This is a genomic window from Paenibacillus sp. UMB4589-SE434, from assembly GCF_030226685.1.
Taxonomy (GTDB): Bacteria; Bacillota; Bacilli; order Paenibacillales; family Paenibacillaceae; genus Paenibacillus_B.
Window position 1 is genome coordinate 173015 of sequence record NZ_JASOYK010000001.1, and the last position, 57671, is coordinate 230685.

Here is a 57671-nt window from a genome sequence, read left to right on the forward strand (position 1 = left end):
CAGACTTTTACCGTTCAACAAGTTGGTGCGCAATTATTGCCTTACTTTGTTGAAGTATTTGGGTACGATCAAGTAGTCAATGAGATCTGGTCTGAGTCAGTAGAGCATACGAACACGAGCCATGCATAAAGCATGGCTCGTCCGTCATTGTTGCGGTGGATATATGATATCCATTAATGTACTTGTAATTGGCTTGTCTGGCTGATTACAGTCCGTATAAGAATGGTTCAACCAGTACGAACAAGGTAGAAGCTACCATGGCGATAAGCATAAGATAAACAATGATGCGGAACCAGCGCTTTTTATTCATGGATGTAAGGCACTCCTTTCTCGTACGGAACGTTCATATATTCTATTCTAACGAAAATCAAGTCAGGAGGAAAGTCAATATGGTACAGCAGCAGCGTTTAATCCAACATTTTTTACAATTGATACAGGTGGACAGCGAGACAAAATACGAGCGTGATATATGCAATCTATTAAAACAGCAATTCAGTGAGCTGGGTCTTGAAGTGGTGGAAGATGATACAACAGCAGTGACGGGACATGGCGCTGGCAACTTGATTGTCACATGGCCGGCATCGACTGGACAAGAACAAATGACACGCTTATTCTTTACTTCTCATATGGACACCGTTACCCCAGGCAAAGGGATTAAGCCTATTGTAGATGAGGATGGTATGATCCATAGCGATGGCACAACGATTCTGGGTTCAGATGACAAGGCAGGTCTGGCTGCAATGTTTGAAGCGATACGTGTCATTCAAGAAAACGACATCTCTCACGGGCAAATCCAATTTGTGATTACGGTTGGCGAGGAGTCAGGACTGCAAGGCGCACGTGCGATGGACGCCAGTTATTTGCAAGCTGACCTTGGCTATGCGCTTGACTCTAATGGCGAAGTTGGAGCAATTGCGGTTGCGGCACCCGCCCAAGCCAAGATACAGATGGAGATTTACGGCAAGTCCGCTCATGCAGGTGTGAATCCAGAAGACGGGATTAGTGCGATTCAGGTCGCTGGCAAAGCAATAGCTCGTATGTCGCTTGGTCGGATCGATCACGAGACCACAGCCAATATCGGACGGTTTGAGGGTGGCGGCGCGACCAATATTGTGACAGATTATGTAAAGCTTGACGCAGAAGCACGCAGTATTGTCCAAGAGAAGGTGGAGCGTCAAGTTGCTTCGATGAAAGAAGCGCTCGAGTCAGCTGCTGCTGACTTTGGTGCCCAAGCTGTCTTTGAAAGCAAACTTATGTATCCAGGATTCCACTTTGAAGAAGGGGACGAAGTTGTGCAGCTTGCTGCACGTGCAATCGAAGGACTTGGTCTGAAGACACGCGTATTTCATTCTGGTGGCGGTAGTGATGCCAATATTTTTAACGGTTTTGGCGTTCCGACGGTGAATCTGGCAGTTGGTTATCTGGATATTCACACCACCAAGGAGAGAATTCATAGTGATGATCTAGTTAAAACCGCTGAATTGGTCGTCGCCATTATTAAAGAAGCAGGTAAATCGTAATTGTCCGTTATTGTTACACGATAGTTGTGTACAGATAATCGAATAATGTAACTTTAAACAGCAATGAGCAGACATGACATGCTGCATTAGTTGGATTTGCAAATAGAGGAAGCCGTCTGCTCTGTTATTAGAGTGTGACGGCTTCTTCAACTATCTATTTTAAATTATTTCTAACTCGGGAATCGATATACCGAAGCGGAATGCAGGCTGATTGGCGCTGATTGACATCGTTGATGCTCGTTAAAACTAGATCCTAATACGTCTACAAGCTTAATGTCTGTACCCATCCTTAATACCAATCGTTTTAGTGCAGCTTGTATTTCAGTGCTTGTACCACTTATCCATAATTGCTGCTGGTTATGACTCATTTTTACAGACATATGAGGGTCTTCCTTTCTGTATGGCCGTTGGATTTTTTGGTCGAGCCGGACAAGCTGCTTTGATATAATGATTATGTGCGTCTGTCTACAGATATGCATTTAATAAGAACGGATGAATGAAATAGAAATCCAAGTGTACGTATGCTGGATTGTGAAGGAGAGATATGACTATGAGTCAACATGATTCAAATTTTGCTGACAGCCCTTTGTTTGAAGAAGTGACACTGGAGACAAAGTCAATATTTAAAGGAAACATCATTTCATTGGAGATTGACACTGTTACACTTCCTGATGGGTCACAGGCGACCCGTGAAATAGTTCGTCATCCAGGCGCAGTAGCTGTACTTGCGATTCATGAAGAGAAGATGGTTGTAGTGGAACAATACCGGAAGCCACTAGGCAGATCACAAGTTGAAATTCCGGCTGGAAAGCTGGATGCAGGAGAGCTGCCTGAGGATGCGGCTAAACGCGAACTGGAAGAGGAAACAGGCTATAGAACGGAAGCACTGGTTCATCTGGGTTCATTTTATACGTCGCCAGGTTTTGCTGACGAGATCATTCATTTGTATGCTGCTGAGGAGTTGATTGCAGGCAATATGCACACGGATGAAGATGAGTTTCTGGAAGTTAGTGCATTAACGCTGGAAGAAGCTTATGAAGCAATTAGAGCGGGACGTATTAGCGATGCCAAAACGATTAATGCAGTCTATGCTTGGCAGCTCCGTCAATTGACAGGAAAATGGCCTGTTTAGTTGTGAACATGAAGAAAGTCACACTGAGATGACTATAATTAGCTGTAGTTCCGGTTGTATTGTGGGAATAATGAACGCATGATGAAATTAAACAGATACAAACAGGATGAGCAAATGACAATGAACAAGTCTGAATTAACAACGTATTATGGGGATTTTCATATCCATATTGGTGCGACATCTGATGGCGCACCTGTCAAGATGAGTGGCAGCCGCAACCTGACATTTGAGGCCATCGCACGTGAGGCATCTGAACGCAAGGGGTTGCAGTTAATCGGAATTATCGATTGTCATGCGCCAGGTGTGCTGGCTGATATTGAACGATTGCTGGACAGTGGCGAGATGAAGGAACACGCCGATGGCGGTATACGTTATGGTCAGACAACGATTATTCTGGGAACAGAGATCGAGTTCAGGGAAAACGGGCGAGGTGCCGCCCATGTGTTGAGTTACTTGCCGAGTGTCGATGCAATGAAGCACTTTTCAACCTGGATGTCGCGATATGTACGCAATATGAATTTATCCACCCAAAGAAATTACGCGCCCATATCCGTCATTCAGGAGGAAACGGCTGCGCATGGTGGCGTGTTTATCCCTGCCCATGTGTTCACACCACATAAGAGCTTGTATGGAAGTTGTGCGGATCGCATGTCTGATGTGATGGATCTGTCTCTGATCGACGGCATTGAAGTGGGGCTAAGCGCGGACAGCAAGATGGCGTCCAGAATAAAGGAATTGGACTCGTATCCATTCCTGACCAATTCAGACGCCCATTCCCTAAACAAGATTGCACGTGAATACAATGCGCTGAGTCTGGCAAGGCCAACTTTCAAAGAGTGGTTGATGGCACTTAGAGGTATAGAAGGAAGAGAGATCCAAGCCAATTATGGTCTCGATCCACGACTTGGAAAATATCACAAGACAACGTGTATTGAAGGTCATCATCAGGCAAATAATCGACAGAATTGTGAAATATGTGGAACCAGCCGGTTTGTCACAGGCGTGTCTGACCGGATTACGACACTTGCCGACCGGAGCGAGACGGAAGCTGACGTGGTTGCAGCGATGAGGGCGCCTTATTATCATCAGATTCCGCTGGAATACATTCCGGGTGTTGGTCCTAAAACGCTAATGAAACTGCTCACCCACTTCGGGACTGAGATGAACGTACTCCATCAAGCAACAGAAGAAGAATTGTCAGCAGTTGTTGGAGAGGATACAGCGAGGCGTATTCATGCAGCTAGGGGAGGCGATTTAACGATTGCTAATGGCGGTGGAGGAAGGTATGGAAGAGTAACGCTTTAATTTAGAACTGTTCACCTGCTCATATGCTTATAGCGGCCGAGTGAAATGTACGGACAAAGAATGATATAGAGAAGACAAGCAGTCATACCCTTATGCAGCACGGCATACAATGTGAACGAATGATAATTGTTCTGATGATCGTGTGTGAAAGGGGAAGATTGCTATGCCTGCGATGATGCCTAATGTCCGGCAGCATCTCCATCTGTACATTTTCGTATCCGTAATTTTTGCAGTAGGTATCGTGTTCGGAGCCCTCTTGGTAAATACGTTGACGTTCGAACAACAACAGGAATTATCAAGGCAATTAAATCAGGCGTTTGTTAGTGTGGCACAAAATGCAGATGAAACGACTTTTCTTGGAACGTTATGGTCCTATTGGCGCTGGGTTTTTATGATTGCATTATTTGGCCTTTCCATTATCGGTTTTCCACTTGTCCTGATTATGGACTTTGCTAAGGGAGTACTGGTTGGTTTTACAATCGGAACATTAGTCGGGCAGTATTCCTGGAAAGGTGTCATAATAGCGTTGATTACCGTTGCGCCGCAAAATGCAATTGCAATTCCGTTGTTGCTGATCGCCAGTGTTTCATCCATTTCGTTAGCTCTCTATGTCATGAAAAATCGACTTTTTGTGCAGCGAATAAAATCGCTGCGAGAACCGCTTCTCCATTATGCAACTGTCCAGGTAGGGGCTGGTATTGGCATGGCTGCAGTTGCAGCGATCGTAACTTGGATAAGTCCTGCGCTGATGAATTGGGTGTCTACGCTAATTCATCCGGGCATTGCGTTTAACTTATAGCTAAAAGATTTGACACTACTTGCGTTTCCCCCCTATAATAATAGAAGTGAGTCGAATTGCGGCTAGGCGGCAAGGGGGGAGACCATGGAAGCGCGGATTGATAAGATTAAACAACAGCTGCAATCCCAAGGATACAAGCTGACACCGCAGCGTGAAGCTACAGTGCGTGTCCTATTAGAGAACGAGGAAGATCATCTTAGCGCAGAAGATGTCTTTATGCTCGTTAAGGAGAAAGCGCCCGAAATCGGTCTTGCCACCGTGTATCGTACACTAGAGCTGTTAAGTGAACTGCATGTAGTTCAGAAGCTGAACTTTGGTGATGGAGTAGCGCGCTATGATTTGCGCGGGGACAATACGAAGCACCATCATCATCATTTAATATGCGTCCAATGTGGATCGATGCAAGAGATCTTGGACGATTGGCTTGGTCCATTGGAAGAACGGTTAGAGAAGGAATTCCAATTTCAAGTCATCGATCACCGTCTCGATTTCCAAGGCATTTGCAAGAAGTGTCAGGAGAAAGAGAAAGATCAACAAGCGGACCAGTAACTGTAACTTTTGAATTGAATTCCGTCCCTATTGACGGTCAACTTATACGAAGAGCCCCAGACGCAGAGCTGAGGCTCTTTTCGTTGTGCTGTAGAGTGGTTTGCTTATGATCAGATTATTTCCTAGGCTGTCGACTCAAACGTTGTAGATTGTGAGCAGAAGTTCGAACGAGGGCGTCTATACGTTTGCTTTTAAGTTGGTCCCTGTTCCGTTGTCTGATCGCACCAGTACGTCTGCCTGAAGCAGCGGCCAAGCTATTTTCAGGTACAGAAGGGAGGTCAGTACGTCGGCGGAGCACAGGAACGAGCGGACGGCGCTTTATGACGCTGCTCTTAACGGCGGCCTTTACGGCTAGCTTGGCGTCTACTAAGCCGTGTCCTTCTGAACGGCTGTTATACCCCTTCAAATGATGTGCAGTAGACATGATGATATTTCGCACTTGATCTGGACCAAGCGCAGGATTTGATTGCAGCATGAGCGCTACTGTACCTGTTACATGAGGAGCGGCCATTGACGTGCCGGAATCCATGGACAAGCCCTGCTTATTATTCGTGGAGACAATGTCAACTCCAGGAGCTGTAATGTCGATTCCTTTGCCACGACTGCTAAACTCTGCTATTTGCCCTTTCTTGTCAGAAGCTGCTACAGCAATCGTTTCCTGATAAAATGCAGGCGCGTCAATTGTATGGTTATCGGGCCCGCTGTTACCAGCAGAAGCTATAATAATGATTCCTCTGCGATAAGCCCTGCGAATAGAAGCATGCAAGGAATCGCTAGGACCATCAAGGCCAAGACTCATATTTATAATGTTCATATTTTGTGCGATACACCACTCGACACCTTCGACAATATCCGAGACAAAACCGTCGCCTTTTTCATCCAATGCTTTAATGGCATATAACGAAACTTGTGGAGCGACGCCATACGGCAGTTTTCTTTTTCCAAGACCAGCTATAGTACCCGCAACATGAGTGCCGTGCCCATTGTCATCTTTGTACGAAGAATCCCGGCTAATCGTATTTATACCTCCAGCGATTCGCAGGTCTGGATGTGGTGATATCCCTGTATCCAGCACTCCCACCTTAATTCCTCTACCTTTTGAACGTGGCCACACTGAGGGCGCGTGTACAGCCGTAATGCCCCAAGGATAATGATGATTATGAAATTGATTGCTGCTGATTTCTTCGGTGGGTGCTTGCAGTTGGAATGGCGCGGCATGAGTATGAACGAGCACATCAGTCTCGATTCGTTTAATACTTGGATGGTGGAGCAAGTCTTGAATCGAAATGTCCTGATCCAAGTGACAACAGACCATGTTCGCTTTTGCCACTTTTTTTACTGGGGTAATCCCTTGCTTAGTAAGCACTTTTACACAGTCTTCATAGCTCTTGCGGTCTTTAAGGACGATCATTTTCCGTACTGTTTGGCTGCTCGGCTTGCAGTGGATCACCGCTGTGAGCATTCGTGATAATTGGCGCATCCGGCTAATCCTCCACTCTACATGCATACTTGCGCAGAAATTTATTAGTTCTATATCTTATGTGACAAGAGCGGAACGGTGAGTGGACCCACGTTAACTTGGTTCCGCCCCGTGTGTCAACTTGATGCGTAGAGGTGAATGAATGGCTCCTCAGAGGAAATGGATCTGAAAATGCCCTATTTTCCAACAAACGGCGTGAGATGGCAGGAATAGAAAATAGGATTAAACCTAAAGCATAATGAAACACTCCCTTTCATACGCTAATCTTAGCCAAAGCTATCTATCTACGTATATCAAGCTTCAAGTGGGAGGGAGTTCATATGATTGTTTCCGTGCGACGATGGGCGGGAAGGCTAAGGTTTGTTGCTTTATTTTTGGTATGTACTTATGCAATGGTTCAGATACTTGGGATCATGTCCAGTTGGATCGCTCCTGTTGATAAATATAAAGAGCCTCAGGGCAGAGCTATTAAAGTCTTTCACAGCGATCCGGATATTAGGATGGAGCCTGACACGATAACGGAACGATTGCGATTATTCTATTGGATGGGTGAATAGCGTTTAAGTAGAGATATGTTGTATGATAGAGAGGTAGTAGATGATGAGCATTAAGGGGTTACGTGGCAAGTATGAAGACTCAATTGGAACGACAGTTGGAGCAGTATGATACCCATTTAAAGGAGGAACGTCATCTATCAGACCATACTCGCGATGCGTACATGCGGGACATGCATGCCTTTCTTATTTATGCACTCGCAGAAGGCTTACAGTGCGCGTCTGAAGTACAGGCACTCCATATTTCACGATATATCGTTCAGCTGCGGACGAAAGGCAGAGCGGCCTCTACCGTCACAAGGCATAAGGCAACGATAAGATCATTCTTTTTGTTTATGCACCGTGAAGGACTTGTTAGAACGGATCCGACACTGGGTGTGGATACGCCAAAGGCTGAGCGCAAAGCTCCACATTTACTTACTATTGAACAAGTAGAGCAATTGTTGAGTGCACCTGATCCGGACACTGCGCAAGGTATCCGGGATAGAGCGATGTTGGAAACGCTTTATGGCACAGGAGTAAGGATCTCAGAGCTTATTGCACTGAACTGCGATGATGTGCATCTGAACTTGGCATTTCTACGCAGTATTATGAATCAGAAAGAGCGGATTATCCCGCTTGGTCAGGTTGCAATCGAGGCGCTTCATACATATATGAATCAAGCAAGGCCTCAATTTGTAATGAATTTGCAGCATGCTGAGCTATCCATGTTGGATAACACAGATGCACAGTATCAAGCGTTGTTTGTGAATACGAGAGGCCAGAGAATTACACGGCAAGGTTTCTGGAAAATAGTAAAAAAATATACGAATCAATTATCGTGGGACATTCCATTTACCCCACACTCCTTAAGACAGTCTTTTGCGGCGCATCTGCTGAATAACGGTGCGGACGCAAGAGCCGTGCAAGAAATGCTTGGGCATGCGGATGTCTCGACAACACAGCGCTATGCTCATTATGGAGAACGACTCAGCATGAAAGAAGTGTATACGACCTCGCATCCTCGGGCGAGAAAGCCACCTAACGGTTAGCATGAATCAGGCTTGGCATGTGTAGAATGGAGAGCGTTCACATAACACAGACTAATCAGGAATACACAGAGGAGTGATTAGTGATGAGCCAAGCTGACAACCAGCGTTTTCGCAGAATAACTGTAATTGTGCTAGATAGTGTCGGGATTGGAGAACTACCTGATGCAGCTAGCTTTGGAGATGCAGGTGCCCATACGCTTGGGCATATAGTCGAACGTGTACCTACGATCAAGATTCCCCATATGCAGCGTCTCGGTTTAGCGAATATCGCGAATCTGGGAGTGGTGGAGGAAGTAGAGCAGCCAACAGGCATCTTTGGTAAAATGGCAGAAATATCGGCAGGGAAAGACACAATGACAGGCCATTGGGAACTGATGGGATTACATATTACGACACCTTTTAATACGTTCCCAGAAGGTTTTCCGGATGAGCTTATTCAGCAATTTGAGGAAGCGACTGGACGCAAAGTGTTGTGCAACAAGCCTGCTTCAGGCACGGATGTACTTGTTCAATACGGTGAGGAACAGATGAAGACAGGCGCATGGATTGTCTACACGTCAGCAGACAGCGTGTTCCAGTTAGCAGCGCATGAGGAAGTTATCCCGCTTGAAGAACTGTACCGAGCTTGCGAGATTGCACGTAAGCTCACGTTAGTTGAACCTTATACGTTAGGGCGTGTGATAGCTCGTCCATATGTTGGCGAACCGGGCCACTTTACAAGAACGTCCAACCGTCACGATTATGCGGTAAAACCACCCTCTCCAACCGTTATGAATGCGCTTCACAACGGAGGAAAGGATGTAATTGCAGTTGGCAAGATCAACGATATTTTTACAGGTGAAGGGGTCAGTGCCAGTTATCCAACCAAGAGCAACCAGCATGGGATTGAGATCACAATCGACCAGATGGGACAAGCATTTGAAGGCTTGCTGTTTACTAATTTGGTGGATTTTGACTCTCTATATGGCCACAGACGTGATCCGGATGGATATGCGAAAGCATTGGAAGAATTTGATCTCGCAGTTCCAGCTCTGTTGGAGCGAACAGGACCGGACGATTTGCTTGTCATAACGGCTGATCATGGCAACGATCCTATTCATTCGGGGACGGATCATACGAGAGAATATGTTCCGTTGTTGATTTACAGTCCTTCGCTCCAACCTGGTCGTTCGCTCGGTATTCGCGAGACGTATGCGGACTTAGGCGCGACGATAGCTGACAACTTTAATGTAGTGATGCCGCAGATTGGAAAAAGTTTTTTACAGGAGTTATAGAATAACGATATAAATCATGGGAGCGGGAGGTTGTTAAGATGAGTTTAAAGGTATTGGCGTATACGCATATTCAGGAAGCTGCGGAATATATCCGTAAGCAAATTCCATCTGAGCCAGAGGTAGGCTTGATATTAGGCTCTGGACTAGGTGTGCTTGCAGAATTGGTAGAGAATCCAGTTACCATTGCTTATGAGGCGATTCCTCATTTTCCACAATCGACGGTAGAGGGGCATGCGGGCGAACTCTTGATTGGTACTATTAAAGGCCGGACGGTTGTAATGATGAAAGGCCGTTTTCATATGTATGAGGGATACGGTCCTGAGATGACGGCATTCCCGGTACGGGTCATGAAAGCAATCGGAGTGAAGCAGCTGCTGGTTACCAACGCGGCAGGCGGTATTAACATGACTTACCAGGCAGGTGATTTAATGCTTATTAGCGATCACCTGAATATGACGGGACAGAATCCGCTAACGGGTGCCAATGACGACAAGCTTGGAGCTCGTTTCCCCGATATGTCGGAGGCATACAGCCGTCGTCTGCGTACGATAGCAAAAGAAGTCGGGGCGCGCCATAACTTTACGTTCCAGGAAGGTGTGTATGCAGGCTTGTTAGGACCCAACTATGAGACACCTGCCGAGATTCGAATGCTAAGAGCTTTAGGCGGAGATGCTGTAGGCATGTCCACGGTATCCGAGGTGATCGTAGCACGTCATGCCGGGATCGAAGTGCTTGGTATTTCTTGCATCAGCAATATGGCTGCGGGTATTCTGGATCAGCCGTTGTCGCATGCTGAAGTAATGGAGACTGCAGAGAAAGTAAAAGGCCAATTCTTGCAATTGGTGCTTGATATTATTCCTGCGATGGCCTAATGACATCTGACACTATATGCGAACATGTAACTGCCATTGGCATACAATACGATTGAACCAACTAGGGAGGCACACATCCGATGAGAGCTGTTGATATCATTCATAAGAAACGTGAAGGTCATGTTTTAACAAACGAAGAAATTACATTTATGGTTCAAGGTTATAGCAATGGAGAGGTTCCTGACTATCAGGTTGCGGCTTGGGCAATGGCCATATTTTTTAAAGGAATGACTGCGCAAGAGACTGCTCAGCTCACTCTAGAGATGGCCAAGTCGGGTGATCAGATCGACTTAAGTCCTATTCAGGGAATTAAGGTGGACAAGCATTCTACAGGCGGTGTAGGTGATAAGACAACATTGGTGCTTGCACCAATGGTTGCGGCCGCAGGTGTGCCTGTCGCTAAGATGTCAGGTAGAGGACTGGGGCACACAGGCGGAACGATTGATAAGCTTGAAGCAATAGCAGGGTACCAGGTAGAACTGTCCCGTGAAGATTTCTTCCGACAAGTTAATGATATCGGCGTATCTCTCATTGGTCAGAGCGGAAATATTACGCCTGCTGATAAGAAATTGTATGGTTTGCGTGATGTAACGGCGACTGTAGAGTCTATTCCGCTTATTGCTAGTTCGGTTATGAGCAAGAAGATTGCAGCAGGTGCCGATGCGATTGTACTTGACGTGAAGACAGGCAGTGGCGCATTCATGAAAACGTTGGACGATTCCATTGCGTTGGCGCAGGCAATGGTGGATATTGGAACAGAGGTTGGCCGGGATACGGTTGCGATCATTTCGGATATGGATCAGCCACTTGGGCATTTGATTGGTAATGCGCTTGAAGTGGAAGAAGCCATCCAGACGTTACGAGGAGAAGGTCCTGAGGACCTTCATGAATTATCCTTAATTCTTGGTTCACACATGCTTGTACTTGGTGGACAAGCAAACAGCGTAGAGGAAGCGAGAGGCAAGCTTGAGCAGCATATTCAAGATGGATCAGCATTGGATCGGTTAAAGCAGCTAGTCGAAGCCCAGAAGGGCGACGTTGAGATGATTACTGATCCAAATAAGCTTCCGCATGCAGCGAAGCGCATTGAAGTACAAGCGGAACAAGCGGGATATGTTGCTGGTATCGAAGCCGAAAGCATTGGGATTGCAGCTATGCTGTTGGGTGCAGGTCGTGAAACAAAAGATAGTATCATCGATCTTGCAGTTGGTCTTGATTTGCGCAAGAAAGTCGGTAATCAAGTACAAATTGGTGACGTGCTTGCTATTCTTCATGTCAATGACGAGAAGCGGGTAGACGAGGCCAAGGCGCGCATCCTGCAGGCTTATCAATTATCTGCAGAGCCTGTTCCGCCGAAGCCGCTCGTTTATGCAATCGTAACAAAAGATGGCGTGCAACGTTTTGTGTAACCTAATTATTTACTTGCAATAGAGGATTATAAGGCATACCCTAGACCATTTTGGTTTAGGGTATGCCTTTTTTGCGCAGCACATTTCCTATGTTGGAATATTTTACTTCTTTGTGGACAACAATGAATAACAGGCACATCTGTCTTCTGTTCACCTGTTCTACATAGCGGGTGAGCTTCACTCTAGAAACGGATCGAACGGATGATGCATCACCTTTTAGAGGTATAGGAGGGAATCTTTTGAATCCATGGAATCGCACGTGTATAACGATGATCGTATTTGCGGCGCTGCTGCTTCCAGGTCAAGCAGCTGCTTATTCGGCGGACGTGCCACCTGATTATTCAGACTCCGCCCTGCTGCCGAATAATGGTCAGCTCACGATGCCAACAGCAACCACTGAAACGGATGCGCTGCAATTAGCAACGAGCGCACGTTCTGCGGTGTTAATGGATGCGGACACAGGGACAGTAATTTTCGATAAAAACAGTCATGACCGTCTGCCACCAGCTAGTATCACAAAAATAATGACGATGCTGCTTATTATGGAGTCTGTCAAAGATGGAAAACTGAAAATGACGAATAAGGTTAGAACCAGTGAGTACGCCGCATCTATGGGTGGATCGCAGATCTTCTTGGAGCCGGGTGAAGAGATGACGGTTCAAGAGATGTTAAAAGGAATTGCGATGGCATCTGGTAATGATGCTTCTGTTGCAATGGCAGAAAAAATCGCCGGCTCTGAGCAGGCATTTGTTCAAATGATGAATGAAAAAGCGAAGCAACTGGGGATGAAAGATACCCACTTTGTAAATTGCAACGGCTTGCCAGCTAATAATCACTATACTTCTGCTTTTGATATAGCTTTGATGTCGCAGGCGCTGCTGCAATATCCAGAAATTACAAAATTCACTGGCGCGTATGAAGATTATCTTAGACAGCATACAGATAAGAAATTTTGGCTCGTTAATACGAATAAGCTTGTTCGCTTTTATTCTGGCGCTGATGGTTTGAAGACGGGTTATACGTCTGAAGCAAAATATTGTCTGTCAGCTACAGCGAAACGGGATAATATGCGAGTAGTTGCGGTTGTGCTTGGCGAACCGAATACGAAGACACGCAACAGCGAAGTATCTCAATTGTTCGACTACGCATTCGCTCAGTATACCAATGTGCCACTAATAAAGAGTGGTGATCGTATTGGTGAGATTCGTATTGAAAAGGGCATGAATGAAAAGTTGGAGCTAACAGCAAAACGTCCTTATCATGTCCTGCTCAAAAAGGGTGAGGCGTCCAATCAAATTCGTTATGCGCTGATCGCACCTGAATCAATCAAAGCACCTATTGCTGCAGGTCAGTCGATTGGCAAAATAGTGGTGTATCAAGGTGAAAAAGTCGTTAAAGAATTTCCTGTCGAATCGGCTCAAACGATTGAAAAAGCAGGCTGGTGGACGATGTTTAAACGCACGTGTGGAAAGTTGTTTTTTGTCAACTAAACAGATGTAGCTTCTAGTTTTGTCGGCAGGCAGGAATTGGCATGCGCTATCACGAAATCGTTCAGCATCGCGGGAGGAGAGTGAGACGCATGAATTTGCAGGTAGAGCTAGTGCATCAACGTAACGTATTAATTACCCGGCTTCGGGGAGAACTGGACCACCACACATCTGAGCTAGTACGCATCCAGTTGGATGAGGCAATTCAGCGTGGCCAAATAAACCATGTGGTGCTTAGTTTAAAAGATCTTACTTTTATGGACAGTTCGGGCTTAGGTGTTATTTTAGGACGCTACAAGCTGATCAAAGCAAAAGGCGGCAGAATGGTTGTATGTGACATGAACCCGGCGGTAAGCCGTTTGTTCGAGTTGTCAGGCTTATTCAAAATTGTAAGTGTGTATGATAACGAGCGCACCGCGCTTACCGGTCTGGAGGTCGTATCATAATGAAGCACTCGGGAACGAACAGAATGAGCCTTCAATTTTCAAGTCGTTCGGAGAATGAATCCTTCGCACGTGTCACGGTAGCTGCCTTCGTATCTCAGCTTGACCCAACATTAGAAGAACTTACTGATATGAAGACAGTGATCTCGGAAGCAGTTACCAACTGTATCATCCATGGATACGACAATGACCCAGATGGTGAAGTTACGATTTCAGCGGAGATCAAGGGTGAGGAAGTGACGATTACTGTGTCGGATAAAGGCCATGGAATCGAAGATATTGACTTGGCACGACAGCCGTTGTATACGTCAAAGCCAGATATGGAGCGCTCCGGTATGGGATTTACGATTATGGAAAATTTCATGGACGAGTTCGAAGTCAGCACTGAACTCGGCGCCGGTACGAGTATTCGCATGAAAAAGCGGATTGAATCGAAAAAAGCGCTTTATAATTAGGGGTTGAAGCCATGAAAGTGGATATGAAATCGTCAAATGCGTATTTGGACGACGCGGAGGTTAAGCGGCTCATTGCTTTAAGCCAGTCGGGAGACGGATTAGCCCGTGAACGGCTTGTAAACAGCAATATCAGGTTGGTGTGGTCTGTCGTACAACGTTTTATGAATCGGGGCTATGAACCTGAGGATTTGTTTCAGATCGGCTGTATCGGCTTACTGAAATCCGTTGATAAATTCGACTTGTCCTACGACGTGAAATTTTCGACGTATGCGGTGCCGATGATTATCGGAGAGATCCAACGTTTTCTTAGAGATGATGGAACACTAAAGGTAAGCCGTTCGCTTAAGGAAATGGCAAATAAGGTCAGAAAGATGAAGGACGAGCTGTCGAAGACACTGGGACGGCTGCCTACGATTAGCGAGGTGGCGTCTGAACTTGGCGTCACGCCTGAAGACGTGGTCTTTGCCCAAGAGGCGAACAAGCCGCCTACATCGATTCACGAGACGGTGTTCGAGAATGACGGCGATCCAATCACGTTGATGGACCAGATTGCTGACGAGTCACAGGATCGCTGGTTTGACAAGCTTGCGTTAAATGAGGCGATTGAAGGACTGAACGAGCGTGAACGGTTAATTGTATATTTAAGGTATTTCCGGGATCAAACCCAGTCTGAGGTAGCTAGTCGATTAGGAATATCACAGGTTCAAGTGTCACGTTTAGAGAAAAAAATATTACAGTCCATCAAGGCGCAAATTGCACAATAGCAGGACTGTCCAACAAAACCGTTCGTCTCACTGCCAGTCAGGAGTGATAGAACGGTTTTTTATTTATTTATCGCTCATGAAGATGATGTAACTGTTCCATACTAATACCATTCCGGTATGTTCGTTCACTGACCGCAATGAACATGTTTTAGGAGGGTAAAGATGTCAAGCACAACGACAACAGGCGGCAAAGAAAACAATAGTGACGGTGAAGGTCTTCAATCTTCGCTCGCGGGATCGTCCCGGCATCAAGCGTCAAGACTTGGTACGATGGAAAGTTCTCAGCAAGGCCATCAATCCAGAAACAATAGCTCACATGAATTGGCATCAAATCAGCAAGTGCCCATGAATACACATTCTACACGCCGCTATCAACAATCGCTAACCGCTGATTATCATCAACAGCATAAGGAGGAAGGTGCTGAGCAAGGAAAAGGATCACCTGGCAGGCAGCGTGACAATAGTCGTCCCTATACATTTGCAGGATTTAGAAACAGCTATGTATCGGATGCTAGTCAAAGTGGTAACCAGTCTGGTGGAAGTATCCACATGCAAGGAGATAATCATCATCCATCATCCATGCAGTCAGGACACGAGGAACAGACTCCTGATAACTACCGCGATAGGGAGGAGTCTAACCACATATCCGCTCTTGCTTCAGGCAACACATCATCACACGAACAGCTCAAGCAGAATAAGCAGCACGAACAGCACAAGCAGGGAGGGAAGCAGGGGGACTATCATACAGAGGATGACAATAAAGATCAGCAAGCCAATCACCATCAAGACAGCCAATCTGAATCCAAGGCAGCAGCTGAAGCAAAGGCTTACGGATCGCACACTGAAGGCGGCAGCGGTAGCGATAAGCCATCAGAATCAGAAGAGCATCGTTATAAACGAGAACATGAACTTTCAAACGACTTGGTTGCTTCAATCCTATATTGGCAGAAAGATGATGCGATTCCAAGGCGATTAAAGGACACGAAACGTACGTTAACGGATGTCGTCGGATTCGGCAAGTCATTTGATATTATGTTTCGTGAGATGACATTTGGTCAGCGTAATGTAGGATTGTTCTACATAAATGGGTTTGCCAAGGACGAAGTGATGACGATGATTTTGGCCCGGCTCACGATGTTAGACAAGTCCCAAGTAAGTGCGAACGCCTTTAAATCGTTTTTTGACTGTTACATTCCCCATATCCAAGTGGAGAAAGTAACCAAAATGAGCGAGGCAATTAACAAGGTATTGTCGGGGTGCAGCGCCTTTTTTATTGAACATGAGGCGGCAGCAATTATTGTGGATGTGAAGACATTTCCAGGAAGAGGGCCAGAGGAGCCTTCGCTCGAGAGAGTCGTGCGAGGGGCCCGAGATGGGTTTACCGAGACTTTGTTAACGAACGTAACCTTAGTGAGACGTCGTTTGCGGGATCCGGGACTCAAATATGAGATGGTGCAGGTGGGCCGTCGCACTCGAACGGATGTCTGCATAGCCTATATCGATGACATTGCGGATATGCAGATGGTGAAGTCTGTCAGGGATAAGATTAAAAAGGTTAATTTGTCAGGCTTGCCGCTTGCGGATAAACAGTTGGAAGAAGCGATTATTAATAAAGGATGGAATCCATATCCGCTTGTGCGTTATTCAGAGCGTCCAGATTCAGTCGCTTCTCATTTGATGGATGGGAGTATCGTCTTGTTTGTAGATACTTCACCTTCTGTTATGATTTTGCCGACGACCTTTTTTGATCTTTGCCAGCATGCGGAAGAGAATCGACAGACTGCGTTTATGGGGACTTACTTAAGGTGGGTTCGGTTCGCAGGTATTTTCGCATCCTTGTTTCTGCTTCCGTTATGGCTGCTAATGGTTATGGAGCCCGGGCTGAAGCCTGCTGCCCTTCAAATTCTAGGTCCGCAGGAGTCCGCGAAGCTTCCGATCATTTTGCAGTTTTTGCTTGCAGAGCTAGGCGTTGATCTGATGCGGATGGCTGCTGTGCATACACCTACGCCGCTTGCAACCGCGATGGGACTAGTGGCCGCGATTCTTCTTGGTGATATAGCGGTAAAGACCGGCGTATTTGTGAACGAGGTCATTCTATATATGGCCGTGGCGGCAGTGGGGATGTTTGCGACGCCGAGTTATGAACTGGCACTGGCGAATCGGATTATTCGACTGATGCTGTTGGTTGCCGTCGCAGCCTTTAAGGTGCCGGGCTTTATTATCGGCATTACACTATTTATCGTATTTCTGGCATTGCATCGCTCGTACAACTCATCGTACTTGTGGCCCTTTATTCCTTTTAATGCAAAGGCGCTCTACAATATCTTTGTACGTCAGCCTTTCTTGTTGTCTAAGGAGCGGCCTAGCTTTAATAAGACAAAAGACGCATCCAAAATGCGTCCGAATTCCGATTCCTGATTGAGGATTAATGCAAATGTTGTGCACATTAGTCCATTCTGTGAATTGGAACTTTCCTGTTATAATTTTGGTAATGAATAACTATTGGAAATGGTACAGGAAATGGGGAATGGACAGTGTATTTACATGGAACTAGCACGATTAATGAACTAGGACATTTAACGATTGGCGGTTGTGATGTGACTGATCTTAAAGCCCAGTTTGGCACGCCGCTTTATATTGTAGATGAGCAGTTAGTCAGACAGCGTAGTAGCCAATATATGGAGGCATTTCGGGCCTCTGGATTAAAGTTTCAGGTTGCTTATGCAAGCAAGGCATTTTGTGTAATGGCGATGTGCAGACTTGTGGATGAAGAAGGCTTGTCTTTGGACGTTGTGTCTGACGGTGAACTGTATACGGCGCTGCAGGCAGGCTTTCCGGCCCATCGTATCCATTTCCATGGCAATAACAAGACACCAGATGAGATTGAGATGGCGCTTGAGGCGAATATCGGATGCTTTGTGGTAGATAATTTCACTGAACTACAATTGTTGAATGTGATGGCCAAGCAGCGGGCACGGAAGGTTAGTGTATTACTTCGTGTAACACCCGGCGTAGAAGCACATACACATGAATACATTTCCACGGGACAGACGGATTCCAAGTTCGGCTTTGATATCGGCAATGGCACAGCCTATGAAGCGGTTCAGCAGGCAGCTGCAGCTGAAGGTTTGGATCTATTGGGAGTTCACTCTCACATAGGGTCACAGATCTTTGAAGTAGAAGGTTTCCAAATGGCGGTTGAACGGGTTGCTCAATTCACTCGTCAAGTGAAGGAGCAGTCAGGCGTCAGCTTCCGGGTTGTGAATTTGGGGGGCGGGTTTGGCATTCGCTATACTGAAGGAGATACACCACTTGCCGTGGCGGATTACGTTAAGGCGATTACGGATGCGGTGAAAGTTCACTTTGCAAATTTGAATGAGACATTGCCTGAAATTTGGGTTGAGCCAGGACGCAGCATCGTTGGTGATGCAGGGACAACTTTGTATACAGTCGGTTCTGTTAAAGAAATACCGGGCGTACGCAAATACGTTGCGGTTGATGGCGGGATGACGGACAATCCTCGCCCAGCCTTGTATGAATCCCGCTACGAAGCTTTGCTTGCTAATCGGGCTAATGAGAGTGCCGAAGAAGTAGTATCTATTGCAGGTAAATGCTGTGAGAGCGGTGATATGCTCATTTGGGATTTATCGTTACCGCTTGTACAGCAGAACGATCTGTTGGCGGTATCTTGTACAGGCGCATACAATTATGCAATGGCAAGCAACTATAACCGAATTCGTAAGCCTGCAGTTGTATTTGTACAGAATGGTCAAGCGGACCTCGTTGTTGGCCGCGAGACACACCAAGACATCGTTGGTAAGGACGTCATTCCGGCAAGATTGCAGAAAGTGTTAGTCAGTCAATAATAATTGCGATAGTCGAAGCAGGCGCAACTTTTGCTAATTAGTGCGTTGTGACTTTGTTCGCTGTTGCTGGTGTATAACGAATGATCTACACCGAGCTGTAGGAGAATTCTCCTTGGCTCGGTGTTGCTTTTGACTAAGTGAAGTTGCTCAGCTTGGATGAAATCAGGTTGTAATTGATTTCGTTCTGGCTGTAGTCATGACGTGTTTGTTGTGTTGAGTCCGCCTGCAATGATATACTGTACACGGTGTGTTTATTTCGTATATGAGAAAGGATGTTTATTATAATGAAAAAAGCAAACATCACGCTGGAAAACGGCGGCCAAGTTGTCATTGAATTGTTCGAAAATGAAGCTCCAGGCACAGTTGCCAACTTTGAAAAATTGGCGAACGAAGGATTCTACAACGGTCTGTCCTTCCACCGTGTAATTAAAGGTTTTGTAGCTCAAGGTGGTTGCCCTAACGGTACAGGCACGGGTGGTCCAGGTTATACAATCAAATGTGAAACAGCTGGCAACACGCACAAACACGTTAAAGGTGCTTTGTCAATGGCACATGCAGGTAAAGATACAGGCGGCAGCCAGTTCTTCATCTGTTATGATGCATTCCCGCATCTTGATGGCGTACATACTGTATTTGGCCAAGTCATCGAAGGTGTTGAACATGTCGATGCCATTAAACAAGGCGACAAAATGGCTAAAGTTGAAGTAGCATAAGCAGCATAAAAAATCCTCTTAGTGTGCATTTCAATGCTCTAAGAGGATTTTTTATATGCTGAAAAGTAGATCTCATCTTATCATTAAGTCGTTCCTTGTACATAAAATTATTCTAAAATAGTTAATACATTGAAAGTCAAGCAAAAGGATTTAATAAAACCAGCGATACTCATTTAACTAACCTTTAGATTGTGTTCCCGCAGAATGTAGCGCAATTAAAATGTGGAAACCTCTATATTGATTTTCGTTCCACCTTCTCTTCCTGAACCTGTAAGATGATGATGAATCTACTATATGAGGAGAAGAGAGGATGAAATGCAATTGAAGAGAATTGGTTTGATGATTTCCGTTTCCTTGTTGGTACTGACGGCTTCTTTGCCAAGTTTTCAAATTGCCCATGCTGTTGAAGCTAAACAGAAAGGAAGCGATACTGTAAGCGAAGCAAAGTGGTATGCAGAAAATGCAACATTGTCTGAGGGACTGAAAGGTTATACAGATAATTCCCTTTCCATTCAATCACAAGATATCCTTAAACCTAATATAGAACGTTCTGAGGATGTTGTTATTACAGACGAAAATGGTAAAGTGATTGGGAAACTGACGTCACCTAAGTCTATCATTACACCATCTCTATCAACTTTGGCGACTGGTAGGGTCGCTACAGTGGGAATTAAAGTAGACGAAGAGTATCGTAACAAATACTGGGACTGGATTACTAGGGTGAGGGATATTGTAGAGGTTGCAGACGATGCTTTTAACAGAGATTTCAATATTGATTTAAGTGTGAAAAATATCGGATATTGGATGTCATCAGGCAATAACGACGCTGAACTCATTAACGAACTGAAGGGGTATGGAACAAATGAATATGACTTTGTCATCGGCTTTACCTCTGACAGTAAGATGGATACTCAAGGAGTAGCTTTCCAATATAACAGCCCTCCACCCGGCGAAGCATTTAGTTTAATTCTTGATCAAAATGCAGCACGGACGGCAAACGCTGTTCAACACGAATTATCCCATAACTACGGTCTAGGACATGACTCAATCGATCCTAACTCAAGCTATCCAATTTGTATAATGAATTATGGAACCGTGTATTCAACTACACAGTGGCATACAGAGCATAAAAACCTGTTATCTGGACGCACACATTGGTATGGTGTTGGGCCTTAAAGGAAAGGTGACAAATGACTATTAAACGTGTTGGTTTGATAATAATAGTTCTCATATCCATTTTCAGTTCAGGTTGTTCGGACGCCCGAAGCAATGTAAAAGCACCAAGAGACCCAATGTTAAGTGAGGGCTTGACCGCTGGATGGATCATGTTTGAGGGGAAAAAATACCCGCTATTCGAGATATACAAGTCAGACACGTACGATGAGAAAGATTTCGAGTCAACAAATTCAGTTACAGGATCAGATGATAAAGCACATCAAGGTTTAACGATATTTATTAATAAAAAAACAGGAAGCCTTTTTATAAAAGATAACGTTGGTGATTTGAACTGGATGGAATATAAGGTCGAAGAAAACAAGTAATGATTTAACAAAGTAAATCTCAGCATTAGTCTTTAAAATGATCTCTTCTTTGAAAAAATACCCCTATATCCGAATTGATAAAATGGATATAGGGGTTTAAATATTTACTTACTGAAAGACAAGCCTTCTATAACTATGATCTCAATCAATCGTTGTTCTTCTTCTGTTATAGTAATACTCAATTCATTTAAAGCTTTCTCATGTATATAAGACAAAGTGAATATGTTATGGAGTGAAGCTGATTCATAAGAAGCAATAGTCAAATATGAAAATTTTGATTGTATTTGTAATCATAAATCTCAGGATTTTGAAGAAGAAATAAACACATATTTATTTAGGATGTTCAATTGCATATTTGTAGAAGCGACTTTGAAGAATTAACATATTGTTACAAAAAGTTAATAGATTCAGAAGGAACGAATACGGCCAAACATAGAATAATATGCTTGGCCGTATTCATCTTTATGCAATTTATTAATATACTTGATGTAAACTAACAGGTCCTAGACTACCATAAGATCCTTGGAATTGTCCTTTAAGGACATAAGTTCCTGAACTAAGATAACCTACTGAAAACTCAACAGGACTTGGAGTGGTGGGTCCGATATTCACGGTAGTTGAGAATACTTTATGAAGTTGACCGGAGGGCCCTTTGGAATAAAGCGATAGCTCAACGGTTTCATTCGTAGAACTCCATAGGCCAACACTTAATTTATGTTGAGCAGGTTGGCTAACTGTCAAATCATGTGATGTTGCAGTATAGGCAGCAAGTGCGTTAGTAGAGAAAGAGAAGAATGCTAAAAATAGGATCAGTACTACCTTTTTCATTAAATTCACCTCCCTTCTAATTTATGGAGTGTCTGTAGAGAAAAGGTGGGAAATGGTCAGTTTAGATAGTAATATTTTAACTATTGTATCAAAACAAAGAGTATATGCATATATATTTTGAATTAAAAAATTACACCCGAATATGTACAAAACATTTATATTAATGATAACTTGTCGAACAATTGCGATAGATCTTCTATGAAGGCATCGTAAACCGACCTTCAACTGAGACATTTACGAGTGCAGTTGTTAATCAAACGAATGGCACCGGAGTCTTGTTGATGTTCTTTTACTGTGGACATAATTAGAGGAATACTGGTATGATCCTGCTCTGTATTTATAAAGTCAGACCAAATGCTATTAAACAAGGCGACAAAATGGTGAAGGTTAAAGTACAATAAATAGAGGTAAAATGTGGGATTGCATCTGGTATATACAGGTGTCGTCTTTTTTATTTTGTTAGGAGTGGCGGGCTTCTTTACTAATGTAAGCGCATGCGTAAATCTGAAAATTTTTGAAAAATAATGATGGGAATTCATGTAAAGGCGTGTTTTATTCTGAAATTTATGGTTTAATGTAAAAATGTATTCGGCAGAAACAAATCCCTAGGAGAAAAGTCATAGTTCTCTAGGAGTACAGTTCAAGGAGTTGGATATGGCTAAAATAGTTCTATCTCTGTTGGGTGCAGTAGTGTTTTTTACATCTTCTACTCAGCAAGAAACGAACAAGGCGGCACTGTTGTTAGAAAAATTCAAGACAAGCCATGCTTATGTCATTGATTTTTCACGTTCATTTATAGCTAAGGCTGGCTCCAAAAAACCAGTTGATCAGCGGAAGGCTGTTAAGTCTAAGGAAGTATCGGTGCTTGGCACGTCCAGCATGCGTCCAGATGTTCCATCTATTAAGCTTCCAGAGGATGTACTAGATATGATCTGGGATGAAACGAATAAAGAAGGTATCAACTACTACACGTTTCTGGGCTTGATCAAGGCAGAGAGTAATTTTGATGGACATACTGTTTATCATAACGATAATGGCACAAGTGATTATGGCCTCGTGCAAATGAACTCACGGAACGTCAGCAGATTGGCGAAAGAAATTGAAGTAGCCAAGATTGATGTCTTTAATCCTCAGCATAATGTGCTGTTAGGAATTGAGGAGTTAATCGAATGCCGTGCCTACTGGGAAGGCGAGTATGAAGGCAAGCAGTTGGAGAAAGCGATGCTGCTGGCATATAACCGCGGGCGCGCTGGTTCGAAGAAATGGATTGACAATAAAGGAATAATGGATAGTTCCTATACAAAAAAAGTATTAAAATATAAACAGCAATTTGAGCATGAAGCGCAATTGGCGCAATCTCGATAAAGCTGATCATGATCATTATTGATGCAGGAATAAATAAATGGCGAGTTGGTTGACGTCATTTCATACCGTAATGAGAAGGAGCGCTTGATTATTTATGGCTCGCTGCAATTTAATTTACTTTTATGACACCTTAAGTTATCCCCGTTTTCACTCTCTCTCATTACACTTCCGAATACATGCTTTTCATAATATATAAATATACCTGCTTTATTCCTGCATCTTACTCTTTTTATAATGCTAACGATTTACTTACACAATTGCTTGTTGTGGGCGTCTCTAACTTAATTCGGCATCTGAACCTTGCTTTAAATTAAACATGAAGGAATATGGAGTCGTACAGCCAATTATGGTAACATAGAATAAGTTGCTCGAACTTTCTATTTAATCGAAGGAGTATGAAGCAGCAGCGATAGAGGTATTACTTCTTTTGGATTTACACTGAAAAGAGGTGTGAAGGTTGCTTTATGTCATAGTAGCTGTAATTTTGGCAATTGCATTGATTGTCTATGTTGTGCTGCGGCGTATCAAGAGTCGTGAAGCCAACAGCAATATCGTGTCGATTGATAGGTTTAAGGCCAAGCAGTTGGGCGGACAGAAATGTTCCTATTGCAAACAAATGTCTGGTAAGCTTGTATTTTATGCTGATCATAATGGATCAGTGGTTGGTGTATGTAGACAATGCCGGCCAATTGCAGAGCGCAAAGATATGCTGCCTATATGAGTGAACACAGCCCGTATTCCTGAGGACAGGAACACGGTTTTTTTGTGTTCAAAAAAAAGAGGGAATGACGCGGTTATTACTGTGTACTGGTCTTTAGGTTACTTGATTGTGAAGCATTTAGGTACGCGCTCCTTTATCAAAGTGATTGTAATCACAAGAGGGTTTTGCATCCTGTGTTACATTTCTTGTGAGAAGTATTCTCATTTTGAAAATGGGGTGATTAGACTGGGTGTATCCTCACTTGATTTATCTAAAAGTATATATGAATTGTGCCAAGAAAATGAGGAGATTGTCTCGATTATGGTTCAATTGGGGTTTGACCAAATTGCAAATCCGATCATTCGTAATACGGCTGGCCGTGCGATGACAATTCCTAAAGGCGCTAAAGCTAAAGGGATTTCCATTGGTGTTATTATAGAAGCTTTTGAGCAAGCGGGTTACATGGTTATAGGGAAGGAGCTGTTTATTCATGAGTGAGATCATTAACAATCGTGAACGGGACCGATTAAATACAAGCATGCGACAGCAATTGTTAAAAGACATCATCAAACAGCTGCATGAAGGCAAGAGTGTTGATGACGTCAAGCGTCAATTTGAGGAGGCTGTTGGAGACGTCACCGTCGCCGAAATATCCGCAATGGAACATGCACTGATGCAGGAAGAGGGCATCCCTGTGGCAGAGGTACAGCGGTTGTGTTCCGTCCATACGGCGGTATTTAAAGGATCGATACAGGAGATTCACCAGCCAGCAGCCACAGAAGAAGCTGGCCATCCAATTCATACCTTTAAGCTGGAGAACCGCGAGCTGGAAAAGCTGGTTCAATTCAAGTTGGAGCTTCATACGGAACGGTTTGCTAAGGATGATCAGGAGCGGAATAAACTCAAACTGCTTGAAGACCTCGCACAGTTGAGGGGAATAGACAAGCATTACAGCCGAAAGGAAAATCTGTTGTTTCCCTATTTGGAGAAATACGGTATCTTTGGCCCGACGCAGGTCATGTGGGGAGTGGACGATGGCATTCGTTCGTTGCTAAAAGACGCAGGACAGCAGTTAGAAGCGTACGCAGCAGGTAGCGGATGCCAGCAAGCGATAGTTGAATTGCTGCGCCATATTATTCAAGAAGTTAACGAAATGATCTTCAAAGAAGAGAATATTTTATTCCCGATGGCGATGCAGACGTTAACTGAAGACGAATGGGTTCGTATAGCAGCTGAGAGCGCAGATGTGGGATACTTCTTGGCTGAGCCGAGTGGAGTCTGGGTTCCTGCACGCGAGAAGGTGGATTCGAGTGGAATGTTAGATGGTGTTGTGCGTATGGAAACAGGCATATTGTCCGTAGCACAGCTGGAACTGATGATGAACCATCTGCCTGTGGATTTAACGTTTATAGATGAACATGATGTCGTTCGTTACTACAGCCACGGCAAGGATCGTGTGTTTACTCGAACTCCGTCCGTAATCGGGCGTACAGTTCAGAACTGCCACCCGCCGCAAAGCGTTCACATCGTCAATCAACTGCTTGATGACTTCAAAGCGGGACGCAAAGAAGCAGAAGATTTTTGGATACGTTTTAAAGACAAGTATGTATTGATTCGTTACTTTGCTGTACGTAATGCAGCAGGGGAGTATAAAGGTACACTGGAATTCACACAAAATATTGCGCCTATCCAGGAAATCACTGGGGAGAAACGAATTAATTCGTAAGCAGATGATAGAAGGATGTTAACTATAATATAATCTTAAGGTTCTAGAAAGGGATCATTCCATATCAACTAAGGAATGATCCTTTTGAATGTAGAAACTATGGTTGTTGTTGATAGCGGAGGCATTCTTCAATGATGAGTTCAAGCCACCGTTCCTCTTCGCCAGATAGCTGGACATCTAATTTCATTAGTACATCTTTAGATGCTTGGAGAGCTATCCCTTTTTGTATTTCTCCATTGTGCGCAACCAGATCCGTTACAAACTCTGTTATTAAGTTAGCGATATCTGACATCAGAACTGCGCGTTCTTTTGCTTTTGGCTGCATGTGGATGAGTTGTAGGACAATATTTACGATTCCGAATATCACCTTTGCATGATCTATTCTTTCTTGATTTAAGATTCCTTTTCTAAATAGCTTGGGAAACAGGATCAGACTGGCGCTAGTACAAATGACTACAATGAGCAATATAAAATAATCTGACATGTTTGGACTCCTTATTGTTTATGTAGTGATATAGATTTCTTTTCCTGTCCAGTTCACTTTGACATGCAGCAATTGTTCAAAAACTCGAACAGGTACGTATAATTGTCCGTCCTTCATTTTGGCTTCTGACACGTGTTTCCCGTTTACTGCTGCTGACACCCCATTCCAGGTTATGTTGGCCCCTAGGCGCTCTCCTAGGAGGCGTAATGGGGCGTACGTGATGCCATTTAGATAAGTGCCGTTACAAATGTATTTGTTTTGAATGGAAATCGGGATTGGCTTTGTTGTTGTTTCTGTCTTCATGGTTTTCAATAAATAGGTTTCTGGGTGAGTATCGGTTTTGAATCCGTAACTTGGAGTTGAACGGCTGCGTACTTCAAAGTGGAGGTGAGAACCTGTAGACCTGCCGGTTGATCCTTGTGTGCCGATTGTTTGCCCTGCTTTGACAACTTGTCCAGTTTGAACCATGATGCTATCCAGATGCGCATAACATAACAGAGCCCCATCATTAGCTTGAATAGCTACGACGTTGCCAAAGCCTCCAAAGCCAGAGCCCGCAACCCCCATTCGTGCATGAAGCACGATGCCTTCTGTAAAAGAAAGAATAGGGGCCTGATGGGATTTAACCAAATCAATGCCTGTATGCCAGGTACGATTCCCAGTGAAGGGATCTGAGCGCCAGCCATATGTGCTTGTAATGCGATAGCCGTATGTCGACCAAATCGTTGCAGTCATGATGATATTATCCTCCTAATTTTGTGAGTTACCCTTGTTAAGTTCTTGTTCGATGCGATCACCGATCAACGTAATATGTTTTTGGCCTGCATCTTTCAAATTTTCGTAGATGGAACGAAATTCTACTAAACTGAAGCCACCTAGGATTGCGTACTGGAATAAATCTTGCAAATAAAATGAATGCTGTGCGAGCGTAAAGAGCACCATATAGCTGGTAAATTTCCCGAAGAATCCCGAAAATAACTTGCGTGATAAAATACTTCGGTTATTTCTGAGTTCTGCCCACACTCTGGTAGCTACATCCAAAAAGATAATGAGTAGAATGGATTGGAGTTGTACCACGGACAGACCTGTAAAATAAAAAATCCATCCACCGACAATTCCACCAACATAGAACGTATAATCTGAAAACATTTTAAATGAATACTTGGCCGTAGATATTGTTAATTCTTTTAGGTACACAAGATCAGTCATCCTTCCTCCGCGTTAAATAAAAAAGCTACCCCAAATGGGGCAGCTTTACATAATATAATAATAGGCGCCAACCATGCCTTTTATCGTAATCGAGCAGTGAAGATCGGATACGTCTCGTACTTGAATTTGAGCGGTTGCTGGCAAGTTGTCGTATACGGTCACTCTAGGATGTATGTGAGCAGAAAGATCTAATTTAGATACTGTTAGGGAACTGTCTACCTGGTGAATCTGATGAACAGTCAATTGGCCGTCTATTTGACTAATTTGATGGACGGTTAGTGTTGAGTCGAGGAACTTGCGTTCATATACTTGGATAAAGGCATCTGCATAATGGGAGTATATAACGCCAATTGAAGCTGACAGGTCAAGTTTATTGATGTTAAGCACTGCTGCTGTTGAATCGTAATGTGGAATGTGAACGAATGCAGGGAACTCATTTTTATCCTGTACTCTAATTGTAATGCTGGCAGGAATATCAGGTTTGCATACACCCAATAATGCGGATGCATCGTGTTGCCCCTCTAGCTTCACTGTTAATACAGCGTTGATATTAGATGAAGTCTGTTTGACATTTGATACGACAAGACAGCTATGCAGATCCTGCACATTAACGCCAAGGCAGCTTGTTTGGTAAGCTTGTTCCCATATGGCTACTTTTACATAACTTGATAAAAAGGCGTTAGGATCAATAATCACGGTTGCAGTTAAATCTCGTTTAGACACTGTCAAGCTTGCTGTTTGTTCAGATATGCTAGCTTCAGAGATGTACATGTAGCTTGCGATATCATCTGTCATCGGGATTGAGCAGGTGACCTGGGCCGGTAAGCTTAGATGTGTAACGGAAAGTGTCGCTGGCAATAGTAAATGTAAAGGTACTTCAGGTCTGTGCACGTATAAGGATGCTGGTATGTCAGTAGCTCCATAATTACTTTTAATAGTGAGTTTCCCAACTATTTCTTTGCGCCCTGTCCCATTAATAAACACGGTTGCTTCGGTATGGCTTCTCCCGATACTATAAATCGCATTTGAGATGTACGCAGCGATTAATAAGGGAGGATTTTTGGACTCCCGTGTATAGAAATGAACACTTGTATCATCAGGACTGTCCATAAGAAATCCATAGGCAGGAATAGCTTGACTAATATATCGATTGCAAACGTCAAGTATATCAAATTCAATGTACCGTTCCTGTTTATTAACCGTGTACTGGTGCTGAAGCAGCTCGACCGCATAGGGTTGATTGGCGTAAGTAACTCCTAATTCACGCCAGATCGTATTAGGCTGCTGCAAATGAATACGCGGCTTGTTATTCAGTGCGCCAGCATAATAGATTCTTAATTTGGCTTGTTCAAGCGCATATAAATCAGGGATGCGTTCTTTCAGGTTCCCGATATCAACGAAGCTGGTGTATTCTTCGTCTCGCTCTTTCCCAATCATCATACGCTGCATGTCACCGTAGTTAATCGTCTGGAGATCTGCTCTTGAGCGCGTAGTAGCATCTGCGATAATCGGAAGCTCCAAGTTTTTTCTCGGCGCAGGCATTAACTCATAGTGCACATACATTTGATTATGAGGTCGAACATCGATAGTTGAGCTTAGATTATTAGCGCCAATGACCTCAAGCGTTGCATTTAACTCATGTTCACCTTTGTATTGAATTTCTAATGTGGAGTGCAGGTTATATTGAACATTTTGTTGTACGGTGAAAGTGGTATCCATGTACTCCTTAACTCCAGTTGTAACCAGCAGGCTAGAGTTAAGATGTCCTTCTCCGTATCCGTACAATTTAAACGTACCGACCATTTTATTTGAGGGAGTACGTATAAATAAAGTACTGTCTATATCGTGATGATCCATATTTTAATCACTTCCAATCTCATTGTATTGAGATTAAGCCTTATCGGCTTTGGCTCGAATTTCGATTCGTCCGTTCGGAGTAGGAGGGGCGTCAATGTGGGTGGATAGTCTCACATAAAATTCGATCTCAGCGCCGTCTTTAACTGTAAATGCATAATTTAGTTTATCGTTTGCAAGGAAGGGATTCGTTGTAGATGACAGCTCTAGTGCGACTCCAGATGGAAGGCCTGTCGGTTCCACTTCCAAAAGCAAATTTTTAACATCATAACCTAGCTGATTTTTAAGCTTTATTTTATGTTCTAATGAGGTTTGACCAGCCACTAACGTGCCAATATCCAAATATTCAAGAATGCCGCCGAAGGTGTCGGAATAGTAATCACCAGACTCATTCATAAACATTAGGCCCGAATAAGTGCCTGTAAAAGTAGTCTGCCAGGTTTGAATGGAACCCCAATAATCCTGATATTCAAAACGGAGTGTATTCAACTGGTTAAAGAGAAGATTTTTTTCAGGAATATTGATACTAATGTCATGTGGTGAAGGATATAGGCTCGTAAATTCACCTGTGGTCGGGTAAAGTGGTTTATCATTAAGTACAATTCTATATTTTACTTTACCATGGTCAGCATCCACCAACTTGCCGATTAGTTTATTCCCTTGCAGTTGTAAGTCAAGGGTTGCTGGTGTATTCAGGAGATGTAAGGAAAGGTCGCTAAGCTTGACGTCATCCAGACTCGACTTGATAATGAGCTTGCTATGATCAACTAGAATCTCTTCATTTCTATGGATGCTCAAATCCAAAAAATAGGCGAATCGTACGGAACGACCTTTATTAGAAAATTGCTCTGGTTTAATAGCCGTTATTTCTGCCAAAGTCATGCCTTCTGATTTTACTTGTTCCAGATTAGACAGATCAACAGATCTCCATGTCCCAGCAGTTAAGGTTTCCCATGTGGCGCCATTATCAAATGACAGGACATATCTAGCGGTGCCTTTGTATCCATTTCCAGTTAATTCTTCGATCAGGATAGATTGTAAATGTCCGTGTAAAGGATATTCGACATCGCTGATGACAAGCTCAGGGTGTGGGATTGCCTTCATTTGTAATTCAAGAGGAATATCATCATAGCTTTGAATAAAAGTAGGTTGTGGATTGCCTGTTGGGACGTAAGTAACAACTTCAATCGTTGGTGAAATGGCTGCGGTTGCAGTCCATAACGCTTCACTGATGACGGAAAGATCTACCATACCGTGTTTATCAAATTCCTCTTTGGTGGGGGGGGACGTTCTTACGGTTTCCCAGCCTTCCATTATTTCGGGTAGCTCTGGCGTAATCATTTCCAATTCACCAATAACTAGAATACTATTACTTCCATCTACTTCTTCTGTAACATTGATTCGATATTGATAGTAAGAGTTATTATTGTTAATATTAAATTCTTTTTTACTGCCAACAGTCCAACTAGTGATATCTGTCTGGGTGTCTAATATGATCCAATTTATACCATCTTGTGAAGCTTCAAAGGTCCAGTCTCGGCACATTCTAGGTATTTGAGTATCGGCACCCCTTGGCTGTAATGTATACTTCACGATATTTGATTTCGTGTAAAATTCAAATCCGACATAACCTAATTTACCAGTGTTGGAAGCCCATGCGTTTGTTCCGTTTGCGTTTCCATCAAATGCTCCCCACAAATTGTAACCATACAATACGGGGCTGCTAATGACTTTACCAACCGAAGATGTTGCGCTAGTCATGACCGGAATTGCATTCATACTTGGTTGAAAAGGTTTGTATGGAATATACTTTTTGTATTCGCTATTCTGCATAAGAATAAGACTTTTATTTTGTAGAGGTAGTGTTTTGAACTCGAACTCATGTACATAAGGTGATTGACTTTGTATACCAGACACACCTAACAATCTATAATACCGATAATATTGGTTGTGGGAGATTAGGGTCTTAATAGTCGATGCAGCGGCCCCACCGAGAGTAAATTGACTAGTGACTTCTATCCAAGATGAGTTATCATTGCTTCCTTGCCATACCCAAATACCGTGAGTAGAGGCATTATTTTGAACTAGTTTAAACTCATCAATATAAATTCTATTGTTAAAGTCGAAGGATATAAATTTTTGAGCCACTTGTTGATTTCCTGAAAAATAAATATCATTACCCATGTTGCCATCAATTAAATTGTAAATATTAGTCGTAGAAAATGAAATCGTATTGTTAATCGTAATTAAGTGTTTTCTGTTACCTTTGCCACCATAATTATCGTAACTGGTATTCATTCCATATCTCCTTTACATTGAATTGCAAAAAAGAATACTAGTAATCCATTATTGACCACCAGTGATTGCTTTAGTGCCACTGCCCTTCTGTAGTTCAACCTTTGTGCTGTACATATCTCCCTCCGTATAATGTCCCTTATAATCAGCACGAATATGATCAGAAATAGTTTTGGTGATTTCTCTGGTCCACGTAACAACTTCAATATCACCATTTAGTTCATCAAGAGGACAATAATTTGAATTAATATACAGATCTGCAGTTTGGATGGATTGGTTATTCGAATAATACAATACTTCAAATGTATCAGCGTGTTTGTCAGCAAATGAAAAATCATCTGAATCGACCTTCATGAATATCTCTGAAATGGGCAAGTAATCCGTGTATACACACAGCTCAATATCTCCTTCAAATGCACTCCAAGAAGCAAGGTTGATCAACGAAATATCATCCATACCGTAATTTAAATAATGTTGCTCTGTTGGCTCTAATTCCGTTACTTTGTTCCAAATGAAATGGTTGAAATCAAAACTGTATGTCTCATTTTTGTTTTTAACTAAACATTTTAGGTTGAGTTGGTGTTCATTTTTAATATCCACAGAGTGAATAGATGCTTTGGACGTTTCTATTTTTTGTTTAAATAATTGTCCATTACCAAGAGGAAATCTGTTCTGGGCTACAATAAAATGTGTATCAAATGATTGGTTGAGAGGGAAGAGTATTTTATGGTCCATTCCATATTGTATAAAGTGGTTCTGATCGATATTTGTTGTTTTGGAACCATCAATAATATGTAAGATGTTTTGATACATTTCCAGTCTTCTGACTAGCAAGTAATCGCCACCGTTGTTATCTGTAATATTAATTCTATACTTTTTAAATTTTTGCTGGGACGTCAGGTTAGTATAATATCTAGTTTCATTCTGTTTCCAATTGATTTGATTATGTTGCTTGTCCAAGACGATCCAGGACACACCATCATTACTCCCCTCAAACGTCCATTTTCGAGGAGATCTGTTGAGATCATCTGTACTATCTATCGTTTGAACACCATATGAATCAACACGTATAGCAGTTTGAAATTCATAGCATAACCATGCTGGTATCCTCCCGCTGCTCTCCCAGCATTCCTGGTACTTGCTAGTATGAATAAAGTCGGAGAAAGCTTTCCAAGCATCATGACTAGAATTAGCGATTGAACTTGCACTTGCAGAGCCGCTTGGTGATACATTGGATGTCATTATAGGTATAAGATTAGGGCTGTTAGATGTAGCGTAATACTTATTATCGTGTTTAATAAGGTAGCTGTCTTCAAAATTAGATTCAAACATTTCAAATTCTTGTACTCCAACATAGGAGGTGCTGCCATTATTTTTCGTAATATTTATTCTGTACATAAGAAAATGATTTGTATTAGAGAGAACAAATTCTTTCTTGCTCCATAGTACCCAGTCTGTTACATTTGTTCTTGTGTCCAAAATAACCCAATTTACACCGTCATTAGACGCCTCAATTGTCCAATCTCTTGGAGCTGTGTTCGTACTGTTATAACCATGTATAAGACTATACTTGATAATACATTTTTGGGTGGGAAATTCATATTGCAGCCATCCTGTTAAAGTGCCCGAAGCGGTGACCCAGCTGTCATAGGATCCCGTATTTGTTATTTTTCCATCAAATGCTCGATATGCAAAATAAGCGCCGCTCGTACTAAATACCGAACTTGCGCTAGCTTTCCCACCAGGGGTTGTATCAGAGGTCATATCAGGAGTTGCCTTTTTTAATGCACGAATCATTTTAGTACCACCCTTTCTATCTTATATCTAATCTATTGATTTCAATAAATTTGTTATAATCAACCTGGGTTTTAAATAATGAACCGTTTCCTAAAGTTGATTTAATCATAGGCTGTTTTGTTATTTTTTCACTCCTGTTTAAGGTAGACAGGTCATCTATACCGTTATGTTCGAACAATTGCTGTGAAGGGGCTGAGGTTAGCGTTACCCATTGTGATCCTGTATGGGATTGGATAATCCCATGTAATTCAAGCTCCCAGATATAAATATATGAACCTCCATTGCCTGTGGTTATAAATATTCTATATATTTTATAGGCAATTGTATTATTTATTTTAAACTCTTCTCTAATACCTGCTTTAAAACTAGAAAATGATTTTTGTGTATCCAAGACTGTCCATTTGATACCATCATGCGAGCCTTCAAAGGTCCAATCTTTTGGAACTTGCACACCACCACTAGTTATTAAAATATATTTATCTACTACTTTAGGTTGCTCAAATTCGTAGGATAACCATTCATTTGATGTGGTCTTGGAGTTCCAATAATAGGTGCCTGATGTCGTATAACCGTCAAAAGCTCTCCAGGCAGTATATGTAGAATCATAGGAGCTGCTAGCATTAACGATTCCACTGGGTGTTGTATTGGATGTCATCGTACTGTTTAGCTTTCCATAAATCTCTGGAGTTTCTGGTATATATTTTTTATATGTTCCATTATGATAGATTAATGATTTAGTGGGTTTGTATTCTACAATGATCATCGGCCTAAATCCAAGATCAGCAGCAGAAGATAAGCTAGTATTGTCGCTAATCTGATGGGCAGCACTTTTTCCTCTGAATACGCGACGTGTAGCATCTGAGGATTTGGATGATCTTGTTATGGACCACATGGAAGACCAGTTCCAGATCTTATCATCACCAGCACTAATCGTCCCGTTAAGTGTACTGTTAACGATGTACTTATCCCAATCGTTATTGATGTCCGCAGCATTAATACCGCCTGTCATTAGTCTATTAATGATGGTGTAATTTGATTTTTCAAGCAGGCGTATTTCACCAATTCCTGGATTACTTGATTGTCCTTTTTGAATATCGAGTCTGTAAAATCTGTATTTATTAACATTAACAAAGTCAAAATGAACGAATTGCAGGATTTCAGGGTCCGGGATGTTAGTTAATGTTGATAAGGTAGTCCAGTTAACATTATCATTAGAAGCTTTAATCATAAAGTCTTTAGGGAAGTAGCTGGGAGTGCCATTAGGTCTGGATAATGATATTCTTTGAATCCTTTTCTCATTGCCCTTACCCAAATCTATTTGGAAGTAAGCAATCGAACTTGGGCTTCGCCAAGACGAATGATGAGTTCCATCAATGGTTTTATCTGCCGTATTCGAGCCAGAAGAATCAGAAGCAGATAACATATTTTCGGTTAGTATCACATGTTCATAATTTAATTCAATTCCAGAGAAACTTTCCATACCATTTTTAATATAATCATTTACGGATATTCCAGTTTGAACATTACGATCTGCAATGAGCATATATCTTCCATGTACATCTTTGTCCACACAAATAAAATAAAAGTCCCCATATGGAGTGTTTCCAGGAATAGAAGGAGACAGAATTGGTTTGGATGCTTTGCCAAAGGAGGATAGGCTCGCTTGCGCTAGATGGTTAGAACCCCAATAATTACATCGAATACGTTTTCCAATATCCATTTCGGAAAAGTCAAATACCTCATTATCCGTTACTAGATATCCAGTATCATCAATATCGATGGCATCTAGTGTCAGAGCGTAGTTTGTACCTTTGTGTGCTGTTGTGATCATGACATCGTGAACTTTATTTTCTAGTCCTGTTTTTTCATATACCAGTGTTGTTGTAAGCTCCGATTGTAATCCTGTTTCTGCATAGGTTTCTTTTTGTCCATCAATGGAAATATGTACGTTACTGGAAGAGAATCCACCTTGTCGGGTATAGGTTAATATTCGTAATTTGGTGCCTTTGAATTTAAAAGAAATTGTACTATCGATTTCAGTAGTTACCTTGGAGGTTTTATTGTAGAAAGTACCAAGACTCCAATCTGTCCATGCTCCTGTAAATTTAATGTCAGGAAAGCTATCATCATATCTTGTCCACCCGGATTCAGGGTTTAGCAGGCTTTCACCTATTACTGCCATTCTGTTCACCTACCTTATTCTTTATATTGAAATACTGGGCGTAATCCTGTATTAGCTACGTCATTGATTCCATAAGGAAATACATCAGCAAAATCTCCTTGCTCAACCCCGCGTCTAATCCTTCTATTATAACCGTCCGAAACATTCATCGATTTACCATTTAGATATATATAGTTCCCTGTTATGGAGGCATCCGTGGTTAATGTATACTCTGCATTATAATGAAATACATCATCTAATGTATTACCATATTTAATTAAGTAGGATGGGAAGCGTTTGATGTAGGTATCATATTCGTTAGTAGTAGGGAAGGCACCATATTTTATATCTACTTGATTCAGCGTTGGATTTCCGTCAGCATCTGCAAATGCACAACCACCACTTAACGAACGTGCCACAAAGGAGAATCCTTGATAGTTCATTTCTGCGCCTTCCATTTGCTTGTTGGCATTGTACGTACTCCAAGTTATACGAGTTTGCACGACGCGGTCTGAAATGATAAACCCTTTGTCTACCTTAATACCGTACCAATAAGAACCGGTCATGGGATCTGTTTCGCCCTTGATGTCTCTTTCTTTTAATCCAGTAGTAGTTACACCAAAAGAATACTCTGAACCTGTATAGGAAATAGTGATATAATCTCCTATTTTCATGTCAGCGACAGTCGTTTTTAGACTGCCTGTTGTTGCAGGAGCTGCCATTTCAACACCTCATCTACTTTTTAATGATTTCCAAAGCATTAATTTTTTTGAATTTCTGATGTTCTATTTTTTTTCTTAACAGTGTGCCAGTACCCTTCCAGCTTCCGTCGAATTCATATTTATAGGTGTACTCCTTTTTCAGTCCTAATGCGCCCGTATTAGAAGTAATCGTTTCTTTGTTGTATTTGCCCTTGTCAAATGCATCTACTGTAAAAGTAGCATCTGTAGGAGAAGAGGAAAATTCAATTTTGATGCGTGCAAATTTATTTTTAGGTGTCTGCATATTGCCCGTTTGTACATCTACTTCCACGTAGGGTGACCAAGTTATTTTATCTGCTGAAGACTGTGCATAAATGGTATAACTTCCGCCATTTCCACTTACTATGGTGTTGGATGAAATTTGGTGAAATGATGCTACTTGATCATAGATAGGGATAATGCTGGATTCCCAAGTTCCTGAAGGCTCATAAACGGTGTTTCCTTTGTCATCTTTTGTAATTTCAGACAACTGAAGTTTGCCGTCTTTTAAAATGGTTTTATTAAACGTACCCATTTGCAAATCTATAGGAAGCTTTATTTCCTGTGTATTTACCACTACTATTCACCTCTCTATCTAATTTCCCAATTTATTGTTCCCGCTGCTCCGCACTTTAATGGCGCTTGAATGGTGTCAATCTTAAATCCATTACGGCGAATAATAAGTTTGCCATCCAGATCTTTATCCGTAGTTATTTTAATTTGTAGGAAAGAAGCATCTTGGTAGGGAACACCGAGCACACATTGAAAGTGAATGTTTACATCCAGTAGCTGCATCGTTTTTTTATAGCCCATATTATACTGAACGATGGTCTGTTCAAACATGCCGTGGTTTTGGTTTGTTCCAAGCATACAAGCATCTGCAACCGCGTCCTTATATGAAATAATGTCATTGTAGAGGAACGTACGACCGGTTAGTGGAAATTCTACTCCATCAGCTTCATAGGATATCGTGAGACGGTGATCATTCAGTGTGAATGTACCATCCGCTACATTTATATAAACCTGAGAACCTTCTCCTATTAACCCGAACCGAATCAGTTTATCGCGTTGAATATGGTAGAATGAATTAGATTGGTGTGTGGTTAAATTGTACTCGGCTAAATGAGTACCATCATAATATTCGGCTATCCAAATAAAACTTTGAGGCACGGGAGAATACGTGTACCGCTTGTTTCCTAATATCAAATCGATCCCTCCATTGTATTGTGAGATGTTATGTAACAACATAAGTAAAGCAAAAAGGTCTCGAAACGGACGTTTGAAGCGTCGTTTCGAGGCCTATTTTAGTTTCTTGGCTAAACAGCTCTAACGGTAAATTTACAGATTAGCTATTGTTTGTGCATTATGAAAAACTATAACTTACACGGAACCGGAAATCTTGTCGGCCTGCGCTGGCGTTCAAGGGTACTTCGGCTTGTAAAGCGACTGTAACATAATTGCCTGCAGCATCAACAGGATCTCCGTTATTATTAACACCCAAAATGTCACCAGCAGCTGGAACGATAGGAGAAGGATAGGCTTTGCCTGTGTAATCTTTGGTGGTTACGCCTTTTGTCCCGATAGGCTTTTCGTAATCTTTCCCAATTAGAGAGGAGGGATCCTTTAGATCGGTTTCTCCGAGGGAATTAACCTGTGCATGGAACCAATTGTTTTTGACAACTTCGACTTCGTTACCAACCGTATCACCCGTTCCGCCCTTCATGTCGCGAGTAGTAATTCTGCAATTTTTAATAAGGGGGACATCGATCGCTTGATTGCGGTTGTTCCAAATATTAAAGGTATATACAGGACCCCAATCACCTGCATCAATAATCCCAAAGTCAACAGGGGCATTCACCTGTGCAGAATGTGTTTCGTTGTACCAAGAAATAATCGGCTTTGCCATAATAATCAAACTCCTTAAGTTATATTTTTATAATCATTTCTACTGTGACATTTTGAATATTTAATCCTTGTTTTACTACATGAAGCCGGAAACAATCGCCAGCATAAACAGTGGTAGGATCCACAACAGCTTGCCCATCGTCATAGTGGCTAAAAGCGTCCAATTGAACGGGGCGGGACATAATATTGTGCCAGTCCTTCATATTCATTGACTTTTCAATTGTGATTTCTGAATCGGTATCACCTGGAACACCACAGATCGCTTTAATGCCAACAATTTCACCTTTAAATGGAAAACGCGCAACAATATTTTGCACCCCCTGAAATAAATAAGAGGGCAGGCAAAATACGATTACACGTTCTTTCGTCTCTAAAGGGATTGATTTTAACTTGCTATGCTCGCTGCTAGACATCAGTCCATCGGCATGTTCATTGACCAGTTGAATATTTTTTCCGAAAATATCAATCGGAACCCAGTCTTTGCCGTCATATCGGTATCGGATGCCATCCTTGTACGTTTGCACCGTCCAGCCCACTTGTGGGTTCAGATGGGTACGCAAGAGCTCTTTCATATCACTTACGGCAGGCTTGAAGAGTAACTTAGTAGAGTCAACGGCATGTATAGCATTGTGAGCTGCATCCATTGCATTCGCAGTGGCTTGGCTGGCTCGATCTGCTGCCATGCTAGCCTTAGCTGAGGCATCATGTGCTTCACGGATCGCCTGCTCAACTTGATCCATAGCCAAATGGGTGTCATTCAGCTTCGTGTGAGCCTCATCAATAATTTCTTGCAATGTCTTCACGACATCAGGGTGTCGTCGTACCATGGCATAAATACGGGAAGCAGGGTAGAGAATGAGCCCTTTCCCTTTGTACTTGCATGAGAAGGTGGCCCCTTCATGCTGAGGGTGAAACTGGATGCTGCCGTTAGCATAGTTAACTAGAAACTGATCGGGCAAAAGAGCGGATGTTTGATTGTACAATTCCTGATTGATCTCGACCATACCATCAATATGTACTTTGTGCTGACTAGAAGGAATTTCAAGCAACGTGATGATCCCGTTAATGACAGGCAGCAGGTCATTGCGATCTGTAAAGGGGTCCTGATTGTTGCCTTTACGCCATACCATAGCAACGGGATCATTTAATTCAAGATAGTGGCGAAGCTCGGACATTTGATTAACACCTCCTTATTTTAGTATTCATATATATTTTACATTTAAGGGATAAACATTTTACTGCTTCCGGTCGCAATCGTCGTTTCTTGGTTGAGATGTGTATTGACGCGGGAGCCGATTTTGGCAACTGCTTTTCCTTGAAAAAATACTTTTGGACTGCCTGAAGTGACACGTCCTTGACCACTCCCATTTGAGGATGGGGAGATGGAAATAATACTTCCTGAAAGGTGAGGATAGGGTGTGGGATCGGCTTGCCACTCTTCCTGAGTAAGGTTATCTACAGTGCATACTGATATATTTTGAACTTTAAGCTTAGCGCTGGACACCACATTTCCATTAATCTTGGCGTTGCTGTAATGATCCTGTTCAGCGAGTATTGGAATACCAGGAATCACAGTTCCATCTGGTAAGGTGACGGAGGCAGTATGGCCCTTAATGTATTTCTCGATATACCTCACATAGTTGATTTTTAGCGCCGTTTCCAATAACGATCCATCTACACATACTCCTGACATAGTTCACCTCCCACTAATAGTAAAAAATGATCATTATTCAAAATCATAACGTTGTGCATTAAATTTCATATTGCGTGCCGCTTTGAACAGGATGTCTCCATCTGCTGTTAGCTGGATTGAAGAGCCGCTGCCATTGGAAATCTCAGCCACACCATTCTCAACCGCTACCCTAAAGCTTTTGCTGTTCAGTTCAATGGAACCTTCGGTCGCTTTTACGTGAATCCCTTTGTCAGTCCAGTCGACGACACGTTCTCTTGCTGTTGCGCTTGCCAAATATTGCAGCTTATAGCCGCCATTGTATTTCGTTTCAACAGCTTTGGCACTGTCATTAGGGCCACCGTCCCCAGCTCCAATAATACGCTTCGGCTCGGCAGTGCCACCGTCGCCGTCAAAGCGGATGCAATGCTTTTCCCACTTTGGATTAAGGATACTTTTCTCAGCAATAATACCCGTATTTTCAGGCGTCAGCATTTCTCGATTCTGATTAGTCCAGTATAAAGGTCTGCCTTGCGGGTCTTTTAGCTGTTCTTTGGCCGAAACTTTGGCGGTAATAAATTTAATCGCATGGTCCTTGATCTCGACGTAATTGACATGAGAACCAACAGGCTCATCCTTCCAAAGCGTATTCACTTTGTTTACGGTAAGATCGCTAATGTATCCGCCCTCGGCGGTTATCATTTTAACGGCAATCATCTCGGAGCTTAATCGGCCAACCCCTTCAATGTCAAAGTTGTTCAAATTAATTTTGCCTGCTTCGCTGTCAATAAGCAGTTTATTCTCGCCGTTTGTGATGATCGCTTTGCGAGTCTTGAGTGTTCCATCCAATGTAACCGAGAAGGGGGCACTCGCAAAATTGAAGCTGCCTGCCCATATGCCTTGCTGTGGATACACACTAAAGGAGCGATCCCCTTGACCAATAAATAAGCTGGAGCCTTCAATATGACCATTTTTGAAAGTCGATTCGGTAATGTCTGCTCGTTTGGCAATCAGCTTGTTCATCCATACAGTACCATAATAATCAGCATGCAATGGAGCATCGGACCAATTTGAGGCACCTAACGAAAGACCCTCATGGTTCACCTTAAATACACGTTCTCCTTCACCAGCCTGGAAATTTCCTTTCATAAAGAGATCCCCATCCAATGAAGTGTAGAGCGTATTTTCATATGAATTGCTGCGTTTGCGTTGAATGATCAGACCGTCTGATTCATTCATAATAACTCGATTTGTAATCTCTTGATTGCATTGAAGCGCAGGGTTGGTCGGATCATGGTAATAACGGTTTAGGAGTATGCCAAACTTGTCTTTTTGCTCGTCATACAAGCCGATTTTCATCACTTCACGTTTGCACTTGTCTGTAATGGTTGCTTTCGCACCTTCGATAAGAAACAAGCCATCATTGTCTCCGATGATGACACGGTTCGAAGTAATAATTTTCCCGAGTACTTGCTCAGCGATCAATCCATCTGGTGTAATAGCAGTTTCGTAACGCAAGCCGCCGGAGCGGGTGAGGCCCAAAGCACCGTGTGTAGCTCGTAAAAAACGTAAAGAATCATGCGGATCGGTAATTGTAATCCCTTTGCGATCGATTGTGACATATTCATTGGAAGCCATATTGATGTCGTTGGTCACTTTATTCCAGAAGTTTGTAAAAAGGTCGTGAATTTCTGAGGAGTCAACGACTGCTTTATCCCATTGCTGCTTGCTGCTGTCTACTGTAGTGGTTGTTTTTTGACTATCATATATAAACTTTTCTATTTTTTTATAATCATCTGAAATCTCTTTGACATTGCTAATCGTCAAGCTGATATCACTATTTTCATAGTTATACGTAATTTCAGAGATACGTGCTTCGATATTGGTGTTTAACTTCTCATATTGAACGGTGACATAATCGCCAAGCACAAGCTTGTCCCAATTATGCTGTTCTTCCAGCAGAGCGAGAAAATTAACGGCACTAATAGAGAAACTGGTCTGCGGACGCTGAAGCTCTTTGAGCTTCTCCCATGCAGCTTTGAGCAGATCCTCCTGATCCACATACTTATCATCAACGAACTCTTTCTCAATCACATAAACATTAAGCTCTTCAAGCTGCTTTTCCGTAAAATGATTGCTGCTGTCCAACTCTTTTTGCAGAAGCGCTATTTTTTGCTTCACCTCAGCTATCAGGGCTTTAGTGCTTTCTAGTTCAGCTTGCTTAGCTCTAATCGCTGCTTGTCTATAGTCCAGGCTATACTTCTCAATCAATTCCTGCTCATTCGAAGCTGTATTGTATTCGTCAAGCGAAATGTTAGCAACCTGAATATATACCTCAGTGGAGCTGTTGCTTGATACGGAGATGGAGGCCGTATTGATATGATGCAGTTTTCCTAAGACAACCCACTGGTTAACAGGTACTGGGTAATTGTTCCCATTTAAGCTTACTGCGCCTGACGATGAAGAAGTTAATTTAATGAAGACAGCATAGGGCAAGTGGGGGGCTAACGAAAACGATGTCGTATTCGATAATGAGTTGTTTAAGTTGTATTTGTCAAAAAACATACGCTTGTCGAATTGTTGATTTAATACAATGTCTGTCGTAGACGCTTCCTTCTGACGATGCTGGTCGAGGTCAGCGGTTTGCTGCGATGCAAGCAGCTCATAGCCACGTCGTTCCTTGAAATAGGTATCAAACACATTTCGCTTTGTCTCTGTGTAGGCAGCATAATCCAGCAATGAATGGCAAAGGGAATCCGACATATAGGAACTTGAGGACAGGACTTGACGATTGGCATCCCGCTGGAAGGGATACATAAAGTAGCTGTAATCCTCGATGTAAGGCTGCCCTGAAGGATTTACGGCATGGATGGAGAGACCTTCATGACCGTATGCCTTAAGCCGTGTTACCATCTCATCAGCTTTTGAATCTTTGTCCAATGTTTTGAGATAGTGGCCGTACGAAAACTTTAACCCTTTGTTGATGCCGAAGAACTCTGGCTTGTGCATGGAGATGGTTCGTTTTACTGTATCCCACTGAATCACTGCATTATAAGTTTCAGCCACATTATAAATGGCATCCAGAACGGTCGTATTTGTAAAGTCGAAAGTGCGGTAGGTTAATTTAAAATCAGCATCTAAATAATCAATCGACCATAGTGTGGATGCCAACAGTTGGGACAACACTTGTTCCGCATGCGAGGATTCTAATGAAACATCTCGGATCAGCTTGTCCTTTAATTCAAATGGGAGCAAGAAGCATTTCACTTCAAAATAACAGCTTCCGCCATCTTCCATTTTTTCATTTATGTTTGAAATAACATATCGTTCGATGCTGTCACCCAACTCAACCTGAATCACATACCTGCCTTTAATCCAATCTGTGTGTCGATTGGGCGTAAGCAGATGGTTGCGGTCGAGATCGTAGGGAATCTTAAAAGATAATTCGTTAAGAGAGGCCAGACGAAGACTTTGATGGATATCATAGGCCTCGGCAATTTTACTAATAAGAGTAAGGTCTGGACGAACCAAAAATAATTGTGGCTGAACAGGTGATTTTAAGTAGTCGATGTCACCTAACAAACGTTTCACCTCCTTTATCAGTGTAGTCGTGTAAATTGATAACGGAATTGGAGTTTAGCGGAGCCTTGCACCCTCAGCACATTTCGTCCTGCTGGCAGCACCAAATACTCGTTGTTAAAGTTAGTATAACGATACGTATTTGGTAAGCTGGTTTGAATTTCTTCACGTTCGTTGTGCACATATAGGTGCTCTTGATCGATCAAATTTTGAAATGAAAATGGTTTGTTTCCATTATTCATATTTAAAAGTGTCAGGTTGCCGTTGCTTTGTTTGGTAATCCATACTTCAGGTCTGCATGCCAAATCTCCTTTATTATTAAACACAAGGACAGGCTCAAGATAGAGTTGCAATTGATGAAAGACTGGAGAAGTCCGATAGTCTTGAGATTCAAATAGAATTCTAAACATAAGTTCAGAACGAGACGACATGAGTGAAGTACGCTCAAAGGGGAGTGGTGCTCCATTTGTGCAAATATACCAATCAGACCAGTCTTGTTGCTGTAATTGACGTGTACGTACCTGGACAGTTATCGCATCCTCTGTAGATGAGTCGGCCTGCCAAGATATTTTACTTATGAGATCATCGCCGCTCATGTTAAGTTGAATAGGCTCTGTTATATACGTTCCTCTTAAATGACAGACAGTTAACCAATTCGACATATCATCACCCAATCATGCCAAAAGGTTTAAAGGAAGCAGCCACTCCACGTTCTGCCCACTTTGCAACCTTGAGACTAATCCACACGGCAGTATTGTCATAGACGCTGGCACCATTAATGGAGCTCCAGACAGGTTCTTTAGAACCGCTTTCGCCATCTTTGACACAAACATAGAAACGTCCAATGTCTGTTGTTGGAAATACAATATTATCCTTATAGTACAGAGTGGAAGGCTGCCAAGTAGAAGCTCCTCTTGTATCCTGAACTTCTGCAAGATCGGTAGTAGGAAAAACGGGTTCAAGCACCCCCGTATAGCCTGCCTGAATGCATTCATACACATGACCGTTATCAGTAGTAGGGACAACATAGGAATGTAGATCATGGAGTGTAGTAGGTTTCCATGACTTGGCTGCTCTCCCTTCCCGAGTGTTGATCCAGCCAGCGGGTTTGCCAGTAGCAGGTGCAGTATTCCATATGCGAGCAGCCAGTGGCCAAACACCATCTAGCGGAGCCAGGGAACTACTCTTCTCAGCTAAATGATCCAGTTTTTCAAAGTTGGTACCCAAATCCTGCATTGTTTGATAAATCTCGTCTGTGTAATCGGGCTTTGTTAAGCCAATATGCTGCGTAATTGTTGACATCTCAATACCTCACTTTGTTTACGGAATGTCCGACCACTTTGTTGGTGGTGCATATTGCTGCCATGTCGGTTTGCTAGGATCAAGCACAAGATGCCCTTGTGCATTGAGTATGATGCCTTCACGTTGACCTTTGTCAAAGGTGTCGATGGTTTGTTCATACGTTCGATCTTGAAACTCGTATATTTGTGATGTATATACGGGTGAATATGAGTAGGGGGAACTACAACGAAAAGTAAGCGTCACATATCCTTCATTCATACCGTTATGCAGTAGTGTAGGATCATCAACTACGATGGCGTAGAAGATACGTTCAGGGTCTGTTGAGAAGCTGAGCTCCTTGTAATAATCAACTTCTGTCAGCCATTTGGTTACTTCTCTTATTTTGGAGGTGTCCCAGCCCTCTTCAAAGGCAAACGTCAAATGGAACTTTAGAGGCTCTTTTTGTATCGTTTGAAAATAGGGCTTATCACGTCCAGCAATCCGAAATTCAGCAATAGTTCGGGTGGGTGCAAATGCTTCTTCCAGCAAACCACCACTAACATTTACATTTACGATACCAAACGTTTGACTGGATATTCCATTATATGTGAAATACTCTGCATTTCTTATCGTCATAATAGGAAAAAGGAGGCTAAAGCCCTCTTTTAAACTCAACTCCCTTCGCTTTAAGTCCGTTGATAATAGAGGAGAATACGTCATCACCATTCTTCTGAGCAAAGTTTCCTTGTACGGACACATGCAAGTTTTCAATTACATTTCCGCTTGTGGCTAGACTAGGGAACTTAAATGATCGAATTGAGTCCATCATATGACGAGTGACATCAATGATTTTAAGGAGGTTAAACGTATCGGTTTTATTTAAAATGAGTTCCTTTTCATGTGCAAGCAAGTACTTTCCGCCGCTTCCCCAGGCTGGTGTCATCCCGCCTGTCTCCGCGGTGAACGGAGCTTTTCCCCTCAGCTGACTATATGGCAGGTCAGGGAATTTATATGCTGCCCGATAGTCGTCATTCTCTTGCCGAAGCTCATTAATTCTAACCTTATTTTTACCTTTATCCTTTATGATCAGGCCTTCTGCCTCTTGTTTGTTAGCGAGGTATTTATTCCAGGCTGTATTAACATCCTTATTGGATGGATTTACAGGTGCTGTTGAAGATTGATTTCCGGTTGCAGGCGGTACGTTTCCAGCCTGGTTAGAGTTCCCGTAGTCGGACAAGTCTTGTGCGAACTGACCGCGAAGATGATCAGCCATTTGTTGACCTACAAGCGCACTATTCGTCTTTAGAAACTCAAAAAATTTATCATATTCGGTTCGCATATCTGCTATGCCCTGATTAAATACAACTTTATCTTGACTCATGAGCTGCTGTTTTAAGGTGGAGAAGAGAATTTCCTTTTCCATGAGCAGTTTATGCTTTTCTTCAATTGCTGTTTTTTCTTTTTCAAGTCCTTTTATTTTGTCATTATGAAGGTTGTTTTCTAGTTCTTTCTCTTTGTCAAGCGTCGTTTTAAGATCATCTAATTGGTCTTGTAGTCCTTGTTTACGGAGATCGCGTTCTCGACTTTGTTTGAATTTGTTTATTTCATCATCTTTTGCATTTAATTCCTCTTGTAGTGTTTTGCGCTTTGCTTTTGCCTCCAAGGAATTATCAAGATCCAGCAAATGGAGCTTGTCCTGAACGGCTTGACGCTCATCCACCATTTTTTTCAGAGAAGCATCATAATCTTCGGTTTGATTGGAGCGGTCAAAAGATTTTAATTGAGCATTAATATAATCTTCGTTTCGTTTTTGAAGATCGTCCAGAAGTTTGATTTTTTTGTCGTGTTTCTCTTTTTCAAGCCGTATTTCTTCGTCCTTCGCCTTGATCTGCATTTCCTTATGCTTATCCAGCATTTTTTTGTAATTATCAATGATGGCATTGGCGTTGTCGGTACGAATCTTGAGTTCCTCGTCATTCATATCAACGAGTTTCTTATTGACGTTTTTTTGTTCTTCTTGCAGCGATTCCAGCTTGGCCTGACGTTGATATGTATCTTGAAGGGAAGCGCCTTTTTTCTTTAAATTTTGTTGAACCAGCTTGATTTCATCTTCTATTTTTTTCTGCTCATTAATTAGAGTCGTTTTGATATCAGTAGTAATTTTAGCAGCTTGCTTTTTCTCTTCATCGGTGTCAATTGTACCTAACAAGCTTTTTTTGTACTCTAATTCAGATAGCTGCTTTTGGTAGCCATTTAATAATGCATCAGCTTGTTGTTTTCCGGATTCCTCAGCTTTGGACACGAGCTCAGATTCTACGTTTTGCTTGGCACTCCTCAGAGTCTGTGCATAAATTTCATTCGCACTTCTAGCTTCTGCGGATGCTTTTGGATTGTTGATTATACGCTGAGCCTTATATAACTCATCATTTATTTTCTTTTGTTGCAGGGCTAGTTCAGAAACGATTTCTGCAGAGTAAGCTGCAAGCAGCTTTTTCTCGGCATTTGTATTGATTTCGCCTAACAGTGATATTTTATACTGGCTTTTGGCTATTTTTCGTTCACTGCTGCTTTTGATTTGCTCGAGCCCTTTGTTAAGTGTATCTGCTAAATTCATGCTTGCTTGCTGAAGTTGAGATTTTGTATTGTTTATTTTATCGGTCAAATCTACATACTGCTGCACTTGCTGTTCCAACTTTTCCATTGCTTCAGGGTTTGAGCTTTTGGCCAACTTATTAAGTTTGTCGGCAACATTATCAACAACTTGCCCTTTTGACAATAATCCTTTATCCGTTAATGTCTTCTTTAGCGATGCTTGCTCTTGTACTTGAGAAGTATGCAATTTCTTCAAGGAATCGATTAAGCGATGATGAATGTTAATACGAGCGTTAAGTAGTTTCTCGTAATTCTGGCCTTTAGCGATCGCGGTTTCGATCGCTTGGTTGTTGGCTTCAAGTGAGGCAGTATGATTTTTTATATCTTCTTCGTTTTGATCTAACTTAAGTTTAGATTCAAATTTTGCTTCGTTAGCTGATGTCGATCCGCTGTTAGATGAACCGGATGGCTTACTTGATGGTGATCCCCCATTAATTGTAGATTCGATGGCACCTAGTGCATTCATATACGCGATATTTTCACGAATACCTTTTTGATTTTCGAGTAGTGTATTTTTGTTATTTAGAGCTGCTGCTTTAATTTTTTCACTGTACTCAGGGGGAAGAGAATTTACAGCATTAGAGTTTAAAACATGGTCTTCAAAAAGCAATTTTCCAGTTACTTCGTCCATTAGATTTTTAGCATCTTTTACATTATTAATGGCTTGTATTTCAATGCCATACATTTCTAATCTACTTCTAATATTATTCAGAGTGATTAATGAAGCGGTCTTCTCATTTTTTATATCATCTTTTACTTTTTTTGATTTTTCTTTACTTAGATCGGATATAGCATGTTGTTCAATTTTCCAGCCATCAGCGGTTTTGTAAATATTACTTGCAAGTTCAGGATACTGTATGATGAGGTCATACATTGCATCCGATGACATTGATTGGCCCGAGGCCATATCAGATAAAACACCGTTCAGCTTTCTAATATCCGATACATTGTCTTTAATCTTGTCATTAAAACTAGAAGTTCGATCCTCTAGACTCAAGAGAGAATCTGAAACATGATTAGTACCCTTATTGAAATTGGAAAAATTTATTTTTTTGATTTCGTTCCTAAAACCTCGGATGGAGTCTTCATTAAGATTCAGAGTTGCAGGTATTTTCTCAAAAACAGATATTGCTTCTTCGATAGATGTAATATTTTGCTGCTGAAATACATCAAAAATACTCCGGAAATCAGAATCGGAAATGTTTACATTATTTACTGCTGCAACTTGAGCTAACGCACCAGTGAGCAAACGGGTGCTTTCAGTAACTTTTTCCCCTTTAGCTGCATAACCATCGATAAATGCTTGCAGTTCAGCGCTTTTGCCTGCTTCAGCTATGACAACGGAATCACCAAATTCCTTATTCGCGGTGATCATTTTTTCATTTGCCTGTTTAACTTCAGATGCGAGCTGTTCCCCTAATCTTGCTATACCGGCTTGAGCAGTTTGTTTATTGGGATCAAATTTGACCGAGGAAAATAGGTTGTTGGAGAAATAATTATTTTCATTACTAATAATCTCTTTATTGTCTCTTTTACGTATAAATTCCGCATGTTTTTTCGCGGCATCTTCATATTCTAGCCTAGCAGACTCTTTTTTGTCTCTTTTGTTAGCAATATCCTTATCAATACTGGATTTATTGCTTTCATACTCCAGCATCGCCGATTCCCTTTGAAGACGGATCTCTTCTTCCATTAACGTGAGTTTTTGCTTGATGGCTTGAGAGTTGAGATCATAAGCATTTGCTTGGTTGCTAACCGAATCGATCGAAATGCCGTATTGGGCATTTAGCTCACTTTCTATTGCAGAGATGCGTAGTTTGTCTTGAGAAGTTTTACCCTGCACCTCAGACAATTTTTGATACTCCTCTGAAAGCTGCTTGAGATGGGTCGTATCACTAATGGTCTTATTGACCTCATCCATCGAGTTTTTGAATTGCTCCGTGATATCCTTGGCTCCGCCAAACTTATCCATGAGCGAGCTTGCAAGTGTTCCAACTAATACTAACGCTAATCCTACGCCTGTTGAAGCTAGCAGTGACTTTATGGACAGACCCAAGGTTCGGAGCGCACCGGACAATCCGGTGACACCTGCCGTAGCTGCAGTAGTTGCAGGAGCAATCCCGAATAGGCCTGCAATCATAATGGCATTGCTGGCAATGGCTTGTCTAAACATAACATACAATATGCCAATTGCTGAAGTAACACCCACTATTAAGACAGGCAGGGTACCAAACGTATTGGTGAGCCATACGAGGCCGCTACCTAAGCCAGTTAGGATATTAACAAGTACAACTAATGAATCGGTTACAAAAGCTTCACCGACTTTCAGTGCTAGCTCTTGCCAGGCTGTACGTAATCGCTCTGTTCTGGCTTGTAAGGAGTCCATATATTGCGCATTTTCGCCCATTGCCGAGCCGTGGGAACGATATGCATGGCCTGAAGCATCTATTGCCACTTGATAATTGCTCATTAAGGCTGAGAATTGTTTAAACTGTTCTTTGCCTGCAATCGTAACACCTAAATTTTGTTTTGTACTGTTACTTAAGGTGTTCCATTTTTGAGCTAGTTCGCCTAGTATAGCCGAAGCAGATTTCATGGTTCCGTTGGTGCTGTCTATAACTTGAATGCCTACCTGCTGCAACAAGGTCGAGGAACTGCCAAGAGTTGTAATTTGGCTGTAAATTGTTTTTAGTCCTTCACCGATCGAATCGCCTGACTCTCGTGTCACATCATGGATAGCCGTTGTATGCCCGAGTAACTCCTGTATACTTACGCCATACTGTCTAGCTTGTTCGCCTGCTGATCCTAGAGATGCCGAGAGATTTTGTGCTGAGATCGCATATTCGTTATCCACCGCGTTGAGCTGATCTACGATTTTAATGCTTTGACCTGCCTGAATATTAAAGGCATTCATAGCAGTAGTGATCGTATCTATAGCCTGATCAGCAGATAAGTTAGTCACGTTTTGTGCGAGTCCAACCGATTGGGTAAGTGCCATCACCTGAGGGCCTTCATAACCTGAGCCGGCTATTTGTGCCGACTGCTCGACAACTGAGCTGATCGACATGCCTAATTGCTTACTTAAGGCAATGGATTCGGACAACATACGGTTAAAGTTAGTGTCTTCATTCATTACTTTTTTCAGCTGTGTCATTTTAGAATCGACTTCCATCACGGTTGCGGAAATCGCGAGCAGGGGAGCCTGAAGAAAGGACAGCGATTGAGCAAATTGTTTTACGTGTTCGGCCTTCCCTGACAAAAACTGCTTAAAGGTTGTGTTTAAGGCAGGATTGTCAGCAGTGACAGCTAATCTGCGCATTTCTTGCTCTACATTGCTGATTGCCTGTTGATAATTTCCTGCTGAACTTGTGTTTCGCAGCTTGGCGTTTAAGCTCTCGATATGACGAGCATAATGGTCATCTGATCCAATTCGGTTATTAAGCTCTGCCAACTTTGCAGCAAGCTCTTCTCTTGAACGGAGGTATTCTTGTTCTCTTCTTCTATTTTCCTGGAGGGCATTTTCATGAATTCTTGCGCTAACCATCCCATTATCACTCCTTTCTGTGTCATTTGAAGAGACGTGTTACGACTGCGAAGGCTGTTCCTCATCTATTAGGGGATGAGCGAATATGTAGCGTAGTTCATACATGGCATCTTGCTCTGTGAAGCCTTCGACCGGAGTGCGATTTAAAAACTGTAATACATTTTTCACCATATGTTCGGATAGTTCATACCTAGGCATTTTTTTTACCTCGCTTCGTAACTGCTGGCCCCTCAGGTTTGGATGAAGATGCTTCCGTATTATTGATTTCATTAAGTTTTTCTTCAATCGCATGATTGATGAGCTTTAATGTTTCGTCGATATCCTTATACACTATGCCTAGTTGTGCCGGATCAAATGACTCCAGAATCTTGTTGGTATAGTTACCGTCATTGAGCGTATAGAGCATATCTAATAATCCATCATAACCTTTTACATCTGCTTTAATTGAAGTAAAGTATTTAACGACTAACATCGTCTGAATCGCAAAAAGAGTCGGAGCATCCAGCTTTTTCTTTTGTTCCATTGCATCAGAGAGCACGTCGATAAGCTCGGTTTTGAGCTTCGTTATTTTAGAAGGACGTAGAACAAGATCAACATCAATCTTGGTTCCATTTTCAAATGTTAATACTGTTGTATTTTTATATTTTTCAGCAGCTTCTTTTTTTACTTGTGCGAGTGATAAGTTACGGATTTGGGCCATCAGACAAATTCTCCTTTACGGGGTGATTTGAAATAAAAAGAGGCAAAATATATATTTTGCCTCTTTAATAGTTAGATTATTCTTCGAGCAAATCAATGACAACCATTGCAGTTGAACTAGAATCTTTTAAGACTTCTGTACTAAAGGTAAATGGAGTAGGGTCACCAGTTGCTGCCATGTTAATATTAAAGTTAGGCAGTACTTTAAGCTTAGGAATGGTAAAGACGGCAGGAACGTCTACACCATCCTCGTTGCGCCACAGTGTCTCACCCTCAAGTGTGTATGTACCAGGGAACACATCAGATGCAATCGTAATGCTTTTTGCTGATACAGGTGCATCTAAATAATAATCAGCGATTACGATATCGCCTTCTTTGATGCTTGCACCAGTCAATACAACCTTAGTAACTGCAGGAGTACCAGTTGTGGTTACTGCAGCTGTAAGCTTTTCACCAATAGCAGCTCCATCCGCTGATTTGTAGAAGAAAGATTTAACATCAACGTTAGCAGTTGGTGCAGTTGCTAATTTTACAGACAAGTCAGTGCCATCTTTTTGCACACGCAGCACTTCTTTTTTATGGACAGGTTTGGATGCAGCTGTAAATTTGGAACCAGTCAACACTTCAAGTCCTTCTTTGGAGATCAGTGTATCCTCCATATTCATCGTAATTTCTTTTTCACTATCCCAGCCGATAAGCTTAGCGTTACCACGGCCGCCACGTGCATATACAGTCGTTCCTTTTGTCTCCAGTGCACTTGTTTTCAATGATTCTAAGTAAACAACGGGTTCCTGTGTTTTAACGTCTTTTAATACCACATTACAAATCTCACGTACTCCATAGCGCATAAATAAATCCTCCTAGTTTATATTGTCAAATATATATTTTATATTTTTGACATCCAATGTTTGATATTGATATGATTTGAGTCTGCTCCGTGGAGCAGTGCTTGAATATTAATTTCGTACTCGTCAATCATCTTCATACGATTAAATTGATCATTAAACTGAAACATATTTAAATCAAATACATTGAACAGATTAATGCCGTTGGCATTCGATACAAGGATTGAAATGAGATCCAGCAAGGTTAGCTGTTCATCATTGGAAGATGATTTTTTTAATTCTTGTATCTTCTTTTTGTTGGCCAGCATTTTTTGCTGAATCAATCGTGCTCGTTCATTAAGTGGACGAAATTGCTCATCTTCCATATGGCGATGAATGCAATTCTGAACGCGTATCACTTGCAACATATCCTCTAGCGAGGAGTAGGGGAGAGAAACATCTCCCAGACGTATTACATCTTCATGCAGATCAAGCTTATCTGTATCCGTAAAATAACGAATGCTGTCTACTATTAAGTCAACATATTCATATTGATGACTCATACGCATTAATTGCAGAAGCGTAATGTCTGAAGGGAGCTCTTTCATAACTTGGGGCGGAAAGACATCCTCTTTTTGTACAGTCAAAATACCTAGATTACGGTTGTATGTCTCATATCCGTCCTCTATAATACTTTTTAAATTTTTAGGAATAATTTCAATTCCATGGATGAAATAAGGGAGATTTGCAATTGTCTTAAGTCGGATAACTTCAATTAGGTTATTGTTAATTGTCATTTTAATAGAAATCCCATATTTTATATGATACATATAAATCTATGTAACCTGATTTTAATGCCAATTCATCCATCCGATTAAATTCAAGCTTGCCCATTCCCAGGCCTGTCTGCCCATTCATCAACTCATCAATCAGACTAATGATATAATCAGTACGCAGTGCACCATAATCTGTCTTCATGAGATCTTTATGTACAAGGGTATGGATATAAAGCAATCCTGATGAGAATGTTGAGTTTACCAACTTCATGTTTTTGAAGCTTACCGTTAGATACGAAGCAGGGCTTGTAGTGCTGTCTATAGGATGTTGATAAGGGAATACATTGTGATAGAGCAGCTGCGAAGCACTAATGTCAGGCTTATCAAGAAAATTGGAATCGTTATAGAATAGAGCTTTACGCAATTCTTGATGAGCCAGTATGTTATTTACGATGGCTTCTTTTTTCTGAATCCAGTTCATTCGACTGTGCATGTTATGCAACACCTTTAATGTAAGTGAATAGGGGATGTAGCATCAGTACACCTCTTTCATACCTTTCGTGACCATGTACAGAGTATGTTACGATGTTATAAAACTAAGTAAATCCATAAATACACATCACTCACTTCACCTCCTTTCAAGTTAATTAAAATGCATAATTTATTTTTTTAAGGATCAACATATGTTTCATTCTTTATTGTCTACTGTTTTACCTTCTCATATCTATATAGGGTCTTTCTCATTTTTTTGACCAAAATAATTATCGAAGCGATAAATAATGCTTTCTTATGCTTTGTTTATATGTAATAGCAAGCCTTTCTGATATTTTATCGATATACCTTTTTATTTGTCTCGTTGTATATAGCCTGCCCTGAGTTGCACTGACCTGTGCAGATGCTCGTTCAATAATTTCATATTTAGGATTAATCGTAAATGAACTCAATTTCTTTTCTGTTTTTAACATATCATTTATATTATCATTATTTATTTTATAAAACTTAGCTTCATTAATATATGATTTGTATGCATAACTTAAATCAAGCTGTAGTACGTTATGCAGTATAGTGCGTTCTATTGTTGATAGCTTAGCTGAATTAACAAGTTGAATAAAATCTCGTAAAATTTCAAACATCATTTCATTTACCTTGCCTTCATACAAAGTACTAAGCTCAGCAAATTGATATATTAGCCCTTTAACATGTTCAGTTTTACGCAAATCAATTTTGTTTTCACTAATATGGATATATTCATCGTTATGTAAATAACCTGTATCCTCAGTCCAGCAATACATGGTTCGGCCATTGGAGACACCAAAAGAAAATGAACCTCGGATCATTTCATTCATAAGAAACATTTCGTACTTCAAATCGCCGATAAGTCTTGTCACTTTTCTTCTTGCTAATTGATTTGCTAGCGTAGCTTTAGATTTTTCTAGATTGTTAATATTCAGATGAATTTGTTGTAGATATATGGATTTTTTGATTTCTTTCATACTTACTTTTCGATCCTGCAATGCTTTCTTTTTTGACTTGCGGTAAAGAGTGGCTTGTTGCGTAGTCTCATTTAAGTCGTCAAGTGCTTTCTCACGCAATAAATTGTTAGATTTTTTATTATTAGTCAAAGTAGGATAGGTTAATTTCAAATCACTAACTTCGTTAGCTTCAATTTGCTGCTTATGCGACTCGTTTTTATAGTCAGTAAATAACAGATAGTCGGCTACTTGTTCAAGGAGCTGAGAAAATCCATCACCTTCGGAAATTTGTTGTGTTTTCCCTTTGACTTGTTTCTTAGCAAATTGCTCTGTTAAAGAATAATCAGACAACCAGGAGTGTTCAGACAAAATTGACTCCAGATATTGAATCCGTTCATCTGAATAATGCAAAGAGTAATCAAGTGCTTGTTTCATTTCTTTTATTAATTCATATTTCCCTTTGTTATTTATATCGTATTCTTTGTATTTTACATTTAACATAATGAAGCCTCTTTTCTTTTCCGATGTGATATGGCTGCAATATAACAAAAGTATATAAAAAAAGTCAACCTGCTATGCGCTAACATAGCAGGTTATCGTTAAGGTTGTGTAGTTATCCGATCCCAACAGAAATCAAATTCGTCAGCTATGATGAGGTGACACTTTCCTGATTTAGTATGTACGTCCATTTCAACTTTCAGTGTATTTGCATTATTTAAAATAGCATAAGCTTTGGCAATTGCATTCTCTTGAGATACAGAATTCACCTTTAACATTAAAGGGAAAACTACCGTACCGTGTACATAGCAGCATTGGCTCATTCCAATTCATCTCCTAAACGGGTAATATCGTGGGCATCTGGCGTACATTTATTTTACATCATAAATTAGAAAATATCAAACATATGTTCGTATTTATTTTGATTAACTTTTTATGGTTTTTTAGAGAAAAAGGTTTTATTTATTTAAATCGTATTTGTATAATTTCCACTTTAAGTGATATAATAGACATTAAACTTATACATAAGCAAAGGAGAAACAAGCATGACTATTGAATTAGTAGACGCGCTCTCATCTGTGTTATCAGATGTCGTTAAGAATAAAGAACTGCAGCGGGATATTGATAATCGTTTATATGAAGGATATAATTTTCCTCGTTCCACATTTATTGAGATTCTAGTTAACAATGAAATATTAGATTCATTGCCAGAAGAAGAGATTATCGTCATTATGAATACTGTTTATGAAGTAACTAATGATGATAGAATGAATCCCCAACATCATTTCAAGCCTCGGGATATTAAGAAAGCTTTGTCTTATTTTAGGGAAGATGAGCTTCAGGCTGCATATCCTTATACTTTACAAAATGTGATCTCTGCGCCTACTGGGAGAGACTACGTTACAATTATGAGCTTTAAAGAGTTAAGAGCATTATGGGAATCTAAGATTATTACGTATAACTTTAGTACTCAACGATTGTCGAAGAAGAAAGTCAGGAAAGATGGTGAAATAGTTGAAAAGCCTGACGTCAATCTTAAAAGTGTCAAAAATATATCGCGACTGATGGTAGAGGGAAAGTATAAAGCGGACACGATATTATTGAATATTTTAGTCGATGGTCACGATGATATACAATATAATGATGGCAAACTGACAATTCAAGAAGGAACGACAGTAAATCTAATAGATGGCATGCATAGAGTCCAGGCGATATTAAATGTGCTTGAAGAGGATCCTCAGTATGAAGGATTTATTAATGTCTCGATTAAGCATTATCCGCTGCAGGAGGCACAATTTTTATTAGGTCAGATTAACACAGTTAATCGTTTTGACAAAACATTAGTAAAGCACTATATGGCTGAAAGTATTGGCTCTCAAGTTACGAAAGAGCTTATGAATATTCCAGAATTGAGAAAACGAGTTTCTATAAAAACTACTCTGGATAAAAAGATGAATTATTTAACTAATTTTTCTATTTTATCGGAGTCAATAGAAAGTATTTTTCAACCTCAAAATAATAAAGACCGGTATGATATTACAGAAGTTCTGACTAAATTTTTTGGTTATCTCATTCCTGCTTTTGAGGAAGAGTTTTTAACCCATACAAAGGAAGTTGCCAAAACGAGTTGGGTAAATCACCATAATACGTTTGTTGGGTACATTGTCATTGCAAAGAAACTCTTTGATAAATACGGTAAAGATTATCCGGTGGATGAGATTGTGCGGATAGTGAATGGTATTAACTTATCTAAAGTAGATTCCGATTATAATGATTTGATGACAACACAAGGGAAAGTGAACTCTAACAAAATTAAAAGGCAAATAAGAGAATTTTTTGAGCATTGTGTTGATAAATTATTAGCCTAATACCTTTATGATGGACGGTGACGAACATGGCTAACATTGTATACGAAGATCGATTATACAATGAGAAGACAAAGCTGGCATTTATGTCTGAGTATGCTGAATCAACTCAAAAAATACTTTCGAGGCTGTTTAAGGTATCGCAGACATTAGAATTCGATTTGGATAAAGATTTATTTGAGTTTAATCGTGAACAGCTTAGGCGATTATTTTTTTTGTATCTTCCCAAAACTGCCTATTCTTCAAAGGCAAATGTGACCTGGGTCTCAAAATATATTGATTGGGCATTAGAAGAAGGATATTTGGATGGTTTAAATCCTTTGGATGGAACCGCTAAAGAGTGGAAAGAACAGTTCGTCATGAAGTCATTAAAGAAATATTGGACAGCCAAAGAACTGGACAAAATTATTAATAAATGTGTGAATGCTCAAGATGCAGTGCTTATTAGTCTTCTTTTTAATGGAGTGAGAGGAACTGCGAATAGTGAAATCCTAAATTTGCAAAAGAGTGATATTTTATTTAGTACCAATCAGCTGAGTTTAAGAGATGATGAT

Annotated in this window: 54 protein-coding genes (2 of these 54 running past the window's edge); 26 read left to right on the forward strand and 28 right to left on the reverse strand. The window is 41.5% G+C overall.

Features of this window, described 5'->3' with window-relative positions; genetic code table 11:
- Positions 1-129 carry the end of a lipoyl(octanoyl) transferase LipB gene (gene lipB, locus QP775_RS00780; protein WP_285102838.1) on the forward strand. 636 nt of this gene lie to the left of the window's left edge, so the window shows 129 of its 765 coding nt (coding positions 637-765); the start codon falls outside the window, past its left edge; its stop codon occupies positions 127-129.
- A 76-nt stretch (positions 130-205) separates the two neighbouring features.
- On the opposite strand, the gene prli42 is transcribed toward lipB, so the two are convergent.
- Positions 206-310, reverse strand: coding sequence for a stressosome-associated protein Prli42 (gene prli42, locus QP775_RS00785; RefSeq protein WP_157277469.1), 105 nt, complete (start codon positions 308-310; stop codon positions 206-208).
- A gap of 79 nt (positions 311-389) precedes the next feature.
- On the opposite strand from prli42, the gene QP775_RS00790 reads away from it, so the two are divergent.
- Positions 390-1520, forward strand: a complete 1131-nt coding sequence (locus QP775_RS00790; protein ID WP_285102839.1) for a M20/M25/M40 family metallo-hydrolase — start codon at positions 390-392, stop codon at positions 1518-1520.
- 170 nt (positions 1521-1690) lie between these two features.
- On the opposite strand, the gene QP775_RS00795 is transcribed toward QP775_RS00790, so the two are convergent.
- The gene (locus tag QP775_RS00795) at positions 1691-1900 is read right to left on the reverse strand and encodes a hypothetical protein (RefSeq protein ID WP_285102840.1); all 210 of its coding nucleotides are present in this window, start codon (positions 1898-1900) and stop codon (positions 1691-1693) included.
- Between the two features lie 170 nt (positions 1901-2070).
- Between QP775_RS00795 and QP775_RS00800 the strand changes: the two genes are divergently transcribed.
- The 4 genes from QP775_RS00800 to fur all read left to right on the forward strand — a co-directional run bounded on the left by QP775_RS00800 (position 2071) and on the right by fur (position 5305).
- The gene (locus QP775_RS00800; protein WP_285102841.1) at positions 2071-2652 is read left to right on the forward strand and encodes an NUDIX domain-containing protein; all 582 of its coding nucleotides are present in this window, start codon (positions 2071-2073) and stop codon (positions 2650-2652) included.
- A gap of 114 nt (positions 2653-2766) precedes the next feature.
- The gene (locus QP775_RS00805) at positions 2767-3957 is read left to right on the forward strand and encodes an endonuclease Q family protein (RefSeq protein ID WP_285102842.1); all 1191 of its coding nucleotides are present in this window, start codon (positions 2767-2769) and stop codon (positions 3955-3957) included.
- 163 nt (positions 3958-4120) lie between these two features.
- Positions 4121-4756, forward strand: a complete 636-nt coding sequence (gene spoIIM / locus QP775_RS00810) for a stage II sporulation protein M (protein WP_239327130.1) — start codon at positions 4121-4123, stop codon at positions 4754-4756.
- Between the two features lie 84 nt (positions 4757-4840).
- Positions 4841-5305: a ferric iron uptake transcriptional regulator gene (fur, locus tag QP775_RS00815; protein ID WP_239327131.1), complete on the forward strand. Its 465-nt coding sequence runs from the start codon at positions 4841-4843 to the stop codon at positions 5303-5305.
- Between the two features lie 115 nt (positions 5306-5420).
- Here the strand turns inward: fur and QP775_RS00820 are convergent, their stop codons facing one another.
- Complete coding sequence (locus QP775_RS00820) at positions 5421-6785, reverse strand: S8 family peptidase (protein ID WP_285102843.1); 1365 nt, start codon at positions 6783-6785, stop codon at positions 5421-5423.
- A gap of 320 nt (positions 6786-7105) precedes the next feature.
- Between QP775_RS00820 and QP775_RS00825 the strand changes: the two genes are divergently transcribed.
- The 14 genes from QP775_RS00825 to QP775_RS00890 all read left to right on the forward strand — a co-directional run bounded on the left by QP775_RS00825 (position 7106) and on the right by QP775_RS00890 (position 21194).
- Entirely contained in the window at positions 7106-7342 is a 237-nt protein-coding gene (locus QP775_RS00825; protein WP_285102844.1) for a DUF4227 family protein, read from the forward strand.
- 71 nt (positions 7343-7413) lie between these two features.
- The gene (locus QP775_RS00830; protein WP_285102845.1) at positions 7414-8370 is read left to right on the forward strand and encodes a tyrosine recombinase; all 957 of its coding nucleotides are present in this window, start codon (positions 7414-7416) and stop codon (positions 8368-8370) included.
- 83 nt (positions 8371-8453) lie between these two features.
- Entirely contained in the window at positions 8454-9644 is a 1191-nt protein-coding gene (deoB, locus tag QP775_RS00835) for a phosphopentomutase (RefSeq protein ID WP_285102846.1), read from the forward strand.
- Between the two features lie 38 nt (positions 9645-9682).
- Positions 9683-10516: a purine-nucleoside phosphorylase gene (locus QP775_RS00840; protein ID WP_239327136.1), complete on the forward strand. Its 834-nt coding sequence runs from the start codon at positions 9683-9685 to the stop codon at positions 10514-10516.
- Positions 10517-10596: 80 nt separating this feature from the next.
- A complete protein-coding gene (locus QP775_RS00845; RefSeq protein WP_239327137.1) occupies positions 10597-11925 on the forward strand; it encodes a pyrimidine-nucleoside phosphorylase in 1329 nt (442 codons plus the stop codon).
- 380 nt (positions 11926-12305) lie between these two features.
- Positions 12306-13415, forward strand: coding sequence for a D-alanyl-D-alanine carboxypeptidase family protein (locus QP775_RS00850; protein WP_285105648.1), 1110 nt, complete (start codon positions 12306-12308; stop codon positions 13413-13415).
- Between the two features lie 89 nt (positions 13416-13504).
- Positions 13505-13858: an anti-sigma F factor antagonist gene (gene spoIIAA, locus QP775_RS00855; RefSeq protein ID WP_028544187.1), complete on the forward strand. Its 354-nt coding sequence runs from the start codon at positions 13505-13507 to the stop codon at positions 13856-13858.
- On the forward strand, positions 13858-14310 hold the full coding sequence (gene spoIIAB, locus QP775_RS00860; protein WP_239327138.1) for an anti-sigma F factor: 453 nt from the start codon (positions 13858-13860) through the stop codon (positions 14308-14310). The genes spoIIAA and spoIIAB overlap by 1 nt, the downstream gene beginning before the upstream one ends.
- An 11-nt stretch (positions 14311-14321) precedes the next feature.
- Positions 14322-15074 carry an RNA polymerase sporulation sigma factor SigF gene (gene sigF / locus QP775_RS00865; RefSeq protein WP_285102847.1) on the forward strand — a complete coding sequence of 251 codons (753 nt, stop codon included), beginning with the start codon at positions 14322-14324 and terminating at the stop codon, positions 15072-15074.
- A gap of 579 nt (positions 15075-15653) precedes the next feature.
- Positions 15654-17492 (forward strand): spore germination protein, encoded by a 1839-nt coding sequence (locus tag QP775_RS00870; protein WP_483311998.1) that lies wholly within the window; start codon positions 15654-15656, stop codon positions 17490-17492.
- Between the two features lie 116 nt (positions 17493-17608).
- Complete coding sequence (gene lysA, locus QP775_RS00875) at positions 17609-18940, forward strand: diaminopimelate decarboxylase (RefSeq protein ID WP_239327139.1); 1332 nt, start codon at positions 17609-17611, stop codon at positions 18938-18940.
- Between the two features lie 284 nt (positions 18941-19224).
- Positions 19225-19653: a peptidylprolyl isomerase gene (locus tag QP775_RS00880; RefSeq protein WP_239327141.1), complete on the forward strand. Its 429-nt coding sequence runs from the start codon at positions 19225-19227 to the stop codon at positions 19651-19653.
- Between the two features lie 321 nt (positions 19654-19974).
- Positions 19975-20829 carry a M12 family metallo-peptidase gene (locus QP775_RS00885; RefSeq protein WP_285102849.1) on the forward strand — a complete coding sequence of 285 codons (855 nt, stop codon included), beginning with the start codon at positions 19975-19977 and terminating at the stop codon, positions 20827-20829.
- 14 nt (positions 20830-20843) lie between these two features.
- Positions 20844-21194, forward strand: coding sequence for a hypothetical protein (locus QP775_RS00890; protein ID WP_285102851.1), 351 nt, complete (start codon positions 20844-20846; stop codon positions 21192-21194).
- A gap of 474 nt (positions 21195-21668) precedes the next feature.
- On the opposite strand, the gene QP775_RS00895 is transcribed toward QP775_RS00890, so the two are convergent.
- Positions 21669-22022 (reverse strand): hypothetical protein, encoded by a 354-nt coding sequence (locus tag QP775_RS00895; protein ID WP_239327145.1) that lies wholly within the window; start codon positions 22020-22022, stop codon positions 21669-21671.
- Positions 22023-22676: 654 nt separating this feature from the next.
- Between QP775_RS00895 and QP775_RS00900 the strand changes: the two genes are divergently transcribed.
- From QP775_RS00900 to QP775_RS00915, 4 genes are all read left to right on the forward strand, one after another.
- The gene (locus tag QP775_RS00900; protein ID WP_285102854.1) at positions 22677-23387 is read left to right on the forward strand and encodes a transglycosylase SLT domain-containing protein; all 711 of its coding nucleotides are present in this window, start codon (positions 22677-22679) and stop codon (positions 23385-23387) included.
- A 457-nt stretch (positions 23388-23844) separates the two neighbouring features.
- Positions 23845-24108 carry a hypothetical protein gene (locus QP775_RS00905; protein WP_285102856.1) on the forward strand — a complete coding sequence of 88 codons (264 nt, stop codon included), beginning with the start codon at positions 23845-23847 and terminating at the stop codon, positions 24106-24108.
- A gap of 216 nt (positions 24109-24324) precedes the next feature.
- Positions 24325-24585, forward strand: a complete 261-nt coding sequence (locus QP775_RS00910; protein ID WP_285105650.1) for a DUF1858 domain-containing protein — start codon at positions 24325-24327, stop codon at positions 24583-24585.
- A complete protein-coding gene (locus QP775_RS00915) occupies positions 24578-25813 on the forward strand; it encodes a DUF438 domain-containing protein (RefSeq protein WP_285102858.1) in 1236 nt (411 codons plus the stop codon). Before QP775_RS00910 ends, QP775_RS00915 begins: the two co-directional genes overlap by 8 nt.
- A 97-nt stretch (positions 25814-25910) precedes the next feature.
- Here QP775_RS00915 and QP775_RS00920 read toward each other — a convergent pair whose 3' ends face one another.
- The 24 genes from QP775_RS00920 to QP775_RS01035 all read right to left on the reverse strand — a co-directional run bounded on the left by QP775_RS00920 (position 25911) and on the right by QP775_RS01035 (position 55575).
- Entirely contained in the window at positions 25911-26297 is a 387-nt protein-coding gene (locus tag QP775_RS00920; RefSeq protein ID WP_285102860.1) for a hypothetical protein, read from the reverse strand.
- Positions 26298-26315: 18 nt separating this feature from the next.
- Positions 26316-27032, reverse strand: coding sequence for a peptidoglycan DD-metalloendopeptidase family protein (locus tag QP775_RS00925; protein ID WP_285102862.1), 717 nt, complete (start codon positions 27030-27032; stop codon positions 26316-26318).
- A 15-nt stretch (positions 27033-27047) separates the two neighbouring features.
- Positions 27048-27446, reverse strand: a complete 399-nt coding sequence (locus QP775_RS00930) for a phage holin family protein (protein WP_285102864.1) — start codon at positions 27444-27446, stop codon at positions 27048-27050.
- A 105-nt stretch (positions 27447-27551) separates the two neighbouring features.
- Positions 27552-29363: a CBM96 family carbohydrate-binding protein gene (locus QP775_RS00935; RefSeq protein WP_285102866.1), complete on the reverse strand. Its 1812-nt coding sequence runs from the start codon at positions 29361-29363 to the stop codon at positions 27552-27554.
- Between the two features lie 33 nt (positions 29364-29396).
- Positions 29397-31658 (reverse strand): hypothetical protein, encoded by a 2262-nt coding sequence (locus tag QP775_RS00940; protein ID WP_285102868.1) that lies wholly within the window; start codon positions 31656-31658, stop codon positions 29397-29399.
- A 48-nt stretch (positions 31659-31706) separates the two neighbouring features.
- Entirely contained in the window at positions 31707-33452 is a 1746-nt protein-coding gene (locus QP775_RS00945; protein WP_285102871.1) for a discoidin domain-containing protein, read from the reverse strand.
- Positions 33453-33468: 16 nt separating this feature from the next.
- A complete protein-coding gene (locus tag QP775_RS00950) occupies positions 33469-35634 on the reverse strand; it encodes a discoidin domain-containing protein (RefSeq protein ID WP_285102873.1) in 2166 nt (721 codons plus the stop codon).
- 14 nt (positions 35635-35648) lie between these two features.
- Positions 35649-36335 (reverse strand): hypothetical protein, encoded by a 687-nt coding sequence (locus QP775_RS00955; protein ID WP_285102876.1) that lies wholly within the window; start codon positions 36333-36335, stop codon positions 35649-35651.
- A 13-nt stretch (positions 36336-36348) separates the two neighbouring features.
- Positions 36349-36930, reverse strand: a complete 582-nt coding sequence (locus QP775_RS00960) for a hypothetical protein (RefSeq protein WP_285102878.1) — start codon at positions 36928-36930, stop codon at positions 36349-36351.
- A gap of 14 nt (positions 36931-36944) precedes the next feature.
- Complete coding sequence (locus QP775_RS00965) at positions 36945-37559, reverse strand: hypothetical protein (RefSeq protein WP_285102880.1); 615 nt, start codon at positions 37557-37559, stop codon at positions 36945-36947.
- A gap of 157 nt (positions 37560-37716) precedes the next feature.
- Complete coding sequence (locus tag QP775_RS00970) at positions 37717-38259, reverse strand: hypothetical protein (RefSeq protein WP_285102882.1); 543 nt, start codon at positions 38257-38259, stop codon at positions 37717-37719.
- 19 nt (positions 38260-38278) lie between these two features.
- Positions 38279-39433, reverse strand: a complete 1155-nt coding sequence (locus QP775_RS00975; protein ID WP_285102884.1) for a hypothetical protein — start codon at positions 39431-39433, stop codon at positions 38279-38281.
- 44 nt (positions 39434-39477) lie between these two features.
- Positions 39478-39951 (reverse strand): PAAR domain-containing protein, encoded by a 474-nt coding sequence (locus QP775_RS00980; RefSeq protein WP_285102886.1) that lies wholly within the window; start codon positions 39949-39951, stop codon positions 39478-39480.
- A 33-nt stretch (positions 39952-39984) separates the two neighbouring features.
- Positions 39985-43509 carry a phage tail spike protein gene (locus QP775_RS00985; RefSeq protein ID WP_285102888.1) on the reverse strand — a complete coding sequence of 1175 codons (3525 nt, stop codon included), beginning with the start codon at positions 43507-43509 and terminating at the stop codon, positions 39985-39987.
- A gap of 17 nt (positions 43510-43526) precedes the next feature.
- The gene (locus QP775_RS00990; RefSeq protein ID WP_285102890.1) at positions 43527-44168 is read right to left on the reverse strand and encodes a phage tail family protein; all 642 of its coding nucleotides are present in this window, start codon (positions 44166-44168) and stop codon (positions 43527-43529) included.
- A gap of 4 nt (positions 44169-44172) precedes the next feature.
- Complete coding sequence (locus tag QP775_RS00995; RefSeq protein ID WP_285102892.1) at positions 44173-44808, reverse strand: hypothetical protein; 636 nt, start codon at positions 44806-44808, stop codon at positions 44173-44175.
- A gap of 18 nt (positions 44809-44826) precedes the next feature.
- On the reverse strand, positions 44827-45423 hold the full coding sequence (locus QP775_RS01000) for a distal tail protein Dit (protein ID WP_285102894.1): 597 nt from the start codon (positions 45421-45423) through the stop codon (positions 44827-44829).
- Between the two features lie 16 nt (positions 45424-45439).
- Positions 45440-50983, reverse strand: coding sequence for a phage tail tape measure protein (locus QP775_RS01005; RefSeq protein WP_285102896.1), 5544 nt, complete (start codon positions 50981-50983; stop codon positions 45440-45442).
- Positions 50984-51173: 190 nt separating this feature from the next.
- Positions 51174-51683: a hypothetical protein gene (locus tag QP775_RS01010; RefSeq protein WP_239327173.1), complete on the reverse strand. Its 510-nt coding sequence runs from the start codon at positions 51681-51683 to the stop codon at positions 51174-51176.
- Positions 51684-51759: 76 nt separating this feature from the next.
- Complete coding sequence (locus QP775_RS01015) at positions 51760-52530, reverse strand: hypothetical protein (RefSeq protein ID WP_285102899.1); 771 nt, start codon at positions 52528-52530, stop codon at positions 51760-51762.
- 38 nt (positions 52531-52568) lie between these two features.
- Positions 52569-53303, reverse strand: coding sequence for a hypothetical protein (locus QP775_RS01020; protein WP_239327175.1), 735 nt, complete (start codon positions 53301-53303; stop codon positions 52569-52571).
- Between the two features lies 1 nt (position 53304).
- Positions 53305-53763 (reverse strand): hypothetical protein, encoded by a 459-nt coding sequence (locus QP775_RS01025; protein ID WP_239327176.1) that lies wholly within the window; start codon positions 53761-53763, stop codon positions 53305-53307.
- Positions 53764-54043: 280 nt separating this feature from the next.
- A complete protein-coding gene (locus QP775_RS01030) occupies positions 54044-55255 on the reverse strand; it encodes a hypothetical protein (protein WP_285102901.1) in 1212 nt (403 codons plus the stop codon).
- A gap of 98 nt (positions 55256-55353) precedes the next feature.
- Positions 55354-55575 (reverse strand): hypothetical protein, encoded by a 222-nt coding sequence (locus QP775_RS01035; protein ID WP_285102903.1) that lies wholly within the window; start codon positions 55573-55575, stop codon positions 55354-55356.
- A gap of 222 nt (positions 55576-55797) precedes the next feature.
- Between QP775_RS01035 and QP775_RS01040 the strand changes: the two genes are divergently transcribed.
- Together QP775_RS01040 and QP775_RS01045 are read left to right on the forward strand one after the other, a co-directional pair.
- Positions 55798-57120, forward strand: a complete 1323-nt coding sequence (locus tag QP775_RS01040) for a DNA sulfur modification protein DndB (protein ID WP_239327178.1) — start codon at positions 55798-55800, stop codon at positions 57118-57120.
- Between the two features lie 26 nt (positions 57121-57146).
- Positions 57147-57671: the 5' portion of a tyrosine-type recombinase/integrase gene (locus QP775_RS01045; RefSeq protein WP_239327179.1), read on the forward strand. The gene runs 447 nt beyond the window's last position; only the first 525 of its 972 coding nucleotides appear in the window; its start codon is at positions 57147-57149; its stop codon lies beyond the right edge, outside the window.

Coding starts and splice junctions, on each gene's coding strand:
- QP775_RS00795 (WP_285102840.1), bottom strand. CDS start 1,900: ATGTCTGTAAAAATGAGTCATAACCAGCAGCAATTATGGATAAGTGGT.
- QP775_RS01035 (WP_285102903.1), bottom strand. CDS start 55,575: ATGAGCCAATGCTGCTATGTACACGGTACGGTAGTTTTCCCTTTAATG.
- QP775_RS00845 (WP_239327137.1), top strand. CDS start 10,597: ATGAGAGCTGTTGATATCATTCATAAGAAACGTGAAGGTCATGTTTTA.
- QP775_RS00995 (WP_285102892.1), bottom strand. CDS start 44,808: ATGTCAACAATTACGCAGCATATTGGCTTAACAAAGCCCGATTACACA.
- QP775_RS00880 (WP_239327141.1), top strand. CDS start 19,225: ATGAAAAAAGCAAACATCACGCTGGAAAACGGCGGCCAAGTTGTCATT.
- fur (WP_239327131.1), top strand. CDS start 4,841: ATGGAAGCGCGGATTGATAAGATTAAACAACAGCTGCAATCCCAAGGA.
- QP775_RS00840 (WP_239327136.1), top strand. CDS start 9,683: ATGAGTTTAAAGGTATTGGCGTATACGCATATTCAGGAAGCTGCGGAA.
- deoB (WP_285102846.1), top strand. CDS start 8,454: ATGAGCCAAGCTGACAACCAGCGTTTTCGCAGAATAACTGTAATTGTG.
- QP775_RS00940 (WP_285102868.1), bottom strand. CDS start 31,658: ATGAATACCAGTTACGATAATTATGGTGGCAAAGGTAACAGAAAACAC.
- QP775_RS00800 (WP_285102841.1), top strand. CDS start 2,071: ATGAGTCAACATGATTCAAATTTTGCTGACAGCCCTTTGTTTGAAGAA.
- QP775_RS00920 (WP_285102860.1), bottom strand. CDS start 26,297: ATGTCAGATTATTTTATATTGCTCATTGTAGTCATTTGTACTAGCGCC.
- QP775_RS00950 (WP_285102873.1), bottom strand. CDS start 35,634: ATGGCAGTAATAGGTGAAAGCCTGCTAAACCCTGAATCCGGGTGGACA.
- QP775_RS01030 (WP_285102901.1), bottom strand. CDS start 55,255: ATGTTAAATGTAAAATACAAAGAATACGATATAAATAACAAAGGGAAA.
- QP775_RS01040 (WP_239327178.1), top strand. CDS start 55,798: ATGACTATTGAATTAGTAGACGCGCTCTCATCTGTGTTATCAGATGTC.
- QP775_RS00925 (WP_285102862.1), bottom strand. CDS start 27,032: ATGACTGCAACGATTTGGTCGACATACGGCTATCGCATTACAAGCACA.
- QP775_RS00825 (WP_285102844.1), top strand. CDS start 7,106: ATGATTGTTTCCGTGCGACGATGGGCGGGAAGGCTAAGGTTTGTTGCT.
- spoIIAB (WP_239327138.1), top strand. CDS start 13,858: ATGAAGCACTCGGGAACGAACAGAATGAGCCTTCAATTTTCAAGTCGT.
- QP775_RS01025 (WP_239327176.1), bottom strand. CDS start 53,763: ATGAACTGGATTCAGAAAAAAGAAGCCATCGTAAATAACATACTGGCT.
- QP775_RS00945 (WP_285102871.1), bottom strand. CDS start 33,452: ATGATTCGTGCATTAAAAAAGGCAACTCCTGATATGACCTCTGATACA.
- QP775_RS01005 (WP_285102896.1), bottom strand. CDS start 50,983: ATGGTTAGCGCAAGAATTCATGAAAATGCCCTCCAGGAAAATAGAAGA.
- QP775_RS00975 (WP_285102884.1), bottom strand. CDS start 39,433: ATGTCCGAGCTTCGCCACTATCTTGAATTAAATGATCCCGTTGCTATG.
- QP775_RS01020 (WP_239327175.1), bottom strand. CDS start 53,303: ATGACAATTAACAATAACCTAATTGAAGTTATCCGACTTAAGACAATT.
- spoIIM (WP_239327130.1), top strand. CDS start 4,121: ATGCCTGCGATGATGCCTAATGTCCGGCAGCATCTCCATCTGTACATT.
- QP775_RS01010 (WP_239327173.1), bottom strand. CDS start 51,683: ATGGCCCAAATCCGTAACTTATCACTCGCACAAGTAAAAAAAGAAGCT.
- QP775_RS00820 (WP_285102843.1), bottom strand. CDS start 6,785: ATGCGCCAATTATCACGAATGCTCACAGCGGTGATCCACTGCAAGCCG.
- QP775_RS00955 (WP_285102876.1), bottom strand. CDS start 36,335: ATGGCAGCTCCTGCAACAACAGGCAGTCTAAAAACGACTGTCGCTGAC.
- spoIIAA (WP_028544187.1), top strand. CDS start 13,505: ATGAATTTGCAGGTAGAGCTAGTGCATCAACGTAACGTATTAATTACC.
- QP775_RS00850 (WP_285105648.1), top strand. CDS start 12,306: ATGCCAACAGCAACCACTGAAACGGATGCGCTGCAATTAGCAACGAGC.
- QP775_RS00935 (WP_285102866.1), bottom strand. CDS start 29,363: ATGGATCATCACGATATAGACAGTACTTTATTTATACGTACTCCCTCA.
- QP775_RS00980 (WP_285102886.1), bottom strand. CDS start 39,951: ATGTCAGGAGTATGTGTAGATGGATCGTTATTGGAAACGGCGCTAAAA.
- QP775_RS00890 (WP_285102851.1), top strand. CDS start 20,844: ATGACTATTAAACGTGTTGGTTTGATAATAATAGTTCTCATATCCATT.
- QP775_RS00930 (WP_285102864.1), bottom strand. CDS start 27,446: ATGTTTTCAGATTATACGTTCTATGTTGGTGGAATTGTCGGTGGATGG.
- QP775_RS01000 (WP_285102894.1), bottom strand. CDS start 45,423: ATGACGATAAGAAATGCAGAGTATTTCACATATAATGGAATATCCAGT.
- prli42 (WP_157277469.1), bottom strand. CDS start 310: ATGAATAAAAAGCGCTGGTTCCGCATCATTGTTTATCTTATGCTTATC.
- QP775_RS00830 (WP_285102845.1), top strand. CDS start 7,414: ATGAAGACTCAATTGGAACGACAGTTGGAGCAGTATGATACCCATTTA.
- QP775_RS00990 (WP_285102890.1), bottom strand. CDS start 44,168: ATGTCGAATTGGTTAACTGTCTGTCATTTAAGAGGAACGTATATAACA.
- QP775_RS00915 (WP_285102858.1), top strand. CDS start 24,578: ATGAGTGAGATCATTAACAATCGTGAACGGGACCGATTAAATACAAGC.
- QP775_RS00790 (WP_285102839.1), top strand. CDS start 390: ATGGTACAGCAGCAGCGTTTAATCCAACATTTTTTACAATTGATACAG.
- QP775_RS00900 (WP_285102854.1), top strand. CDS start 22,677: ATGGCTAAAATAGTTCTATCTCTGTTGGGTGCAGTAGTGTTTTTTACA.
- QP775_RS00895 (WP_239327145.1), bottom strand. CDS start 22,022: ATGAAAAAGGTAGTACTGATCCTATTTTTAGCATTCTTCTCTTTCTCT.
- QP775_RS00805 (WP_285102842.1), top strand. CDS start 2,767: ATGACAATGAACAAGTCTGAATTAACAACGTATTATGGGGATTTTCAT.
- QP775_RS00970 (WP_285102882.1), bottom strand. CDS start 38,259: ATGGCAAAGCCGATTATTTCTTGGTACAACGAAACACATTCTGCACAG.
- QP775_RS00870 (WP_483311998.1), top strand. CDS start 15,654: ATGCAGTCAGGACACGAGGAACAGACTCCTGATAACTACCGCGATAGG.
- QP775_RS01015 (WP_285102899.1), bottom strand. CDS start 52,530: ATGCGCTATGGAGTACGTGAGATTTGTAATGTGGTATTAAAAGACGTT.
- sigF (WP_285102847.1), top strand. CDS start 14,322: ATGAAAGTGGATATGAAATCGTCAAATGCGTATTTGGACGACGCGGAG.